Below are 57,201 nucleotides of genomic sequence, written 5' to 3' on the forward strand. Positions count from 1 at the left end.
TACAGACCCTGGCGGACTTGTGCTCAAGCTTCGTCGAGCGCCCCACCGATTCCACGGCAACCGAGGTTCACCATGAAGATTGAAACCATGAGCGATTCCAGCACGCTGGATCGCAGCGTCAGTCCGGCGGTGGAGACGCTGGAAGCGCGCCTGCTGGCTGCTGGTGAGCAAAGCAAACGTCCGGACCCTGAGTTCGAGCACTTGTATCAATTGCTGCTGGCCATGGAAGGGCAGGGCGAGAAGGCGATTCATGAGTTTCTTCGCACACTGCGTGGGGCGGACGGAGAAACCGCTGCGTACCCCACCGCGATGGCATTGAAGACGATCACGCAACAGGTATTGGTTCGGTTGAAGGACGAGGGCCTGGAAAAGTCGCAGCTCTATAAGGAAATCCGCGGGGCCAATGGCCTGGCGTTTGCCATGGAAGTCTATGTATTGGGCGTTATGCGTGATGTGTTTCAGCCCATGGGGGATGACGCTTGGGAGAGGAGTGAGTGGTGAGGAGTTTTTGATGGTTTACATAACAATATGGAGAAACAACCATGCAAATTGTGAATGGGGCGAGCGTTCCTACGAGGGCTGTCCAGAGCGACTTCGTTTCATCTTCAAATGGTTCGGCAGGGGCATTAGAGACGCTTGACGCTGGAAAGCTGGATACTTCGGGGTTTGAACTGAGCCGATTGGGGTCGCCTAAGCAGATCGCAGCGGGTCTTGAGCATTTAGATCGTGCAGCAGCCATTGGATTGGAGAGTCTCGCCACTTATCAGGGGCAGGAAGATCTGGTTATAAGGTCCCGGATTTCCGAATTTGTTGAAGAGGGTAATCTGCCCGCCGAAAGAAGCGGAATTTTTAGCTTTGTAGATGAAGGGGCAGCAGGCACCGGAAACCGCGAGGATCGCTTGAAAGCTGTGCTCGAGGCCGGCCTGGAACTGCTCGAAGCCGCCAAAGGGCCAGGGCTCAACCTGCTGAATGTCGCCGGGCACACGGGGATGATCATTGCGCTGGCCACCGGTTTGCGTCAGTACGTTGGCTATCTCGTCGAGCAGGCTATGCGCGAAGGTGATACACCTGAGGCCGCTCGGACATGGGCGACCGTTGCGCTGGCAATGATAGGGCCAGCGTTGACGCTGATGGGGGCTGTCCGCAGGGAGGTCGCAGGGGAGTCGACCTGGAAGTCTCGGGCGGGAAGTCTTTTCATGGCGATTGCTGTGTTTGGAAGCACGCTTGGGGCTGTTCTCACGGGAGCGGCGGCAAAGCTTTTCCCTACAATGGCCGGCGGAGTCGTCTACATCATGGCCCGGGCGCTGGCTCAGTCCTTCTTCACTTTGAAAGACAACGCAGGTCCCGCGAACGCAGCGGTAACCGGGGTTACAGCTGCGGCTTATGGCGCGGTTCAATTTGCGTTGGCAGAACTGGGTAAGGCCATGCCATTGAGTGGTCCTGCCAGGGCAGCCGAGGGGCTTGGTTACAATTTCGGGGCGGACGTTATTCAAGCCGCGCTGAATGCTCTTGGAATGATAGCCGATGTAGCTACCTTCACTGCCTGCAAAAGTTTGGATGTGCTATCACGCAAGTTAGGGCCGGATTCGGTCTTTTCTGATCCGGAGTCTTTACAACAGACGGCCCTGGAGGTACGCGCTGGTGTTCAGTGGCCCACCAGAACGCAATTGGCCGATGCATTCATAAATGTTGCAGGGGCACGCCTTTCGTTTGGGCACACTGTCAGCCTGTTCGTAGGTGCGGCAGCAGCTTTGTTGAGTGAGTCCGAGATCGGTGAGGATGCCCAGAGCCATGTTCTCAATGGCTGTTTCGCCGTAATGATGATGCTTCTTTACTTTCCACTCATTTTTACCAACCTAAAGGCAACCGGCCGAACCTTTACTCCGGAGGGTATTAACACGCCTTGATCCAGCCCCAAGAGCGAGCAGCCATAGGTTGCTCGCTCCTGTCCCTTTACCCCGGCTATAATCCCCGCCTCATTTCGTCGATCGAGTCAAACCCACCCATGTACACCCTGGCCCGTCAGCTGCTGTTCAAACTTTCCCCGGAAACCTCCCACGATCTGTCCCTGGACCTGATCGGCGCGGGTGGACGTTTGGGCCTCAACGGTTTGCTGTGCAAGGCGCCGGTGAACCTGCCGGTGACGGTGATGGGGCTGGAATTCCCCAACCCGGTCGGGTTGGCGGCAGGGCTGGACAAGAACGGTGCGGCCATCGACGGGTTCGCCCAGTTGGGTTTCGGTTTCGTGGAAATCGGCACCGTCACCCCGCGCCCGCAGCCGGGTAATCCCAAGCCACGGCTTTTCCGTCTGCCCGAGGCCGAGGCGATTATCAACCGCATGGGCTTCAACAACCTGGGCGTCGACAATCTGCTGGCCCGGGTGGCCGCGGCCAAGTACAAGGGCGTGCTGGGCATCAACATCGGCAAGAATTTCGACACCCCGGTGGAGCGTGCCGTCGACGATTACCTGATCTGCCTGGACAAGGTCTACGCCCACGCCAGCTACGTGACCGTCAACGTCAGCTCGCCGAACACCCCGGGGCTGCGCAGCCTGCAATTCGGTGATTCCCTCAAGCAACTGCTGGCCGACCTGGCCCGGCGACGCGCCGAGCTGGCGGTGATGCATGGCCGGCATGTGCCGCTGGCGATCAAGATCGCCCCGGACATGACCGACGAAGAAACCTCCCAGGTCGCTCAGGCCCTGATCGAGACGGGCATGGACGCGGTGATCGCCACCAACACGACCCTGGGTCGCGAAGGCGTCGAAGGGCTGGAGCACGGTGACGAGGCGGGTGGGTTGTCTGGCGCGCCGGTGCGTGACAAGAGCACTCATACCGTGAAGGTGCTGGCCGCCGAACTGGCGGGGCGCTTGCCGATCATTGCGGCGGGTGGGATTACCGAAGGCCGGCATGCCGCCGAGAAAATCACCGCCGGGGCGAGCCTGGTGCAGATTTATTCGGGCTTTATCTATAAAGGACCGGCGTTGATCCGTGAGTCGGTGGATGCGATCGCGGCGTTGCGTTGACTTAAGGCTGGGTGGAACCTTGTGGCGAGGGAGCTTGCTCCGCTGGATGTGGCGAGGGAGCTTGCTCCCGCTGGACTGCGCAGCAGTCCTGAAACCGGCTGACGCCATTTGCCTGGCTCACCGTGCAATGGCTTTTTGGGGCTGCTGCGCAGCCCAGCGGGAGCAAGCTCCCTCGCCACAACAGTGTTCGCAGCTCAGGCAATGACATAAAGCCCAGGCATTAAAAAGGGCTCCTCGAAGGAGCCCCCTGGGCCGTAGCCCGCCGTCCGGATGGGACGTGCGTGGTTAAATCGATATGGGTGTCAAATTGTCGAGTTCTTGAGTATTAAGCCCTGTGTCAGCCGACGGCGTGAAGTTCGTTGAGTCTATGGATACCCGCAGTGCCGGTCATACCGTCCCAGTTGTCGCCGCGTCCTTCTCGCCAGCCATTGATCCAGGCTTGACGTACCGACGGTAGAGTAAAGGGGCAAAGCTCACGGGATTTACCACCAACGCCATATTGGTAACCACGTAAAAATGCTCTTTCCAACGGATCACGCTTAAGTCTTCTCATAGGGTGTTGCCCTCACTTGTTGACTGTTACTTAGCGTCGACCTCTATCGAGGCCGGGGCAGAATCATTCTGCCGTTGGTGGCTCGTTGCCGGCGTGACGAGCCGAGGTGTTGACGCCGTTGCGACGTCAACCTGTGTTGAGTTCTAACCAAAGCGTCACATGGATGGAATGATCGTTTTGTCATAAGCACGTAACAATAAAGATGTTAGGGCGATAAGTAACTTGATGTTCGTTGACCGCTTTTGAGCAAGACCCCTGTATGATCGGCCCTGCGCCGAAAGGGGTAGGTCTGGCTCGGATGAGAATGTCCTCCCGTTGCACTCGGGTACTATTCGACGAAAGGGTCGAGTTTTCACAATTTGTTGCACAGAATTTTTTTTCTGCCTTCGCATCTAAGCTCTTTTAACCTGAGCGGCGAGGGTGGCACGGCACACTTTCGTGCCACACGGGTGTTCTTGAGAAAAGCACCTGATTGAACCTGGCCCGGCAATGCGTTGCCCGGTCCACTTAGCCAAAGGCTCTGGAATCCCCATGTCCGATCGTTTCGAACTCTTCCTCACTTGCCCCAAGGGCCTCGAAGGCCTGCTCATCGAGGAAGCCGTCGGGCTTGGCCTTGAAGAAGCGCGCGAGCACACCTCGGCGGTGCGCGGCATGGCCGACATGGAAACGGCCTATCGCCTGTGCCTGTGGTCGCGCCTGGCCAACCGCGTGCTGCTGGTGCTCAAGCGCTTCCCGATGAAGGACGCCGAAGACCTCTACCACGGCGTGCTGGATGTTGACTGGCAAGACCACATGCTGGCCGATGGCACGCTGGCGGTGGAGTTCAGTGGCCACGGTTCGGGCATCGACAACACCCATTTCGGCGCCTTGAAGGTCAAGGACGCCATCGTCGACAAGCTGCGCACGCCGTCGGGCGAGCGACCGTCCATCGACAAGCTCAACCCCGACCTGCGCATCCACCTGCGCCTGGACCGTGGCGAAGCCATTCTCTCCCTGGACCTTTCCGGCCACAGCCTGCACCAGCGCGGTTATCGCCTGCAGCAAGGTGCCGCGCCGCTGAAGGAAAACCTCGCCGCCGCGATCCTGATTCGCGCCGGTTGGCCGCGCATTGCCGCTGAAGGCGGGGCGCTGGCCGACCCGATGTGCGGTGTGGGCACGTTCCTGGTAGAAGCCGGGATGATCGCCGCCGATATGGCGCCGAACCTGCGTCGCCAGCAGTGGGGCTTTACCGCCTGGCTCGGCCACGTGCCGGCGCTGTGGAAGAAACTCCACGAAGAGGCCACCGCTCGTGCTGAGGCCGGGTTGGCCAAGCCACCGTTGTGGATTCGCGGCTACGAAGCTGACCCACGGCTGATTCAACCGGGCCGCAACAACGTCGAACGTGCCGGCCTGAGCGAATGGATCAAGATCTATCAAGGCGAAGTCGCCACCTTCGAGCCGCGTCCGGACCAGAACCAGAAGGGCTTGGTGATCTGCAACCCGCCGTACGGCGAGCGCCTGGGCGATGAAGCCAGCCTGCTTTACCTCTACCAGAACCTCGGCGAGCGTCTGCGCCAGGCCTGCCTGAACTGGGAGGCGGCGGTGTTCACTGGCGCGCCGGACCTGGGCAAGCGCATGGGCATTCGCAGTCACAAGCAGTATTCGTTCTGGAACGGCGCCTTGCCGTGCAAATTGCTGCTGATCAAGGTGTTGCCAGACCAGTTCGTCACGGGTGAGCGTCGCACCCCGGAACAACGTCAGGCCGAGCGCGAGCAGGCCGCCTACGATCAGGCCCCGGAAGTCCCGCAAGAGCGCCAGTACAACAAGAACGGTAACCCGATCAAACCGGCCCCGGCGCCAGCCCCCGTCGTGGAGCAGGCGCGGTTGAGCGAAGGCGGGCAGATGTTCGCCAATCGCCTGCAAAAGAACCTCAAGTTGCTGAGTAAGTGGGCCAAGCGTGAAGGGGTGGACTGCTACCGGGTCTACGATGCCGACATGCCGGAATACTCCATGGCCATTGACCTGTACCACGATTGGGTACACGTCCAGGAATACGTCGCGCCAAAATCCATCGACCCGGAAAAGGCTTCGGCCCGGTTGTTCGACGCCCTGGCGGCGATTCCCCAGGCGCTGAACGTGGATAAGAGCCGCGTGGTGATCAAGCGTCGCGAGCGCCAGAGCGGCACCAAGCAGTACGAGCGCCAGAGTGCCCAGGGCAAGTTCACCGAGGTCAACGAAGGTGGCGTGAAGCTGCTGGTCAACCTCACCGATTACCTGGATACCGGACTGTTTCTCGACCATCGACCGATGCGCCTGCGGATCCAGAAAGAAGCCGCCGGCAAGCGCTTCCTCAACCTGTTCTGCTATACCGCGACCGCCAGCGTCCATGCGGCCAAGGGCGGGGCGCGGAGCACCACCAGCGTCGACCTGTCGAAAACCTACTTGGATTGGGCACGCCGCAACCTGTCGCTCAATGGTTTTTCGGAGAAGAACCGCCTGGAGCAGGGCGATGTGATGGCTTGGCTTGAGGCCAGCCGTGACGAGTACGACCTGATCTTCATCGACCCGCCGACCTTCTCCAATTCCAAGCGCATGGAAGGCATCTTTGACGTGCAGCGTGACCATGTCCAATTGCTGGACCTGGCCATGGCGCGCCTGGCGCCTGGCGGCGTGCTGTATTTCTCCAACAACTTCCGCAAGTTCCAGCTCGAGGACAACCTCGGCGAGCGTTATGCGGTGGAAGAGATCACCGCCAAGACGATTGATCCGGATTTTGCCCGCAACGGCAAGATCCACCGCGCCTGGAAGATCATGGCGCGTTGAGTCGGGGCTGATTGGATCCACGAAGCCTTGTAATTCAAGGCTTCTAGCCTCGTTGGGGACTGGCTAAAGTGATGGCGAATAGCTATAACTTAGGCTGTGTCCAGGGCTGTGCCTATGCCTGGTTCCTTTCTGAGTTGTGTTTATGGCATTGCATCAGGTGCGTCCCAGGATCCTGGGCTTTATCAGCGAAGACGTGTCGGCCTGGCTGGTCGCTTCGCTGGTCCTGCTGGCCGGTATGTTCCTGACCGGGTTGCTGACTTGGGCGATGATGAATCTGTTCCACCAGCAACTGCGCCAGCGCTTCGAGCTGCAAGCCGAGGAGCGTTTCAGCCGCATCGAGGAACACTTCCAGGACCAGGAGCAACGCCTCGACAGCCTCAGGCGTTTCTTTGCCAACTCTGAAGATGTCTCCAACAACGAATTCCGTGGTTACGCTGACGTGCTATTGCGCCGTATCCGGGCGTTCGCCTGGGCGCCCAGGGTGCTGCGCGACGAACGGCAATCGTTCGAACGACAAGCGCAAGCCGACGGGGCCACTCAATTCACGATCCGCGAGCCGGACGGTAGCGGTGGCCTGCGACAGGCCGCCGAACGAGATGAATACGCACCGCTGCGCTACATCCAGAGCCAGGCTTCCTACGGGACACCGCTGGGCCTGGACCTGCTTTCCGAACCCTTGCGCCGTGCCACCGTTGAGCGGGCCCGCCAGCGAGGCGGGCCGGTGGTTTCGCAGCCATTGGACCTGATGGGCGCCGACCCGGTATTTGCCCGGGGAGTACTGTTGGTTGCGCCGGTCACCCGGGAGTCGGCCAGCGAACCGTTCGGGTACGTGGTGGCGGCCATCAGCATGCGGCAATTGGCGGGTGACGGGCTGCCAGCGTCCAGTCACGACAATCTGTCGATGCGTGTCATGGACCTGTCTACCGAAAACGCGGAGGAGGCGCTGTTCGAATCCCACAACCCGCCGGGCCGTAGCGATTTGTCGGCGACTCGCCTGTTGCGCCTGGCCGATCGCGACTACCGGGTGGAGTTGCGGCCCAGCCGGGTGTTCCTGTCCACCAATCATTCTTCGGTCACCAGTATGGTGATACTTGGCGGCTTGCTCAGCCTGCTGCTCAGCGTCTTGCTCTATGTACTGGTCAGCCAGCGGCAGCGGGCCTTGAAACTGGTAGAGCAACGCACCCGTGAACTACGCGCCCGGGAGCAGGAGCTGCGCGGTACCCATGGGCAGTTGCGTGGTGTGCTGGATGCCGCGACTCAGGTCGCGATCATCGCCACGGACCTGCGCGGCGTCATCACCACCTTCAACGCCGGTGCCGAGCAGATGCTCGGCTACCCGAGCTGCGAGGTCCTGCAGAGCATGACCCTGGAAAGCCTGCATGTACCGCGCGAACTCCAGGCCCGCGCCGCCCAACTCGGCGCGCGCTTTGGCAAGCCGATTCCGGCGTGCCACGCGATGTTGCTCGAGGGCGGCGAACAGGGCGGGCAGCAGGCGCGGGAGTGGACCCTGGTGCGCCGCGATGGCAGCCACCTGACCGTGAACATGCTCGCCACACCGATGCTCGATGACCAGGGACTGTGGATCGGGCACCTGGCGATCTGCATCGACATCACCGAACGCAAGCGCGTCCACGAAGCGTTGGCTGCCCGTGATGTGTTGCTGAAAAAGCTCAGTGCCCACGTGCCCGGGGGGATCTACCAGTTCAAAATGGATTTCAACGGTCGCTTCAGCGTGATCTATGCCAGCGACGGCATTCGCGACATCTATGAATTGGAACCCGATGTGCTGGTGCAGAACGCCGAGGCGATTTTCTCGCGCATTCACCCGTTGGACAGCACGCGTGTCCGCGCTTCGATTCGCGCTTCGGCCCACACCTTGAGTCCGTGGCGAGAAGAGTACCGGGTGCAACTGCCCTTGCGCGGCCTGCGCTGGGTACGCGGCGAGGCCACGCCCGAGGAACTGCCCGGCGGCGGGGTGTTGTGGCACGGGTATATCTCGGATATTTCCGACCTCAAGCGCGTGGAAGAAGAGCTGCGGGCCTTGTCCGTGACTGACGCGCTGACCGGTATTCGCAATCGCCGCTATTTCCAGGAGCGCCTGACTTCGGAGATGGCTCGGGTCGAGCGCGGTTCCGGAGGACTGGCGGTCATCATGCTCGACATTGACCACTTCAAGCGCATCAACGACCAGCATGGCCACGCAGTGGGCGACCGGGTGTTGCAGGCCGTCTGCCAGCGTGTCGCCCAACGGTTGCGGCGCACCGATGTGTTCTGCCGGCTGGGGGGCGAAGAGTTCGTGGTGCTGTGCCCGGACACTGACAGCGACAGCGCCTACACCTTGGCATTGGAGTTGTGGGAAGGCTTGCGGGCGGCGCCCATCGAGGGCGTGGGGTTTGTCACCGCCAGCTTCGGTATCGCCACCTGGCGCGCCGGGGAAGGCGCCGATGCGTTGCTGCTAAGGGCTGACTCGGGCGTGTATGCGGCCAAGCAGGCCGGGCGGGATCGGGTTGAGGTGCAGTTGGGTTAGCCACTTAGGCTGGGTATATGGTAGTGCCGTTCAGTTAAGGATGGTTTGAATCATTGTGGCGAGGGGATTTATCCCCGTTGGGCTGCGCAGCAGCCCCAAAAGGCTGAATGTAACCAACCCGGCATACTTCGGTGGCTGGGTTCAGGGCCGCTTCGCAGCCCAGCGGGGATAAATCCCCTCGCCACAGATTCATCGAATGCCTTAAGTGAACAGCATTATGGGTATATGGGGGCGAAGTGTGGGAGCGAGCAAGCCCGCTCCCACAGTTGATCTCTGGCGGAATTAGAGCACCGAAGCCGTCTGCGGCAGTTTCGGCTGGCGGTACAGGTCCAGCAGCACCTGGTCCAGCACCGACGAAGCGCCCCAAGGTTTCGGATCGTTGAGAATCGCCACCACCGCCCAGGTGTTGCCATTGATGTCACGGCTGTAGCCGGCGATGGCGCGGACGGTGTTCAGGGTGCCGGTCTTGACATGGGCTTCGCCGGCCATGGCGGTGGTCTTCAGGCGTTTGCGCATGGTGCCGTCGGTGCCGGCAATCGGCATCGAACTGATGAACTCGGCCGAGTACGGGCTGCGCCAGGCGGCTTGCAGCATGGCCGCCATTTCCCGGGCGCTGACCCGTTCGGCGCGGGACAGGCCGGAGCCGTTCTCCATCACCAGGTGCGGCGCGGTGATGCCTTTCTTGGCCAGCCACTGGCGCACCACCCGTTGCGCGGCCTTGGCGTCATCACCGTCGGCTTCGTTACGGAACTGTGCGCCGAGGCTCAGGAACAACTGCTGGGCCATGGTGTTGTTACTGTATTTGTTGATGTCGCGGATGATCTCCGCCAGGTCCGGGGAGAATGCCCGGGCCAGCACCTTGGCGTTGCTCGGGGTCGCGGCCAGGCGGTCCGTGCCCTGGATGCTGCCGCCCAGCTCTTTCCAGATCGCCCGCACCGCTCCTGCGGTGTAGGTAGCATGGTCCAGCAGCGACAGGTAGGTCTGGGAGCTGCAACCGTCACCGAGCTGGCCGCCGACGGTCACCGTCACGCTGCCGTCCGTCTGGGCCACCGGGTTGTAGCGCACACCGCCGGCGCATTGCTTGGAGTTGACGGCCTTGACCTGATTGTCGATGCGAATGCTCGCAATTGGCGGCTCCACCGACACCAGTACCCGGCCGCCGTCATTGCGGGCGACGAAGCGCAGGGCCTTGAGGTTGACCAGCAACGAGTCGGGCTTGACCAGGAACGGTTTGTTTTCGTCGTTGCCGTCGTCGTTGAATTCGGGCAGTTGCGGCTGGATGAAGAAGCCGCGGTCCAGCACCAGGTCGCCGGTGACCTGCTGCACGCCGTTGGCCCGCAGGTCGCGCATCAGCAGCCAGAGTTTTTCCATGTTCAGCTTGGGATCGCCGCCGCCCTTGAGGTACAGGTTGCCGTTGAGGATCCCGCTGTTGAGAGTGCCATCGGTGTAGAACTCGGTTTTCCACTGGTGATTGGGGCCGAGCATTTCCAGGGCCGCGTAGGTGGTCACCAGTTTCATGGTGGACGCTGGATTGACCGAAACGTCGGCGTTGTACAGGGTCGGAGTGCCGGGGCCATTGAGCGGCACCATCACCAGGGACAGGGCGTCATTCTGCAGTTTGCTGGCCTTGAGGGCTTTTTGCACATTGGGCGACAGGGCAGTGTTGATCGTGGCGGCGTGGGCGGTGACAGGGAGGGCCAGGGGAAGAAGAAGGCTGGCCAGAAGCAGTGGACGCAAAGATTTGATCATTTGTAATAAAACCCTACGGGCGAGGGGGAAAAGACGAGGACATGAAAATGAACGCCCTCAACGGTCATGAAAGTGTCGGCATTATGCCCCAAGCCGCAACGGCTGGGGCCGTGCCTGATCCCTTCGGCCGCTATTTTTTACCGACGGTAGGTCGATACACCCGATCAGTCGGGCAAACGACGCACCAAACTGGTAAAGTGCCGGCCGTTATTACTTATGAGGATTGTTCCAATGGCGACTAACCGTTCCCAGCGTCTGCGCAAAAAACTGTGCGTGGATGAATTTCAAGAGCTGGGTTTCGAACTGAACCTGGATTTCAAAGAAGATCTGGCCGATGAGGCTATTGACGCTTTCCTCGACGCTTTCCTGAAAGAAGCCATGGAAGCCAACGGCCTGGGCTACGTCGGCGGCGACGACTACGGTCTGGTTTGCCTGCAGAAGCGTGGTTCGGTTTCCGAAGAGCAGCGCGCTACCGTTGAAGCCTGGCTCAAGGCGCGTCCTGAGCTGACCAGCGTTGAAGTGAGCCCGCTGATGGACGTCTGGTACCCGGAAAAGCCGATCAACCCGGTCGCTTGATGGTCCGATGATGTTCCGAAACCGGCTGCCCGTTTGGGGGCCGGTTTTTTTGTGCCTGTCTGTTGGGTATTTGATCGTTCCCACGCTCTGCGTGGGAATGCCTCAGGGGACGCTCCGCGTCCAGTGACGCGGAGCGTCCCGGGCTGCATGCCCACGTAGAGTGAACGATCAATCCTTGCGCCAGTTCAGGATCAGCAAGGTCAACACCCCCGCCACAATCCCCCAGAACGCTGAGCCGATGGAGAACAGCGTCAGCCCCGACGCCGTGACCATGAAGGTGATCAACGCCGCTTCCCGCTCCTTCACTTCGCTCATGGCGATGCTCAAGCCATTGATGATCGACCCGAACAGCGCCAAGGCCGCGATGGACAGCACCAGTTCCTTGGGCAGCGCCGCGAACAACGCCGCCAGCGTGGCGCCAAACACCCCGGCAATCCCGTAGAAAATCCCACACCAGACCGCCGCCGTGTAGCGCTTGTTGCGATCTTCGTGGGCGTGGGGGCCGGTGCAGATCGCCGCGCTGATGGCCGCCAGGTTGATGCCGTGGGAGCCGAACGGCGCCAGCAGTAGCGAAGCGATGCCGGTGCTGGTGATCAGCGGCGAGGCCGGTACGTTGTAGCCGTCTGCCCGCAGCACGGCGATGCCGGGCATGTTCTGCGAGGTCATTGCCACCACGAACAACGGAATGCCGATGCTGATGGTGGCCGCCAGGGAAAAGTGCGGCGTGGTCCACACCGGTGTCGCGACTTCCAGGGCAAAGCCGCTGAAGTCCAGCAGCCCCAACAGGCCCGACAGCGCCGTACCGATCAACAATGCCGCCAGTACCGCATAGCGGGGCGACAGGCGCTTGACGATCAGGTAGGTGAAAAACATCCCCAGCACCAGGCCGGTGCGATGCTGGGTGGCGACAAAGATCTCGCTGCCGATCTTGAACAGGATCCCCGCCAGCAACGCCGCCGCCAGCGAGGCCGGGATGCGCTTGACCAGGCGCTCGAAACTGCCGGTCAGGCCACAGATCGTCACCAATACTGCACAGGTGATATAGGCGCCGATGGCCTCGCCATAACTCACGCCACCCAGACTGGTGATCAGCAGCGCTGCGCCGGGTGTCGACCAGGCGATGGTGATCGGTGTGCGATAGCGCAGCGATAGCCCGATGGAACACACCGCCATGCCGATGGAAATTGCCCAGATCCACGAAGAAATCTGTCCGCTGGTCAGCCCGGCTGCCTGCCCGGCCTGGAACATCAGCACCAGGGAACTGGTGTAGCCGGTCATCATCGCGATGAACCCGGCGACGATGGCCGAGGGTGAGGTGTCGGCGAATGGACGAAGTGGCGTGGTCGTGACTTCGGTCATGGTGGACGATGATCCTTATTATAAATTGGCAGAATCTGAAGCAGCCCGGTGGCGAGGGAGCTTGCTCCCGCTGGGTGGCGCAGCCGCCCCAAAACCAGCCGATGCGGTGGGTCAGGCCATACGGCGTCGGTCCGTTTGGGCGTGCTCCGCACGCCAGCGGGAGCAAGCTCCCTCGCCACAGGGTTTTGGTTTTAAGCCTAAACTCAACGCAGTAGCCGATTGCAATACAGCCATGCCCGCAAACAGCCGTACAGTCGTGTTGCCATCAGAGGTTGTGTACAATCGCCGTGTCATTTACGCGATACTTGCCAGCGACCCGCTGTGCCGTATTACAGTCACGGTCAATTCGCCGCCGTTCTCCCGACTCGAGTGCCCATGAACGAACAGTTGCAACCCCTCAAGAAACAACCGCGAGCCGGTAAAGCCGGCCGCAGCGGAACCCAGGACGATATTGTCTATGCGCATATCTTCGAGGCCATCCTCGAACAACGCCTGGCGCCCGGTACCAAGTTGAGCGAAGAGGCACTGGGGGAAATTTTCGGGGTCAGCCGCACGATCATTCGTCGGGCGCTGTCACGCCTGGCCCACGAAGGCGTGGTGTTGCTGCGGCCCAACCGCGGCGCCGTGGTGGCCAGCCCGAGTGTCGAAGAGGCTCGCCAGGTCTTCATGGCCCGGCGCCTGGTGGAAAGGGCGATCACCGAATTGGCGGTGCAGCATGCCACGGCTGAACAATTGGCTGAGCTGCGGCAGATGGTCAGCGACGAACGCGACAGTTTCTCCCGTGGCGACCGCGGCGCCGGCATCCGTTTGTCGGGCGAGTTCCACCTCAAGCTGGCCGAAGCGGCGAAGAACGCCCCGCTGATCAGCTTCCAGCGCAGCCTCGTGTCCCAGACATCGCTGATCATCGCCCAGTACGAAAGCGGCAACCGTTCTCACTGTTCCTATGACGAACACACTCAGTTGATCGACGCCATCGAGGCCCGCGATGCCACACTGGCCGTGGACCTGATGATGCATCACATGGACCACATCGACAGCAAGCTCAACCTCGACGAGGAAAGCGCGTCGGATGACTTGCATGCGGTGTTCTCGCATTTGTTGCAGAGCAAGAAACCGGGGCGGTCGACGGCCAAGCTTTGAGGGGTTGAATAGCCTGATCGTTCCCACGCTCTGGGAACGCAGCCCGGGACGCTCCGCGTCCCAAAAGCCGAACGCAGAGCGTCCGTTGAGGCATTCCCACGCAGAGCGTGGGAACGATCAAAAATCTACCGCTGATGCACCAATTTACCGGCCGCATACGTCTGCGCCACCGTCCGGTCATCCCCCAGCGTCATCAGCACGAACAACCGCTCGGCAATGTCCTTGGCCTGCTTGAGGCGATAGCCCAGCAGCGGCGTGGCGTTGTAGTCCAAAACCAGGAAATCCGCATCCGTACCCGGCTGCAAGGTCCCGATCCGGTCTTCCAGGCGCAGGGCCCGGGCGCCGCCGAGGGTGGCCAGGTACAGTGACTTGAACGGGCTCAGCCGCGCACCCTGCAGCTGCATCACCTTGTAGGCTTCGTTGAGGGTTTGCAGCAGCGAAAAACTGGTGCCGCCGCCCACATCCGTGCCCAACCCCACGTTCACCTTGTGTTTTTCGGCCATCGGCAGGTTGAACAGGCCGCTGCCCAGGAAAAAGTTCGAGGTCGGGCAGAAGGCGATGGCCGAACCGGTCTCGGCCAGGCGAGCGCATTCGTCGTCGCACAGGTGCACGCCGTGGGCGAACACCGAGCGCTCGCCGAGCAGTTGGTAGTGGTCGTAGACGTCCAGGTAACCCTTGCGCTCCGGGAACAGCTCTTTGACCCACTGTACTTCCTGCAGGTTTTCACTGATGTGGGTCTGCATGTACAAATCGGGATATTCCCCCAGCAACTGACCGGCCAGGGTCAATTGCTCCGCAGTGCTGGTGGGTGCGAAGCGTGGGGTCACCGCGTAGTGCAGGCGGCCCTTGCCGTGCCAGCGCTCGATCAGCGCCTTGCTCTCGGTGTAGCTGGATTCGGCTGTGTCGACCAGGTAGTCCGGGGCGTTGCGGTCCATCATCACTTTGCCGGCGATCATCCGCAGGTCGAGCTTCTGGGCCACTTCAAAAAACGAATTCACCGATTGCGGGTGCACGCTGCCGAACACCAGCGCGGTGGTGGTGCCGTTGCGCAGCAGTTCCTTGACGAAAATATCGGCCACGGCATCGGCGTGGGCCTTGTCGGCGAACTGGCTTTCGCAGGGGAAGGTGTAGGTGTTGAGCCAGTCCAGCAATTGCTCGCCATAGGCGCCGACCATGCCGGTCTGCGGCAAGTGGATGTGGGTGTCGATCAAGCCGGGGGTGATCAGCGCATCCGGGTAATGAGTGACTTCGATGTCAGTTGCCAGGGTCGGCAGCAGGTCACGGGCGTGGCCGATGGCGCTGATCTGGCCGTTTTCCACCACCAGCAAACCGTCTTCGAAATATTCATAGGACGCCTCGATACCGACTTCGGCCGGGTCGGCGAGGCTGTGGAGCAGGGCGGCGCGGTAGGCTTTGCGTGTCAGGGGCATGGGAATTCTCAACGAGTGTTCAACGGTTCGCCTGGCTGCGGCGCGAGGCCGGCAGCAGCTTGGCGATCGGTTCGGCGCGGGCGGTGTGCTGGCCGAAATCCGCGTTATAGGTGGCGATGATTTCGCCGGCGATGGAGATGGCGATTTCCACAGGCAACTTGCCTTTGACTTCGCCGATGCCCATGGGGCAACGCATGCGTTGCAAGGCGGCGCTGTCGAAACCGCGATCACGCAGGCGATGCTCGAACTTGACCCGTTTGGTCTTCGAACCGATCAGGCCGAAGTAGGCAAAGTCGTTGCGCTTGAGGATCGCGGCGCTCAGTTCCAGGTCGAGCTGATGATTGTGGGTCATGACGATGCAGTAGCTGCCGGCGGGCAAGTCGTCGACTTCGTCCAGTGGCTCTTCGCTGACGATCTTGTGCACGCCATGGGGCAGGTGTTCGGGAAACTCCGCCTCCCGCGAATCGATCCAGCGCACTTTGCAGGGCAGGCTCGCCAGCAGCGGCACCAGGGCGCGGCCGACGTGGCCGGCGCCGAACACGGCGATTTGCGCCTGGACCTGGCCCATGGGTTCGAACAGCAACACGGTGACGCCGCCGCAGCACTGGCCCAGGCTCGCACCGAGGCTGAAGCGCTCCAGATGGGTGTTCTGCTGGCCGCTGGCGAGCATGTGCCGGGCGATTTCCATGGCCTTGTATTCCAGGTGCCCGCCACCGATGGTGTCGAACGTCTGGCTGGCGCTGATGACCATCTTCGAACCGGCGTTGCGTGGGGTGGAGCCGAGTTCTTCGATGATCGTTACCAGCACGCAGGGTTCTCCGCGGGTTTGCAGGTCGGCGAGGGCGCTGATCCAGTTGTACATATTCACCTCGACTGATCGTTCCCACGCTCTGCGTGGGAATGCATCTTTGGACGCTTCGCGTCCGCTCTTCAAAGCGGAGCCATCTCGGCTTCGGCTTGCGTAGGCTTCACGGCCTTCAACTGCCGCATCTGCTCACACCCCCACAACACTCGCTCCGGCGTTGCCGGGGCGTCGATGTTCGGTTGGTGCTGGTAATCCCCCAGGCTCGCCACGGCGTCCTTGATGGCGCACCACGCGGCGATGCCGAGCATGAACGGCGGCTCGCCCACGGCCTTGGAGTGGAACACCGTGTCTTCGGGGTTCTTGCGGTTTTCCACCAGCTTGACCCGCAGATCCAGCGGCATGTCGGCCACGGCGGGGATCTTGTAGCTGGCCGGGCCATTGGTCATCAGCTTGCCTTTGTCGTTCCACACCAGCTCTTCCATGGTCAGCCAGCCCATGCCTTGGATGAAGCCGCCCTCGACCTGGCCGATGTCGATGGCCGGGTTCAGCGAAGCGCCGACGTCGTGGAGGATGTCGGTGCGCAGCATCTTGTACTCGCCGGTGAGGGTGTCGACGATCACTTCGGCGCAGGCCGCGCCAAAGGCGTAGTAATAGAAGGGGCGGCCACGGGCCTGGCTGCGGTCGTAATAGATTTTCGGGGTCTTGTAGAAGCCGGTGCTCGACAGCGAGACCTGGGCGAAATACGCCTGCTGCACCAGCGCCTCGAAGGTCAGGATGTGGTCGCGCACCCGCACATGGCCGTTGTGGAATTCCACGTCTTCTTCGCTGACCTTGTACTGTCGCGCGGCGAATTCCACCAGGCGCCGCTTGATGGTTTCGGCGGCGTTCTGCGCGGCCTTGCCGTTCAGGTCGGCACCGCTGGAGGCGGCGGTGGGCGAAGTGTTCGGCACTTTGTCGGTGTTGGTCGCGGTGATCTGCACGCGGTCCATTTCCACCTGGAACACCTCGGCCACCACCTGGGCGACCTTGGTGTTCAAGCCCTGGCCCATTTCGGTGCCACCGTGGTTGAGGTGAATACTGCCATCGGTGTAAACGTGGATCAGCGCGCCGGCCTGGTTGAGGAAACTGGCGGTGAACGAAATGCCGAATTTCACCGGGGTCAGCGCCAGGCCTTTTTTCAGGATGGGGCTATTGGCGTTGTAGCGACGGATCGCCTCGCGGCGTTCAGCGTACTGGCTGCTTTGCTCCAGTTCGGCGGTCATTTCCTCGAGCATGTTGTGCTCGACGGTCTGGTAGTAGTGGGTGACGTTGCGCTCGGTCTTGCCGTAATAGTTGGCCTTGCGCACGGCCAGCGGATCCAGGCCCAGGTGCCGGGCGATGGCATCCATGACCTCTTCGATGGCGACCATGCCTTGCGGCCCGCCGAAACCACGGTAGGCGGTGTTCGAAGCGGTGTTGGTCTTGCAGCGGTGGCCGTTGATGGTCGCATCGCCCAGGTAGTAGGCGTTGTCGGCATGGAACATCGCCCGGTCGACAATCGACGCCGACAGGTCTGGCGAGCAACCGCAGTTACCCGCCAGATCCAGGGCGATGCCGTGCAAGCGCCCGCGGCTGTCGAAGCCGACGTCGTATTCGATGTAGAAGGGATGGCGCTTGCCGGTCATCAGCATGTCTTCGACCCGGGGCAGGCGCATCTTGGTCGGCTGGCCAGTGAGGTGGGCGATGACGGCGCACAGGCACGCCGGGCTGGCGGCTTGGGTTTCCTTGCCGCCAAAGCCGCCGCCCATGCGGCGCATGTCCACCACGACCTTGTTCATCGACACGCCCAGCACTTCGGCCACCAGTTTCTGCACTTCGGTGGGGTTCTGGGTCGAGCAGTAGACGATCATGCCGCCGTCTTCGGTGGGCATTACCGAAGAAATCTGGGTTTCCAGGTAAAAGTGCTCCTGGCCGCCGATGTGCAGCGAACCCTGGATGCGATGCTCGGCGCTCGCCAGCGCCGTGGCCGAATCGCCACGTTGGTGGGTGTGGCTGTCGAGCACGAAATGCCGCTTGCGCAGGGCTTCGACCACGTCCAGCACCGGCTCCAGGTCTTCGTACTCGACGATGGCCGCCATCGCCGCTTTGCGCGCGGTGTCCAGGTCCTTGGCGGCGACGGCCAACACCGGTTGGCCGACGAACTGCACGTCATCGATGGCCAGCAGCGGGTCGCCGGGCAACAGTGGGCCGATGTCCTTCAGGCCGGGGATGTCTTGGTGGGTAATGGCGATGCGCACGCCTTCGAAGGCGTAACAGGGCGCGGTGTCGATGCGGACGATCCGGGCATGGGCGCGGTCCGACAGTCGGGCATAGACGTGCAACTGGTTCGGGAATTCCAGGCGGTCATCGATGTACTGGGCCTCGCCGGACACATGCTTGGCGGCGCTGTCGTGCTTGACGCTGCGGCCCACGCCAGTGGTCAGGTCGCGGGCGAACAGCTCGGCGAGTTCGGCTTGGGTCTTTTCTACGGTGTGATGGTTAGACATAAGCGGTCACCCGAGTCTCGATGTGCGGTGTTTGCAGTTCGATGAAGTACTTGCGCAACAGGTTGCGGGCGCTGAGCAGGCGGTATTCCTTGCTGGCGCGGAAATCCGACAGCGGTGTGAAGTCCTCGGCCAGGGCGGCGCAGGCGCGTTCGACGGTGCTGTCGGTCCACGGCGCACCGATCAGTGCCGCTTCGCAATGGGTGGCGCGCTTGGGTGTGGCGGCCATGCCGCCGAAGGCAATGCGGGCTTCGCGGACCACGCCGTTGTCGATGCGCAGGTTGAACGCCGCGCACACCGCGGAAATATCATCGTCCAGGCGCTTGGAGACCTTGTAGGCGCGGAACGCCTGCTCGGCACTGGCCCGGGGCACGATGATCTTCTCGATGAATTCGCTTTCCTGGCGCGCCGTGACGCGGTAGTCGATGAAATAGTCTTCCAGCGCCAGGGTCCGGCGGGTCTGGCCTTTGCACAGCACGATTTGCGCGCCGAGGGCGATCAGCAGCGGCGGCGAGTCGCCGATCGGCGAGGCGTTGCCGATGTTGCCGCCCAAGGTGCCTTGGTTGCGGATCTGCAGCGAGGCAAAGCGTTGCAGCAGTTCGCCGAAGTCCGGGTATTCGGCTTTCAGGGCTTCGTAGCAATCGGAGAGGGCGGTGGCGGCGCCGATCTCCAGGCGATCGTCGAAACGCTCGATGCGCTTGAGTTCGGCGACGTTGCCCACGTAGATCATCACCGGCAGGGTGCGGTGGAACTGAGTGACTTCCAGGGCCAGGTCCGTGCCGCCGGCCAGCAGGCGCGCCTGGGGATAAGCATCGTAGAGATCGGCCAGGTCGGCCACGGTCAGCGGCACCAGGCAGCGCTTGTCGCCGCTGTTGAGCTCGCCGGTCTCGGTCGGTGCGATGGCTTTGAGGCGGGCGATGGTCTCGGCCTCGCGGGCGTCGAACTGGTCCGGTTGCTTGCCGCAGCAGGCCTGCTCGGCGGCGGCCAGGATCGGCCGGTAGCCGGTGCAACGGCAGAGATTGCCGGCCAGGGCTTCGTGGGCTTTATGGGCGTCGGATTGTTCGCTGTTCTTTTGCAGGGCGAACAGCGACATGACGAAGCCTGGTGTGCAGAAGCCGCATTGCGAGCCGTGGCAATCGACCATCGCTTGTTGGACGCTGTGCAGCTGGCCCTGGTGCTTGAGGTCTTCGACGCTGATCAGTTGCTTGCCGTGCAGGGCCGAGACGAAAGTCAGGCACGAATTGAGGCTGCGGTAGCGCATGCGCTCACGGCCGGTTTCATCCATATGCAGTTCGCCCACCACCACGGTGCACGCGCCACAGTCGCCGCTGGCGCAGCCTTCTTTGGTACCGGACTTACCAACATGCTCGCGTAAATAGTTGAGCACGGTCAGGTTCGGGTCCAGGGCGTGCTCGCTACGGAGTTCCTGGTTGAGTAAAAACTGGATCACGGAAGGCCTCGCAGACTCATTATTGTTGTATCGACTTGGGCCGAATTTATCAGTTTTGACTTTTCGGTCAATGATTTTCTGACTTAAAGGTCAGGAAAATTCGTTTTGTCGATGAACAACGTGTAGGTTCAGTATTGACCCTTGGGTGACGCCCTGCTTTTTTGCTTGAATCGTGCCAAAAACCCGCTGCAGGCCCTGCGCCATGACGTATCGAGTGCGCTACACTGCGCCGCTTGTGCAAATCGAAGAGTTTGAAGGACAACCATGACGTTCAAGGCCCCGGACAGCCTCGCCGAGCAAATCGCCCACCATCTCGCCGAACGCATCATTCGCGGCGAAATGAAGCCGGGAGAGCGCATCCAGGAGCAGAAGGTCACGCTGGCGCTCAACGTCAGCCGCGGTTCGGTCCGCGAGGCCTTGCTGATCCTGGAGCGACGCCACTTGATCGCGATCCTGCCGCGCCGCGGTGCCCACGTCACCGAACTCACCGAGCACAAGGTGCGCAGCCTCTGCACGTTGATGAGCGAGCTGTACATCCTGCTGGGTTACGCCGTGGCCCATGGCTGGAAAGAGCAGGCCGACATGGCGCCGTTCGTGGCGATCCAGCAGCGTCTCAACGACGCCTACGCGCGCCAGGACATCCGTACCTTCGTCGATGAAAGCTTCAGCGTGATGCGCGCCGCCTATCCCTTTGCCAACAACCCGTACTTGCAGGAAACCGTCGAGAACCTGCAACCGGCCATGAGCCGTGCCTATTTCCTGGCCCTGGACCAGCGCAAGGCGGAAATGAGCGAGTTCCTCGACCTGTTCCAGCGCCTGCTCGCCGCTGTGCTGGCCCGTGATCTGCCGCAGATTCGCCTCGTGCTGACGGCCTACGCCCAGCGCAGTTGCGATCTGGTGGTCTCTGCCCTGACGAAGGCCTGAACGTGCGGCTCAAGTGCATCAAACTGGCGGGGTTCAAATCCTTCGTCGACCCGACTACGGTGAACTTCCCCAGTAACATGGCGGCAGTGGTCGGGCCCAATGGTTGCGGCAAGTCGAACATCATCGATGCCGTGCGTTGGGTGATGGGCGAGAGCTCGGCCAAGAACCTGCGCGGCGAGTCGATGACCGACGTCATCTTCAACGGCTCCACCAGCCGAAAGCCGGTGAGCCAGGCCAGCATCGAGCTGGTGTTCGATAACTCCGACGGCACCCTGGTGGGTGAATACGCCGCGTATGCGGAAATCTCCATTCGTCGCAAAGTGACCCGCGACAGCCAGAACAGCTACTTCCTCAACGGCACCAAGTGCCGACGCCGCGACATCACCGATATTTTCCTCGGCACCGGCCTGGGCCCGCGCAGCTACTCGATCATCGAACAGGGCATGATCTCCAAGCTGATCGAGGCCAAGCCTGAAGATCTGCGCAACTTCATTGAAGAAGCCGCCGGTATTTCCAAATACAAGGAACGTCGGCGCGAAACTGAAAACCGCATTCGTCGCACCCACGAAAACCTCGCGCGCCTGACCGACCTGCGCGAAGAACTCGAGCGCCAGCTGGAACGTCTGCACCGTCAGGCAGAGGCCGCGAAGAAGTATCAGGAATACAAGGGCGAGGAGCGCCAGCTCAAGGCCCAACTTTCGGCCCTGCGTTGGCAGGCGTTGAACGAGCAGGTCGGTCAGCGTGAGGCGATCATCGGCAACCAGGAAGTCAGTTTCGAGGCCCTGGTGGCCGAGCAACGCAACGCCGACGCCGCCATCGAACGCCTGCGTGACGGTCACCACGACCTGTCGGAGCGCTTCAATCTGGTGCAGGGGCGCTTCTATTCCGTGGGGGGCGACATCGCCCGGGTCGAGCAGAGCATCCAGCACGGTCAGCAACGGCTGCGGCAGTTGCAGGATGACTTGAAGGAAGCCGAGCGGGCGCGCCTGGAAACCGAATCCCACCTGGGCCACGACCGCACGCTGCTATTGACCCTTGGCGAAGAGCTGGACCGGCTCACGCCAGAGCAGGAAATCACCAGCGCCGCCGCCGAAGAAGCCGCCGCAGCCCTGGAAGAAGCCGAGCTGACCATGCACGGCTGGCAAGAGCAGTGGGACAGCTTCAACCTGACCTCGGCCGAGCCACGGCGCCAGGCTGAAGTCCAGCAGTCGCGCATCCAGCAGTTGGAAACCAGCATGGAGCGCCTCGCCGAACGGCAGCGCCGCCTGGCCGAAGAGCGTGCCTTGCTCGCGGCAGACCCGGAAGACGCGGCGATTCTGGACCTGAGCGAGCTACTGGCGACCAGCGAAGCCACTCTCGAAGATTTGCAGGCCAGCGAAGACGCCCAGGTCGAACGGCTTGAGCAACTGCGCCAGGCCTTGCAACTGGCCTTGCAGAACCAGCAACAGGCCCAGGGCGAATTGCAGCGGCTCAATGGGCGTTTGGCTTCGCTGGAAGCCTTGCAGCAAGCCGCGCTGGACCCAGGCACCAGCACCGCCGAGTGGCTGCGCGACCAGCATCTGGCCGAGCGTCCGCGACTGGCCGAGGGCCTGAAGGTCGATGCCGGTTGGGAGCTGGCGGTGGAAACCGTGCTGGGTGCCGACCTGCAAGCGGTGCTGGTGGATGACTTCGGCGGCTTCGACCTGTCGGGTTTCACCCAGGGCGATCTGCGCCTGCTCAGCCCGGCTGGCGACGGCGTACGAATCCCCGGCAGCTTGCTGGACAAGGTCGAGGCCCAGGTCGACCTGTCGCCCTGGCTGGGGCAGGTCAAACCGGTGGATAGCCTTGAACAGGCGTTGGCCCTGCGTGGGCAGTTGGCGGCCGGCGAAAGCCTGATCAGCCGGGACGGTTATTGGGTCGGCCGGCACTTCCTGCGGGTGCGCCGGGCCAGCGAAGCCGAGAGCGGCATGCTCGCCCGGGGCCAGGAAATCCAGCGCCTGGGCGCCGAGCGCGAAGAGCGCGAGGCCAGCGTCGAAGCCCTGGAAACCGAATTGCAAAACCTTCGGGCGCAACAGCGTCAGCAGGAGAACGGTCGCGAACACCTGCGGCGGCTGTTGCAGGATGAGGCGCGCCAGCAAGGCGAGCTCAAGGCGCAGTTGTCGGCCGGCAAGGCCAAGGTCGAACAGCTGGCGTTGCGCCGCACCCGCTTGGAAGAAGAAATCGCCGAACTGGGCGAGCAGCGGGCGCTGGAGCACGAACAGATCGGCGAGGCGCGCTTGCAACTGCAAGAAGCCCTCGACGCCATGGCGCTGGACACCGAGCAGCGTGAATTGCTGCTGGCCCAGCGTGACAGCTTGCGTGAGCGCCTGGACCGGGTGCGCCAGGAAGCACGCCAGCACAAGGATCATGCCCATCAGTTGGCGGTGCGCCTGGGCTCGCTCAAGGCCCAGCACGATTCCACGCGCCAGGCCTTGGAACGGCTGGAAATGCAGTCCGAACGCCTGACCGAAAAACGCGAGCAGTTGAGCCTCAATCTGGAGGAGGGTGAAGCGCCGCTCGAAGAGCTGCGCCTCAAGCTCGAAGAGTTGCTCGACAAGCGCATGAGCGTCGACGAAGAACTCAAGACGGCGCAGATCGCCCTGGAGGACGCCGACCGTGAACTGCGCGACGCCGAAAAGCGTCGCAGCCAGGCCGAGCAGCAATCGCAACTGATCCGCGGCCAAATGGAACAGCAGCGCATGGAGTGGCAAGCCCTGACGGTGCGGCGCAAAGCCTTGCAGGACCAGTTGCTGGAAGACGGCTACGACCTCGATGGTGTGCTCGCCACCCTGGTGGCCGGGGCGAACGAGAAGGACGCCGAGGAGGAGTTGGAACGCATTGCCCAGCGCATCCAGCGCCTGGGGGCAATCAACCTGGCGGCCATCGACGAGTACCAGCAGCAGTCCGAGCGCAAGCGTTACCTGGACGCCCAGAACGACGATCTGGTGGAAGCGCTGGAGACCCTGGAAAACGTCATTCGCAAGATCGACAAGGAAACCCGCAACCGCTTCAAGGATACCTTTGATCAGATCAACGGTGGTTTGCAGGCCCTTTTCCCAAAAGTTTTCGGTGGCGGCAGCGCTTACTTGGAACTGACGGGCGAAGATTTACTCGATACAGGGGTGACAATCATGGCGCGTCCTCCTGGCAAGAAGAACAGCACCATCCATTTGCTCTCCGGTGGCGAAAAGGCGCTGACCGCGCTGGCCCTGGTTTTTGCCATCTTCAAATTGAACCCGGCGCCGTTCTGCATGCTCGACGAGGTCGACGCACCACTGGACGACGCCAACGTAGGCCGTTACGCACGGCTGGTGAAGGAGATGTCTGAAACGGTGCAGTTCATCTACATCACCCACAACAAAATCGCCATGGAAATGGCCGATCAGTTGATGGGCGTGACCATGCATGAGCCGGGCTGTTCGCGGCTGGTGGCGGTGGATGTGGAGGAGGCCATGGCCATGGTGGATGCCTGAACAACCGGTTGTAGGGCTTCTACTTGGAACGCTGTAGGTATTTTTTACCCTTGGGCCTGTTGTTCAAATCACAGATTGGGCACAAGCCTGTGCGACAGACGGTGTAAAGTTATCTTTGGTCGTGCTAGTTTAATGTCAATTTTTCGTATGCGTGGGCAAAAGGCCATTCAGAACATAGAGTTGGCGCCACGTTTTAAAGCGGTTTGCAAATAGCTAAGCCCCTTATTTTTCAGCATTTTTATAGAGGCACGGGATTACATGGAAATCGGTCTGCGCGAGTGGCTGATCGTCATCGGCATCATTGTCATTGCCGGTATTCTTTTCGACGGCTGGCGTCGCATGCGCGGCGGCAAGGGGAAGCTGAAGTTTCGCCTGGACCGCAGCTTGTCGAACCTGCCGGATGAGGATGACAACGCCGAGCTGCTGGGCCCGCCCCGGGTGCTGGACACCCACAAGGAGCCGCAGCTGGACGAACACGACTTGCCGTCGATGAGCGCGCCTGCCCGTGAGCCACGGGAATCGGGCTCCAAGCGCGGCAAGCGAAACAGCGAGCCATCCCAGGGTGATTTGAACCTGAACCTCGACCTGGATGGTGGTCCGAGCTTCAGCAGTCGCGACAGCGACTTCCCGGACGAGAACAAAACCTCGAGCGCCGACAAGGACCAGGCCCAGGCTGAAGAAGTGTTGGTGATCAGCGTGATCTGCCGCGATCCGGCCGGTTTCAAGGGCCCGGCGTTGCTGCAGAACATTCTGGAAAGCGGCCTGCGTTTCGGCGAGATGGACATTTTCCACCGTCACGAGAGCATGGCCGGCAACGGCGAGGTGCTGTTCTCCATGGCCAACGCCGTCAAGCCCGGGGTGTTCGACCTGGACGACATCGATCATTTCAGCACGCCAGCGGTGAGTTTCTTCCTCGGCCTGCCGGGTCCACGTCATCCCAAGCAAGCCTTCGACGTGATGGTGGCTGCGGCGCGCAAGCTGTCCCAGGAGCTCAATGGCGAACTCAAGGATGACCAGCGCAGCGTGCTGACCGCCCAGACCATCGAGCACTACCGCCAGCGCATCGTCGAATTCGAGCGTCGTGCGTTGACCCAGAAACGCTGAAATCGGCAAAGCCTTTGTGGCGCAGGGGCTTTTTGTGGCGAGGGGATTTATCCCCGCTGGGCTGCAAAGCAGCCCTGAAACCTGACGCCCTAGCCTGATCAGGCTAATTGAATTGATGACTTTTGGGGCTGCTTCGCAGCCCAGCGGGGATAAATCCCCTCGCCACAGGTTCTGTATTGGTAGGTTCAGGTTCGAACTGCCAACGATTTTAAAAGATTGAGCAGCCTAGGCTGCTCTTTTGCTTTATGAGAGAACACCCATGAACGCCGTCGAAACCCGCATCCAACAGCTGCGTACCGAGTTGGATCAGCACAACTATCGTTACCATGTCCTCGACGAGCCGAGCATCCCCGATGCCGAATACGACCGTCTGTTTCACGAACTCAAGGCCCTGGAAGAGCAGCACCCGGAGCTGGTGACCAGCGATTCCCCGACCCAGCGCGTCGGCAGCATGGCGCTGTCGGCGTTCAGCCAGGTGCGTCACGAGATCCCGATGCTCAGCCTGGGCAACGCCTTCGACGAAACCACCATGCGCGAGTTCGACCGGCGGGTGACTGAAGGCCTCGACCTGCCCATGGGCGATTTGCTGGGCGGTGGCGCGGCGGTTGAATACAGCTGCGAGCCGAAGCTCGATGGCTTGGCGGTCAGCCTGTTGTATCAGGACGGCCTGCTGGTGCGCGGAGCCACGCGCGGTGATGGCACCACGGGCGAGGACATCAGCGTCAATGTGCGTACCGTGCGCAACATCCCCCTTAAGTTGCAGGGCAGTGGCTGGCCGCCACTGCTGGAAGTGCGCGGCGAGGTGTACATGTCCAAGGCCGGTTTCGAGCGCCTCAACGCTACGCAACTGGAAGCGGGTGGCAAGACCTTCGCCAACCCGCGCAACGCGGCGGCGGGGAGCCTGCGCCAGTTGGATTCCAAGATCACCGCCAACCGCCCGCTGGAATTCTGCTGCTACGGTATCGGCCAGGTGACCACGGACATTGCCGATACCCACATCGGCAATCTCAAGCAACTCAAGGCCTGGGGCCTGCCCATCAGCCGTGAATTGAAGCTGGCCCATGGTATTGACGAATGCCTGGATTACTACCGCGACATCGGCGAGCGGCGCAACGCGTTGCCTTATGAAATCGACGGGGTGGTGTTCAAGGTCAACAGTATCGCCTCCCAACGCGAACTGGGTTTCCGCGCCCGGGAACCACGCTGGGCCATCGCTCATAAATTCCCGGCCTCTGAAGAACTCACCGAGTTGCTGGACGTCGAGTTTCAGGTCGGTCGCACTGGCGCCGTGACGCCCGTGGCGCGCCTCAAGCCGGTCAAGGTCGCTGGCGTGACCGTGGCCAACGCCACGTTGCACAACATGGACGAAGTGGCGCGTCTGGGCCTGATGATCGGCGACACGGTGATCATCCGCCGCGCCGGGGATGTGATTCCGCAAGTGGTGCAGGTGATCACCGAACGTCGGCCGGAGCATGCTCGTCCGGTCGCGATCCCACAGCAGTGCCCGGTGTGCGGCTCCCATGTCGAGCGCACGCAACTGATCAAGCGCAGCAAGGGCCGTGAAACCATCAGCGAAGGCGCGGTGTATCGCTGCGTCGGTCGCCTGGCCTGTGGCGCGCAGCTCAAGCAGGCGATCATTCACTTCGTCTCGCGCCGGGCCATGGACATCGAAGGTCTGGGCGAGAAGAGTGTCGAGCAACTGGTGGACGAGGGCCTGGTGGGTTCGCCCGCCGACCTGTATGCCCTGACCTTCGAGCAGGTGGTCGACCTGGAGGGTTTCGCCGAACTGTCGAGCAAGAACCTGCTGGCGGCCATTGTCGACAGCAAAAAACCGAGCCTGGCGCGTTTTATCTACGCCCTCGGCATCCCGGACGTGGGCGAGGAAACCGCCAAGGTCCTGGCTCGCTCTCTTGGTTCGCTGGAGCGCGTACAAGCGGCTTTGCCCCAGGTGCTCACCTACTTGCCCGACGTCGGCCTGGAAGTGGCCCACGAGATCCACAGCTTCTTCGAAGACCCACACAACCGCCAGGTGATCAAGGACCTGCTGTGCCACGGTCTCGAGATTCAGGACCAAGGCGAGTTGGGCGCCGAGTTCTCCGCCAGCACAACCCTGGGCGGCTTTCTCGACAAACTGGACATCCCCTCGGTCGGGCCGGGCGGGGCGCAGAAACTGGCAGACAAGTTCGGTTCACTCGAAGCGGTGATGAATGCCGACTGGCTTGACATGCGCCAGGCGTTGCCGGAAAAGCAGGCCAACGCCGTGCGCGAGTTCTTCGCCAATGCCAGCAACCGTCAGCAGGCCGAGGCAGCGGAACGACAGTTGCGCGACTTCGGCATGCATTGGCAGAGCGAAAAGAAGGTCGTCGAAGGCTTGCCCGAGGCGGGGCATACCTGGGTGCTGACCGGTTCGCTGGAGTTGATGAGTCGCGACGTCGCCAAGGACAAGCTGGAGAGCCTGGGGGCGAAGGTCGCCGGTTCGGTGTCGGCGAAAACCCACTGCGTGGTGGCGGGGCCGGGCGCCGGGTCGAAATTGACCAAGGCCAATGAGCTGGGGCTCAAGGTGCTGGATGAAGAGGCGTTCGTGGCTTTCTTGAGCAAGCATGGCATCACGGTTTAATCGTGAGGGCGCCGCTGTGGCGAGGCAGCTTGCTCCCGCTCGGCGGCGCAGCCGTCGTAAAACCTCCTGACGCGGTCCGTCTGGGAAGGTTGCGTCGTTCCGATTGGGGCGGCTGCGCCACCCAGCGGGAGCATGCTCCCTCGCCACGGTTTATCGGGCACTATGACGCAACGCGTGGGAACGATCATGGATACAGGGTGATCTAGTCTTGCAGGCCCCAGGGAGAGATCGCCATGCACCGCTTCTTCGAACAACTGAGCTCACGCATCGCCGCGCCGTTCCTGGGCGATCGGTCACGTAACAGCAAGGTCTGGCCGTGCCGCTGTGGCCAGTCGTTGTTTTTTCGCAATAGCCAATGCCTGGCCTGCCTGGCGGCGCTGGGTTATCAACCTGAGCAGAGTCGCCTGACGTCCTTGCAACCTGGCGAGCAAGCCGGGACCTGGACGCTGGACGTTGATCCCCAAGCCGGGCTGTTTCGCCGTTGCGCCAACCTCGACACTGCGGCGGCCTGTAATTGGCTGCTGCCGGACAATGGGCACGACACCCTGTGCGTCGCCTGTAGCCTGAACCGCACCATTCCCGACCTGTCGATCCCGGAAAACCCAGAACGCTGGCGCAAGGTCGAGACCGCCAAGCGTCGACTGGTCGCGCAACTGATTACTCTCGGCTTGCCGGTCATCCCGAAAACCGTCGACGAAAACATCGGCTTGGCGTTTGATTTCATCGGTGTCGACCCCGACGGCACGCCACCCACCACCGGTCACGCCAGCGGGCTGATCACCCTCGACATCAAGGAAGCTGACGATGCCCATCGCGAATACGTGCGCCAGCAGATGCGCGAGCCGTATCGCACCTTGCTCGGGCATTTCCGGCATGAGGTGGGGCACTACTACTGGGACCGACTGGTCGCCAACAGCCACTGGCTCGGGGCTTTTCGCGAGCTGTTCGGCGATGAGCGCGCCAGCTACGCCGACGCCCTGGAGCAGCACTACCAGCAAGGCGCGCCGCTGGACTGGCAAACCCGCTACGTCAGCGCCTATGCCACCATGCACCCGTGGGAGGACTGGGCGGAAACCTGGGCCCATTACCTGCACATGATGGACGCGGTGGACACCGCCCTGGGGTTCGGTATGAGCGCCCGGGAAATGGATTTCGACTACCAGCCGTTCCCGCCCGAAACCCTATACGATTCCGGGCACGCTGGCGGTGCGGCCTTCCTCTCGTTCGTCAACGCCTGGATCGAACTGGCCGGCATGCTCAACGAACTGTCCCGCAGCATGGGCCAGCCGGATTTCTACCCATTCGTCGTACCGGCCGCGGTGATTACCAAGCTGCACTTCATCCATCTGGTGATCCAGGAGGAGGGGGGTCGGGCGGATGGGGTACTGTTGTAGTTTGCTCACGCAGGAAGTTTTGCTCGCCAGATACAGAGTCGACTCTCGATAAGAGCCTGGGCGAAGTTAAAGTGATGCCATTTGTTTTGACAGTGGTTTTATATTCTAGCTTTCCTTTACCCTAAGGCTGCCATGGATGATGGCTATATTTATTATGGAAAATTTTATGAAACACGATCAGATGGATAAGGCGACGACCATTCCCAATGCGCCCCGGAGGCTATCCCAGGCCGGACAAAGCACTTACACCATTATATTGGCCTGGCAAATCTCGGATAACGTCTGCCCCGACCAGATTGCCGCTCATACGTTCAGAGTGACTGCCGTGTCTACTGGACAGGGGCAGTTTGTCCCCGCCACCACTGTCCGGCCGGACCATCGTGGTTGGTACCGCCATGAAATAGGCGTCAGTGGTGGCTCCAGGCCGGTGTACTTCAATGTTCAAGTTCGGGCCCAGGCGCTTAATGGCGAGTATGGACCATTCTGCCCAGTAGTAGTTTGTAATACTTCGTCGTGATTAATTGCTGTTCAAGCATAACGATCTCTGAGTGTTCAATCCTGTCGCCGAAAGATCAATTTTCGCCGCTCTTGTTGCTAGGATCTAACGTCGACAATGATTCGGGGTTAGTTAAAAGTGTTGGGTGTAGGCGTTCATGTTGCGTGTGCCGGCGCTTTCGCGGGCAAGCCCGCTTGTATGGTAGGACTTGAAGGGAGGAGGAGGGACAAAGTCCGCTTCTGACTGTTAGCGCAGTACAGGCCGTGGGAGATTTCACCCCTCCTCCGTTCACCCAAGGGAGATCGGCTTGAGACGATTCCCAACAAATCGGCGGTCAAGAAATGGCTCAAGGCCTGGTTCGCGCCAGTGGGAGTGGCCATCGAAGCCTGCAATATCTATCACCAGAAGTTCGCCGATCTGGCTCATGCGGGCGGCTGTGTGATCCATATGGTCGGTGGTTATGAGCTCAGCCATTACCGCAAGGGCGTGAACGTACGGGCCAAAACTGATGCGCTGGATGCTCGACTGCTGGCCCGCTACTTGAAAACGAAGGGCGTGACCTGCACTCCTGAACCGCGCCGACTTATAAGTCTTCTTCGGCGCCGGGCGCCTTGGTTCAGGCTCGTGTCAGCCTCAAGCAAAGCTGTGCTAACGAGCTGTTGCGAATATCTGCCGAAAGGCATTTAAGGGCTATGCATGCACCATAGAGTCTCCCACAGTTGTTTTTGGATGGCCTCGGGATTTGCATCACCACAGATCCCCTGTGGGAGCTTGCTCGCGAAAGCGCTGAGCCAGCTTGCATTCATGTCCAATGTGCCAACGTCATCGCTAGCAAGCGATGCGCCCACAGCAAGTACTTGAACATCTTCAGTTTTTTTATCCGCCGCGAACGCTTGTAACTTCTCGTCAGATAGGTACAATGGCCCGGCTCGCCGTCAGGCGGGCGTCGTTATGGTGACCCCATCGGTCCCCCCGCAACGATTACCCGTGAACCTGGTCAGATCCGGAAGGAAGCAGCCACAGCGGGAACATTGTGTGCCGGGGTGTGGCTGGTGGGGTTGCCTCCATAACACCCAGGCCTTCGTTCGTAAGGTCTATGAGATGCCTTTCGGTCAGTCTGAAGCGGGGTGATCCTTTTCGCTTTGAAATTTGCCGGGATAGCGCAGCTTATTGCTGGTTAAAACGCCCCGTGCTTTGGTGAGGTGTTTCACTCCCGAAGTTATAGTGCAAATACAATCATCGATTCTCTTAGTTCACAAACTCTAACTGTTTTCGACAGTACCGATATTTTAACGGTTCCGTCGGTGGTGTTATGGTTGAATTCTATTTTAGCTACACTCTCCGAAAATCCATCATCTATATTCAAGATTGATATTCCGTCAGGGTAAAGCTTGTCCTTGTTGTCGGTAAGGGCATAGCTTCCTCCCGAAGATGCATAGCCCTGGAGGATGCGGCTCTCTACTTTTACTAATTTCTCATTAATCACTTGATGGATGGAGCTAGCTTGGTTTTCTCCTGCGGAGAAATACAGGCTGGTATTTGTTGTAAATGAAAAATATGTCGTGTTCGGAACTATGACGGATTCTTTTCCATTGCTGAAAATGGAACCCTGTTCCTCGCCAACGGCTATAAGGTGTTGGATGCCATTTTCTTCATGAAACTGGTTTTTGTTGTTATGAGATGACCGGCTTTGCTCGCCAACGATAAGATCCACGGATGCGAGGATGTCCCAGGCAAAGTTTGTCGTGACCGATCCCTGTGAGTTCATTGATGTATAAGTAACTTGGTCTCCAAATTTTTTTATTTCGAATATGGCCCCTGTTTCCGGGTCACTCATTTTCAGAGTGATTGAGTCAGGGATGTAGGCGACTATTAAGCCATAATGGTTGGGGCGTATATCTGTTGTTGTAGGGAAAAGGAATGGCTCGATTTGCCAGGTTTCAACCAGTCTCCATTCTGGATTTGTAAGGTCAGTCCGGGTATACAAGCTCTTTGACAATAAAAGCGCCTTCGAAGATCTGATTGTCATAGGCGTTTTATTTGATGCGGTCACTGATTTGGTTTTCATTTGATTATCCAGCAAATATGGCCTGAGTTGGTGCGGCGCTGCAAGAAGTTAGCGGTTTCTTGTCCTGTGATTGTTTTTTTTTGCCATATTTGTTGTCTACTGTCAGAACTGACAGTCCGGACGAGCGGTGGTTTTAAGTTCTTCGCGATTTGCAGGGAGAGTCGTTTTATATAAAAGGAACTCACTGTTCGGTAGCCACGGGCTTATTCTGCGTGAGCCGGTTATTGATTCCTTCCAATTGGTCGGTGTGCATCGGCTACCAAGCTCTACTCACCATCCCTTCCCGGCATCGGCGGGCCCCGTATCCCGTGCAACGCTGGGGTAAGGCATGCTTTGGGATTTCCCCGAGGAGAGAATCTGCCCTGGCGGTTTCCATGCCATCGATAACAAAAGCGTCAACGTGTTTGCCAGCAGTTTGACCAGTACTTGTTCCAGGCTGAGCGCATTGTCACGCCGCAGGTACCCGCCGTCGAACAGAAGCAGCACGGGCGGCAGGTATACTGGCTTCTCTTTTTCATGACTTCATCAAGGCTTGGACAAGGCCTGGTCAACCGCGGCGATCAGCTTTCCCAGATCCTTCGGCGTGGCTCTGTGTATGACACCGAACAGATAGGCCCGCTGTTCGTCCTCATCGCCCATGTCGGCAAAAAAGGCTTTCAGTTGTACATCCAGCACATTGGCAAGCAGGAACAAGGCTTCGACGCTGGGGGTGTAGGTGCCGGTTTCGAAGCGGCTGATGGTTTTGGGGTCAAAACCGGTTTTTTCGCCAAGTTCAGCCTGAGTAAGCCCCGCTACTTTGCGGTAGCGTCTGATGGCTGGACCCAAACTTGAAATTTGCATCGCTTAATTCCCATTTAGAATCAAGAACTTAACGATAGATTTTCGCATTAGACAACCGCGTGATCCATCACCTTGCTTTGCAAAGTGTGATGTGTTTCGTAGAATCGGCCTTTGGCACGGGTATTTGGCGACCTGCTTCAGAAGCCGGGGGCGTGTGCAGAGACCGGGCCTTGCGTTTCTTGCCGCGATACTTGGCAAGGGCTGAAGCTCTCCCTTAGTACCGCCAGGGCCCGCGCTCCAGCTTCTCTCAAAGTGTTTGAGCCTAGTTGATTTTCGCCTGTCTTGAAGGCGGTGCAACCGCGCGCGACAAATGAGCCTGACTCATGGATGACTGCTTCGATGGATAAGAAGTACCGCAGAGCCGTTGACGCCGCCGCGATTTTTTCCGAAACCGATCTGAGCGGGCGCATTACCTACGTCAACGATCAATTTTGCAGCCTTTTTGGTTACCGGCGCGATGAGTTGCTGGGTGTGAACCATCGCCTGCTCAATTCCGGCCAGCACCCTGACGAATTCTTCGGCGCCATGTGGCGCACCATTGCCCTGGGCCAGGTCTGGAAAGGGGAAATCTGTAACCGGGCCAAGGACGGTACGCTGCACTGGGTCGACACCACCCTGGTGCCAGTGATCGATGACGATACAGGACAAGTCGAACGCTACCTGGCGATTCGCTTCGATGTCAGCGAAAAGCGTCGCCTGCTGCATTCGCTGCAATGGCGGGTTGGTCACGATGTGCTGACCGGGTTGCCCAATCGCACTTATCTGTCCGATCTGCTGGACCAGGCCCTGGAGTTTTCTCGTGCGGAAAACTTGCCCCTGGCGGTGTGCATGCTCGACCTCGATGGCTTCAAGGCGGTCAATGACGGCTACGGCCACGCCAGTGGCGATCGGCTGCTGGTGGAGGTCGCCAGGCGCCTGCGCAGTATCGTGCGGGGCGAGGATGTGGTGGCGCGGCTGGGTGGGGACGAGTTCGTGCTGGTGCTGCGCCATGTGCGTGGGATGGATGAGTTGCACGCCGCGTTGAGCCGGGTGTTGATCGCTGTTTCCATGCCGTATGGCATTGACGGGAAGGGCATCAAGGTCTTCGCCAGCATTGGCGTCACATTGTTTCCTTGGGATAACGAAGACGCCGAGACCTTGTTGCGTCATGCCGACCAGGCGATGTACGTGGCCAAGCAAAGCGGTCGCAATCGTTTCCATTTGTTCGATGTGTCCCGGGACAAGGAAGTGCGAGCCACTTACCAGACCGTCGAGCGGGTCCGCCAGGCGCTGGCAGGCAATGAGTTGCGGCTGCATTTCCAGCCCAAGGTCAACATGCGCCACGGCACCGTGGTCGGCCTGGAGGCGCTGCTGCGCTGGAAGCATCCGCAACGTGGCCTGGTGCCGCCTCGGGAGTTCCTGCCGCTGGTGGAAGAGACCGACCTGATCGTCGAGATCGGCGAGTGGGTCATGGAGCAGGTATTGACCCAGTTGCAGCAATGGCTGCAAGCGGGGCAGGGCTGGCCGGTGAGCATCAATATCTCGGCGCGGCATTTCCAGCGAGCGGATTTTGTCGAGCGGCTGCGACAGGTGTTGGAGCGGCATCCGGCGGTACCGCCATGCCTGTTGGATCTGCAGATTGTCGAATCGGTCGCGGTGGAGAACCTTGCCCACGTCAGCGCTTGCCTCCAGGCCTGCCATGCCTTGGGCGTGGGGTTTTCGCTGGGTGGGTTCGGCACGGGCTACTGCTCGCTCAATGATCTCAAGCACCTGCGCACGCAAGCCATCAAGATCGACAAGACCTTTGTCCGCGACATCCTCCATGACCGCGACGACCTGGCACTGACCAAAGCGGTGATCGGCCTGGCTCGGGCGTTTGGCCGTGAGGTGGTCGCCGAAGGGCTGGACAGCCTTGAGCACGGCCAACTGCTGTTGAGCCTGGGCTGTGAGGTGGCACAAGGTTATTTCATCGCACGGCCCATGCCGCCCGAACGGATACCCGGCTGGGTGCAGGGCTTCATCCCGCCGTCGCAATGGCAGCAGCGGCCAGGCGATCAGGGGGAGGGTGCCTCTCTCCTGGCCTGCGATGCATCACTGCGGCCAGTGTAAAGCTGGATGATCGCGTCGATTTCCCCGGACGTCTTCATGTTCAGCAAGGTTCTCAGGATGCGTTGCGCTGGAATGTCCGGATCGTTGCGCACGTAACAGCTCAACTGCTGTTCCTGAAGCACAGCCACGGCACGGAGTTGTCGATCCGCCGGATGGCGTTGATTGAACCAGTCCAGTGCCCATTGGTTGCTGACCGCATAGCTATAGCGGCCTGCCAGCAGTTTCGCCAGCACTTGCTCCTGGCTGCGAGCATCGTCTCGGCGCAGTTGGCCGCTGTTGAACAAGGGTTGCAAGGTCGGGTAGGTATAGCTGAGCACTGTGCCTATGGCCTGGTGCGCCAGCGTTGCCGGTGTTACTGCCGCAGGTGCGTTTGCCGTGGCAACGAGCAGGTCGCGTTGGAAAAACAATGGGATGCTCCACAGATAATCGCCGCCATCACTCACCCATTCAGGGCTGACATAGCAACGTACGTCGATCTCGCCGTGTTTCATGGCGCTGTCCAGCCGGGCGCGGGACAGGACGTGGAATTGCGCTGGCAGTCCCATCTGGGTCGCCAGGCTGGTCATTACATCGGGAAGGATGCCCTGGGTCGGGCGACCCCGTTCGATCTGCACCATGGGCATCGCCCAGCCGTCGGTAACGGCAAAACGCAAAGGTACTTCATCAGCAAGACAACCTGTCCCCAACAACAGCAAAGCCCCCATGGCTGAGCGCATAAACTCTCCTGACTGTGCAAAACCGCGTCGACAACCTAGTCCCTGATCCCATCTTAGTCAGATTAGACGAGCACACCGGATGCAATTTCGCCCCTGCTCCGCTAGCATTAGCCGCTTATGTTCCTTCGTTGCGACGGTTTTCGATGAGTTATCAGGTTCTTGCACGTAAATGGCGTCCGCGCTCGTTCCGCGAAATGGTCGGCCAGACCCATGTGCTCAAGGCTCTGATCAATGCCTTGGACAGCCAGCGGCTGCACCATGCCTACCTGTTCACGGGTACCCGTGGCGTGGGCAAGACCACCATCGCACGGATCATCGCCAAGTGCCTGAACTGTGAAACCGGCATCACCTCCACGCCTTGCGGCGAGTGCTCGGTCTGCCGGGAAATCGACGAGGGCCGTTTCGTCGACTTGATCGAGATCGACGCCGCCAGCCGCACCAAGGTCGAAGACACCCGCGAGCTGCTCGACAACGTGCAGTACGCGCCGAGCCGTGGGCGCTTCAAGGTCTACCTGATCGACGAAGTGCACATGCTCTCCAGCCATTCCTTCAATGCGCTGCTCAAGACCCTTGAGGAGCCGCCGCCCTACGTCAAGTTCATCCTGGCGACCACCGACCCGCAGAAACTTCCTGCAACGATTTTGTCGCGGTGCCTGCAGTTCTCCCTCAAGAACATGACGCCGGAACGGGTCGTCGAGCACCTGACCCACGTACTGGGCGTCGAGAACGTGCCCTTCGAGGACGATGCGCTGTGGCTGCTGGGGCGCGCCGCCGATGGTTCGATGCGCGACGCCATGAGCCTGACCGACCAGGCCATCGCTTTCGGTGAAGGCAAGGTCATGGCCGCCGATGTCCGGGCCATGCTCGGCACCCTCGACCACGGCCAGGTCTATGACGTTTTGCATGCGCTGATCGAAGGCGATGCCAAGGCGCTGCTCGAGGCGGTGCGTCACCTGGCCGAGCAGGGGCCGGACTGGAATGGCGTACTCTCGGAAATCCTCAACGTGCTGCACCGCGTCGCCATTGCCCAGGCCCTGCCCGAAGGCGTCGACAACGGCCATGGCGATCGTGATCGCGTTCTGGCCCTGGCCCAGGCGCTGCCGGCCGAAGACGTGCAGTTCTATTACCAGATGGGCCTGATCGGCCGTCGCGACCTGCCCCTGGCCCCCGATCCGCGCGGCGGCTTCGAAATGGTCCTGCTGCGGATGCTGGCGTTCCGGCCAGCCGACACAGCGGATGCCCCGAGGCAAGCGCTAAAGCCAGTGGGGATCAGCCAGGCCACAGCTGATTCCGCCAAGCCAGTGGCTGCCGCGCCCGTCGTTGCGCCGGCAGTGGCTTCGGCTCCGGTAGCGTCGGCACCTGTGGCACCTGTGGCACCAGCGACCCCGACACCCGTTGTCGCGGCCCCTGAGCCAGAACCTGAACCGATCGTCGAGGCGCTGCCCGAACCGGTCGCCGAAGCCGTTGTCGATCTGCCCTGGAACGATCCGATCGAGCCCGAGGTTGTCCAGCAACCTGCCGTGGAACCGGTCCTGGAGACCATCGCCGAGCAGCCCGAGTTGCCGCCGATGCCTTTGCCGACGCCCGACAGCGTGGTGCCCGATGCGCCTGAGTGGGTCGCCGCGCCGGTGCCCGAACCGACAGTGGCCGACGTCGATGTCGCCACGCCAGGCATCGATCAGGATGACGAACCGCCGCTGGACGAGGATTACATCGAGCCAGACCTGGATTCGGCCTACAGCTACCTGGACGACCTGGCCAGCGAGCACGCCGCTGAGCCGGCCCCGGAGCCCGAGCCGGAACCCGCGGCGATGCCAGCCACCGGGCTGGCCCTGCAATGGCTGGAGCTGTTCCCTAAGCTGCCGATCAGCGGCATGACCGGCAGCATCGCCGCCAACTGCACGCTGATGGCCGTGGAGGGCGACCACTGGCTGCTGCACCTGGACCCGGCCCACAGCGCGCTGTTCAACGCGACCCAGCAGCGCCGCCTCAACGATGCGCTGAACCAGTACCACCAGCGCACCCTGACGCTGACCATCGAGCTGATCAAGCCCGAGCAGGAGACCCCGGCCCAGGCCGCGTCCCGGCGCCGTGCCGACCGTCAGCGCGAAGCCGAGGAGTCGATCCACGGTGATCCATTCATCCAGCAGATGATGCAACAGTTCGGCGCCGTGGTCCGTCACGATACTATCGAACCTGTCGAGGCCCCGGTCACCCAGGGCTCATAACTGAAGGCACCGGGCCGAACGGGCCGGGTGCGTTGTTTATCCAAGTACTTTCGAGGTGATTCCCATGATGAAAGGTGGCATGGCCGGCCTGATGAAGCAGGCGCAGCAGATGCAGGAAAAAATGGCCAAGATGCAGGAAGAACTGGCCAACGCCGAAGTCACCGGCAAGTCCGGCGGCGACATGGTGACCGTGGTCATGACCGGTCGCCACGACATCAAGCGCGTCAGCATCGACCCAAGCGTGGTCGAAGGCCTGAGCGAAGACGACAAGGAAATGCTCGAAGCCCTGTTCGCCGCCGCCGTCAATGACGCGGTGCGCAAGATCGAAGCCAACAGCCAGGACAAGATGTCTGGCATGACGGCCGGCATGCAACTGCCGCCGGGCATGAAACTGCCGTTCTGATTCGCCATCCCGGTCGGGATGGGCTACACACAATGCCAGGCATCGCGCCTGGCATTTTTGTTTCTGTCATAGGCGCGAGCGGTGGTAGAAATCATACCTGTGGGAGCAAGGCTTGCCCGCGATGAACGATGACGCGCCGCTCCGACACACCGAGGTCTCTGTATCGCGGGCAAGCCTTGCTACCACAGGTGCCCGCTTGAACAAACATCGAACGCCGCCCCCTCGGCAATGGTCTGCTCCCTATACGTGCCACTCAACGATCAAGGAGACGCTTCCATGTCACAAGCATCGACCTCCAACCAGCGCATCGTCCTTGCCTCCCGCCCCCACGGCGCCCCGACCGCGGAGAATTTCCGCCTGGAGCACGTGACGCTGCCGGAGCTGGCGCAAGGGCAGATCCTGCTCAAGACGCAGTTCCTGTCGCTGGACCCTTACATGCGTGGGCGAATGAGTGACGCGCCTTCCTACGCTGCTCCGGTAAAAATCGACGAGGTGATGACCGGTGGCGCCGTCAGCCGCGTGGAGCGCTCGATGCACCCGAAATTCCAGGAGGGTGATCTGGTGGTGGGGGCCACCGGTTGGCAGAGCCACAGCATCAGCGACGGGCGCAACGTGATGCCCATCCCCTCGGGGCTTGCGAGCCCGTCGATGGCCCTGGGTGTGCTGGGCATGCCGGGCATGACCGCTTACATGGGGCTGATGGACATCGGCCAACCCAAGGCCGGGGAGACCCTGGTGGTCGCAGCGGCCTCGGGTGCGGTGGGCTCGGTGGTCGGCCAGGTGGCGAAGATCAAGGGCCTGCGCGTCGTCGGCGTCGCGGGTGGCCGCGAGAAATGCAAGTACGTGGTCGACGAGCTGGGATTTGACGCTTGTGTCGATCACAAGAGCGCACGTTTTGCCGAGGAGCTGGCGCAGGCTTGCGACAAGGGCATCGACATCTATTACGAAAACGTCGGTGGCAAGGTTTTCGATGCCGTCGTGCCGCTGCTCAACGCCAAGGCGCGAATCCCGCTTTGTGGCCTGATCGCGTCCTACAACGATCATCAAGCGCCGAGCGGCCCGGATCGCTTGCCGCAGTTGCAGCGCACGTTGCTTAACAAGCGCGTGCGGATCCAGGGGTTTATCGTGTTTGATGACTACGGCGACCGTCAGCCCGAGTTCATCAGTGCCATGGCCCCTTGGGTGCGCGATGGCAAGGTCAAGTTCCGTGAAGACCTGGTCGATGGCCTTGAGAATGCGCCACGGGCGTTTATCGGGTTGTTGGAAGGGCGCAACTTCGGCAAGTTGGTGGTGCGGGTCGCGCAGGATTGAGTATTTGACGCTAATCGGAGGCGCGGGTATAAACCGCGTCTCGTTGTTATGTCGGACATTTCCTCCATGAGCTTCAGCCCTTTGATTCGCCAACTGATCGATGCCCTGCGAACGTTGCCGGGTGTAGGTCAGAAAACTGCCCAGCGCATGGCGTTGCAATTGCTCGAGCGTGATCGCAGCGGCGGTTCGCGCCTGGCCCAGGCCCTGAGCCAGGCCATGGAAGGCGTAGGGCATTGCCGGTTATGCCGCACCCTCACCGAAGACGATCTCTGTCCACAATGTGCCGATCCGCGTCGGGACGACAGCCTGCTTTGCGTGGTGGAAGGGCCGATGGATGTGTATGCGGTAGAGCAGACCGGTTTTCGTGGCCGTTATTTCGTGCTCAAGGGCCATTTGTCACCGCTCGACGGCTTGGGGCCTGAAGCCATCGGCATTCCACAGTTGATCGCGCGGATCGAAGAGGCGGGTACGTTCACGGAAGTCATTCTCGCTACGAACCCGACGGTCGAAGGCGAAGCCACCGCCCATTACATTGCCCAACTGCTCAACAACAAAGGCTTGATCGCCTCGCGCATCGCCCACGGCGTGCCGCTGGGTGGGGAGCTTGAATTGGTGGATGGCGGGACGCTGGCGCATTCGTTTGCCGGGCGCAAGCCGATCGCGTTGTAGCCGCTACACAGTACCTGTGGGAGCGAGCTTGCTCGCGATAGCGGTGGATCAGTCAATATCCATGCGACTGATAAATCGCCATCGAGCAAGCTCGCTCCCACAGGTTCGATTGTTGCCTGCCAATTACCTTTCGCTGAGCGAGAACTGCGTCAGGCAGAACGTGGGAATCCCCATGTCTTCCAGGCGCTGGGAGCCGAGCAGCTCCGGCAGGTCGATGATCGCCGCGGCTTCGTGGACCTTGGCGCCCATACGGCGGATCAGGTTGGCAGCGGCGATCAGCGTGCCGCCAGTGGCAATCAGGTCATCGAACATCACCACCGAATCACCCTCGCACAAGCTATCGGCGTGCACTTCAAGGAAGGCTTCGCCGTATTCGGTCTGGTAACCCTCGGCCAGCACATCGGCCGGCAGCTTGCCTTGCTTGCGAAACAAGATCAGCGGCTTGTTCAACTGATAGGCCAGGATCGAGCCAATCAGGAAACCCCGCGCATCCATCGCGCCAATGTGAGTGAACTCGGCCTCGACGTACCGGTGGGCGAAACTGTCCATGACCAGGCGCAGGGCGGTCGGGGATTGGAAGAGTGGGGTAATGTCGCGAAAGATCACGCCGGGCTTGGGGAAATCGATCACGGGGCGGATCAGGGATTTGATATCGAAGGAGTCGAAGACCATCGTGGAGGTGTCCTGGCAGGGCTGCAAACGCGGCAGTATAGCGCGGCGAGGCAAATCCCTCAGCCGCGCAGGTTCATCAGCCGTCGATCGAGCCGCCGGCCAGGGCGCAGAGCTGGATCGGGTCGAGAATGTGGATTTCCTTGCCTTCGGCGGCAATCAACTCGTTCTGTTGGAAGCGGGTGAACACCCGGGACACGGTTTCCACCGCCAGGCCCAGGTAGTTGCCGATTTCGTTGCGCGACATGCTCAAGCGGAACTGGTTGGCCGAGAACCCACGAGCGCGGAAGCGTGCCGAGAGGTTGACCAGGAATGTGGCGATACGCTCGTCGGCGGTTTTTTTCGAGAGCAGCAGCATCATCTGCTGATCGTCACGGATTTCCCGGCTCATGACCCGCATCAACTGGCGGCGCAGTTGCGGCAGCTGTATGGCCAGCTCGTCCAGGCGATCGAAGGGAATTTCGCACACCGAGGTGGTTTCCAGCGCCTGGGCCGAGACCGGGTGGGACTCGGTGTCCATGCCGGACAGGCCCACCAGTTCGCTGGGCAGGTGGAAGCCGGTGAGCTGTTCTTCGCCGCCATCGCTCAGGTTAAAGGTCTTCAAGGCGCCCGAGCGCACGGCGTAGACAGAGTCGAAGGCGTCGCCCTGGCGAAACAGGAACTCGCCTTTTTTCAACGGTCGGCCCCGTTTGACGATGTCGTCCAGCGCGTCCATGTCCTCAAGGTTCAGCGAAAGCGGCAGGCAGAGGGGGGCCAGGCTGCAATCCTTGCAATGGGCCTGGTTGTGGGCGCGCAGTTTGACTGGCTCGGACATTTCTTAAATCCTTGTGGGAAATCACGCATAAGGCGTAAGGGTACCCCAGAGATGGCACTCCGGCCAGTGCGGTTTCGTCGTCAAATTGTCGCGCTCAAATAACGCGGGAGAAGCGCTGTCGGTTGTGCTGCTCCAAGTAGGCATCGAACACCATGCACACGGACCGAACCAGCAGGCGCCCGGCGGGCAATACCCGGATGTGGGTGTCATCCAGCTCGATCAGCCCATCCGCGGCCATGGCCCGCAATTGCGGCCATTGCGGGGCGAAGTAACCGCGAAAATCGATGTTGAAGGTTTGCTCGATCTCGGCGAAGGGCAGGTGGAAATGGCAGATCAATTGCTGGATCACCGCGCGCCGCAGCCGGTCGTCAGCGTTGCAGATCAGCCCGCGACTGGTCGCCAGTTGCCCGTCGGCGAGGGTGTTCTGGTAATGGCTCAGATCACTGCTGTTCTGGCAGTACAAATCGCCGATCTGGCTGATGGCTGACACGCCAAGGCCGATCAGGTCGCAATGGCCATGGGTGGTGTAGCCCTGGAAGTTGCGCTGCAACGTAGCCTCTTCCTGAGCGATTGCCAGTTCGTCGTCGGGCAGGGCGAAGTGGTCCATGCCGACATAGCGGTAACCGGCGGTGGTCAGTTGTTCGATGGTGCCTTGCAGCATTGCCAGTTTCTGCTCCGGGGTCGGCAAGTCCTGGCTGTTGATGCGCCGCTGGGGCATGAAGCGTTCCGGCAGGTGGGCGTAGTTGAACACCGAGAGCCGGTCCGGTTGCAGATGGATGACTTCCTGGACCGTGCGGGCGAAGTTTTCCGGGGTCTGCTTGGGCAGCCCATAAATCAGATCAATATTGATCGAACGGAACTGCAAGGTCCGGGCGGCTTCGACCACTGCGCGGGTTTCCTCGAGACTTTGCAGGCGATTGACGGCCCGCTGCACCGCTGGATCAAGGTCTTGCAGGCCGATACTGACCCGGTTGAAACCCAGTTCGCGCAACAGGCCCATGGTCGACCAGTCGGCTTCCCTGGGGTCGATTTCGATGCCGTAGTCACCGGAATCGTCGTCCAGCAGGTTCAGGTGCAGGCGCAGCTTGGCCATCAGTTGGCGCAGTTCGTCGTGGCTGAGGAACGTCGGGGTACCGCCGCCAAAGTGCAACTGTTCCACGCGCTGGGTGGGGTTCAGGTGACAGCCGATCAGTTGGATTTCCTGCTCCAGGCGTTGCAGGTAGGCGTGGGCACGACCGCGGTCCTTGGTGATGACTTTGTTGCAGGCGCAGTAGTAGCAAATGTTCGCGCAGAACGGTATGTGCACGTACAGCGACAACGGCCGCAGGGCCTTGCGGCTGTCGCGCAGGGCATGGAGCAGGTCGAAGGTGCCCACCTGGCTGCCGAACTGCGCTGCAGTGGGGTACGAGGTGTAGCGTGGTCCCGCCAGGTCGTAACGGCGGATAAGATTTGAGTCCCAACAAATGGTGTCGAGCATGCGGGCATTCCCCGGATAGACTGGCATGGGGCGAGTCTAGGGGCGCGAGGGGGTGGCCGTTTTGATTTGCGTCAACGGGGCATTGGGAGTTGTCGATGCTCGCGATTGGGGGCGACTTGGTCAATGGCCCATGAGCCAATGTTGATGTGGCCCCGGCAGTGTCCATGCGCCGAAAATAATCACCAACAAGCCACCGGCCATGCGCACGCTGCGTTTGCGCAGCAGGGCGGTGACGCGTTCGGCGGCCAGGCCCGTGGCGAGCAGCACCGGCCAGGTGCCCAGGCCGAAGGCGAGCATGAGCAACGCGCTGTCCAGTGCATTGCCCTGGCTGGCGGACCACAACAGGGTGCTGTAGACCAGGCCGCACGGCAGCCAGCCCCATAGCGCACCGAGCAGCAAGGCCCGGGGCAGGCTCGACACGGGCAGCAAACGGTTGGCGACGGGTTGGATGTGCCGCCACAGGCCGCGACCGATGCTTTCGATGCGGGTCAGGCCGCTCCACCAGCCCGCCAAGTACAAGCCCATGGCAATCAACAGCAAGCCGGCCAGCACCCGCATGATCATCGCCGCCGGGCTGTTGGACACCGCCCAACCGGCCAGGCCGATCAGCAACCCGGCGGTGGCGTAGCTCAGGATCCGCCCCAGGTTGTACGCCAGCAGCAACCGAAAGCGCCGGCTGCGCTGTTCCTTGGGAATCGCCAGGGTCAGGGCGCCCATCAGGCCGCCGCACATGCCCAGGCAGTGTCCGCCGCCGAGCAGGCCAAGGATGACCGCCGAAACCAACAGGGGTGCCAGGTCAAGCATGGGGCCCAGCCTTGTCGTCCGGCTTGCGGGCCTCGCCACTGGCTTCGTCCACCGCCGCCTTGTGGTTCGGGTCCTGATCGTCGAACAGAATGCTGTGGGCCGGACCGTCGAGGTCGTCGTACTGGCCGCTGTCCACGGCCCAGAAGAAAATGTACACAGCGATGGCCACGATCAGCAGCGCGGCCGGGATCATCACGTAGAGAGCTGGCATGTCGGAACTCCATGCCCGTGCGGCTCAGGCCGACAGCGGGCGGGTATCGGGCGTGGTGTCGAAAACCTGCGTCTTGGGCTGACGTGTCAGCCTCAGCGCATTCAACACGACGGTCAACGAACTGATGGACATGCCGACCGCCGCCCACACCGGCGTAATCCAGCCGAGGGCGGCGAACGGCAACATGAGGCCATTGTACAGCCCGGCCCACACTAGGTTCTCGATGATCACACGGCGGGTGCGTCGGGCCAGGCTGAAGGCGTGGATCAGGGCGTCGAGGCGGTTGGACAGCAGCACCGCGTCGGCGCTGGTCTTGGCCAGGTCGGTGGCCGAGCCCATGGCGACACTGATGTCCGCCGCCGCCAGCACGGGCACGTCGTTCACGCCATCGCCGAGCATCAGTACCTTGCGGCCCTGTTGATGCAACTGCTGCAACACGGCCAGTTTGTCGTCCGGGCGCAGCCCGCCGCGAGCCTCATCGATGCCCAGCTCGGCGGCGACGCTGGCAACCATGGGCGAACTGTCACCCGACAACAGCAGCGTCCGCCAGCCCCGTGCCTTGCAGGCCGCCAGCAGTGCCGGGGCATCGACGCGCAAGCGGTCATCGAGGACGAACCAGGCCAGGGGCCCGATCTCATCGCCCAGCAATAGCCATTGCCCGGGTTCGTCCGGCATTTGCGGTACGGCGACGCCACTCAGTTCGCAGACGAAACCGGGCTGGCCGATGCGCAGGCGCTGTTCGGTCACCAAACCTTCCAGCCCCAGCCCCGGGGTGCTTTGCACCTGTTCGGCGGCCAATGGCGCGCGGCCGAAGGCGCGGGCGATAGGGTGTTCGGAGCGGTTTTCCAGGGCGGCGGCCAAGCCCAGGCATTGATCACTGTCGAGGGCCGCCAATGGCCGAATGGCGCGCAACGCCAGGCGGCCTTCGGTGAGGGTACCGGTCTTGTCGAAAATTACCGTGTCGATCTGGTTCAGGCCTTCCAGCACATGACCGCGCGTCAGCAGCAGACCGAGTTTGTGCAGGGTGCCGGTGGCGGCGGTGAGGGCGGTCGGCGTGGCGAGGGACAACGCGCAAGGGCAGGTGGCGACCAGCATCGCCAGGACGATCCAGAACGCGCGCGAAGCGTCCAGTTGCCACCACACCAGCCCGATGACGGCAGCGGCGATCAAGGAGAACAGCAAGAACCATTGGGCCGCGCGGTCGGCGATTTCCGCCAGCCGTGGCTTTTCGGCCTGGGCCCGCTCCAGCAGCCGCACGATGGCCGACAATCGGGTGTCTTGCCCGAGGGCCAGCACCTCGACCGTCAAGGCCCCTTCGACGTTCAGCGTGCCGGCGGTGACCGCGTCGCCCACCTGGCGAGGTTGTGGCAGGTATTCACCGGTCAGCAGCGATTCGTCGATGCTGGACTGGCCATCCAGGATCCTGCCATCGGCCGGCAGCACCGCGCCTGGATGCACCAATACCCGATCGCCGGTGCGCAACTCGCTGAGCAGGATGCGTTCGCTCTGGCCGTTGTCTTCCAGGCGCAGGCACGAGGCCGGCAACAGATTGACCAGTTGGGCGGTGGCGGCAGCGGTACGCTCCCGGGCCCGGCGTTCCAGGTAACGGCCGGCCAACAGGAAGAGGGCAAACATGCCTACGGCGTCGAAGTACAACTCGCCGACCCCGGTAATTGACGTCCAGATCCCGGCAACGTAGGCGCTGCCGATGGCCAGGGACACGGAAACGTCCATGGTCAGGTGGCGGGTGCGCAGGTCGCGCATGGCGCCTTTGAAGAACGGCGCGCAGCTATAGAAGACGATGGGCGTGGTGAGGAACAGGGCAACCCAGCGCAGGATGGTGTGCATCTCCGGGCTCAGGTCGATGTTGAATTCCGGCCAGGTGGCCATGGTTGCCATCATCGCCTGGAACCACAACAGACCGGCCACACCCAATTGGCGCAGGGCCAGGCGGTTTTGTGCGGCGAGTTGTTCACAGGCCTGGTCGGCCTGGTACGGGTGGGCGACATAGCCGATCTGGCGCAATTCGGTGAGCAGCGTGCTCAGCGGCAGTTGAGCGTCGGCCCAACGTACATGCAGGCGATGATTGGACAGGTTCAACCGCGCCTCGGCCACGGCCGGCAGGCTGCGTAATTGCTTTTCGATCAACCAGCCGCAGGCGGCGCAACTGATGCCTTCCATCAACAGGGTGGTTTCGGCCAGTTCGCCTTCATGGCGCACGAATGATTGCTGCACGTCTGGGCGATCGTACAGTGTCAGTTCATCGGTCAACTGGACGGGCAGGGATTCGGGGTTGGCCGACGCTTCGCTGCGATGCTGGTAATAACTTTCCAGGCCACCGGCGACAATGGCCTCGGCCACCGCCTGGCAGCCCGGGCAGCACAGCTCGCGGGTTTCACCGAGGACAACGGCGGTGAAGCGACTGCCAGGGGGGACGGGCAGGGCGCAGTGGTAGCAGGGCTGTGGAGTGGTCATGGTTGTCGCATGAAGGCCTTTTTGGCTGGGGCGTTTGCTGGTTTATGGGCGCTGTTGTGGCGAGGGAGCTTGCTCCCGCTCGGCTGCGTAGCAGTCGTAATCGGGTGAGCCGGTCATACGACGAACGGGGCCGCTTCGCGACCCAGCGGGAGCAAGCTCCCTCGCCACAGAGAAGCGATTTACTGCTTCAGGTCTTCAGCGCCTTGCAGCGGTTCATCGCCGAGCAGGAGGTCCTGGCCGTGATTGATCTGCTCTTCTTCGAACAGGCGCCAGGTCTTGTCGTTCTCCACCCCCAGCAATTCGACAAAGCGCCGGCCTTCGATCTTGTCCGCCAACTGACCGACGTAGCGCCCTGGTTCACTGTCGTTGCGGGTCAGGACGATCTTGCGGTCCTTCTCCGGTTGGGTCGGCGAGATCAGGCTCAGTTCCAGGGTCTGGGGACGGCTGTTGCCGTTCAGGCGCAGGTTCACCTCACCGGTGAGTTCGTCCAGTTGCACGTTGGCACGCAGTTGCAGGGTCTGGGCCAGCAATTCGCGCTCCAGCGAGCGGTTGATGCCCTTGCCGGCTTCATAATAATTGTCGTTGACCAGGTTGTCCGGGTTCTTCACCGCAATGGTCACCATCGTCAGGCTCAGTGTCACCGAGCAGGTCAGGATCGCGATGATGATCCACGGCCAGAGGTGCTTGTACCAAGGGCTGGTGGCGGTTGCTGCAGGCATGTTCAGTTCTCTCAACGAGTTTGTGGGCCGATGAACCGGCTCTTGGCTTCGACATGTACGCTTTCGTCATCGGCGTCCTTGAGGATGAAGGTCACCTCGTTGGTGCTCGATGGCAGTTGTTCCGGTGCGCTGGACAGCTCGACCGGCTGGCTGTAGATCTCGCCGGCCGCGACCTTGATTTCCCGACGGCCTTGCAACTTGAGGTCGGGCAGGCCGGCGGCTTCCAGGACGTACGTATGGTCGCGTTGGTCTTTGTTCATGATCTTCAGGCTGTAGACGTTCTCGATCCGGCCTTCGGCGTTTTCGCGGTAGAGCACGCGGTCCTTGCTGACGTCGAAACCCACCAGCGAGCGCATGAAGAACGCCGCCGCCAACAGGCTCATCATGGTCAGCAGCACCAGGGCATAACCGATCAGGCGCGGGCGCAGTTTATGGGTTTTCTGCCCTGAAAGGTTGTGTTCGGTGGTGTAGCTGATCAGGCCGCGTGGATAATCCATTTTGTCCATGATGTTGTCGCAGGCATCGATGCAGGCCGCGCAGCCGATGCACTCGATCTGCAGGCCGTCGCGGATGTCGATGCCGGTAGGGCAGACCTGGACGCACATGGTGCAGTCGATGCAATCCCCCAGGCCCAGGGCTTTGTAGTCAACGCCCTTCTTGCGCGGGCCACGGCTTTCGCCACGACGCGGGTCGTAGGAAACGATCAAGGTGTCCTTGTCGAACATCACGCTCTGGAAGCGTGCGTACGGGCACATGTAGATACACACTTGCTCACGCAGCCAGCCAGCGTTGCCGTAGGTGGCGAGGGTGAAGAAACCCACCCAGAAATACGACCAGCCATCGGCCTGGCCGGTAAAGAACTCGAACACCAGTTCGCGGATTGGCGTGAAGTAACCAACAAAGGTCATGCCGGTGACGAAACCGATCAGCAGCCACAGGCTGTGCTTGGCGAGCTTGCGCAGGAATTTGTTGGCGCCCATGGGGGCCTTGTCGAGCTTGATGCGCTGGTTGCGGTCGCCTTCGGTGACTTTTTCGCACCACATGAAGATCCAGGTCCACACGCTCTGTGGGCAGGTGTAGCCACACCACACGCGTCCTGCATAGACTGTGATGAAAAACAGGCCAAAGGCGGCAATGATCAACATCCCGGACAGCAGGATGAAATCCTGGGGCCAGAAGGTGGCGCCGAAAATAAAGAATTTGCGCTCCGGCAGGTTCCACCAGACGGCCTGATGGCCACCCCAGTTCAGCCAGACCGTACCAAAATACAGCAGGAACAATAGCGCGCCGCCAGCCATTCGCAGGTTGCGGAACAGGCCAGTGAAGGCACGGGTGTAGATTTTTTCCCGAGAGGCATACAGGTCGACGCTTTTGTTCGCGTCCTTGGCAGGCGGGGTGACGTCATGTACCGGAATCTGGTTGCTCATCAAATGCATCCCACGGCAGTGGAAAAGTGCCGTGGCCAGTACGTGCTAACCACGGTCAGAAAGGGTGTTGCGGTGGCGCAATGATACGCCTGTCGCTCTAGCCCAAGGGTGCGACCTTTGGTCGCGTTGGGGATGAGGGCACAATGGTGTAGCGGGATGTAACAAGTCTTGACCCAGGTCAATTGACTATAGACATTCCATGGCACTGGAGAAAAACGAAAGGGCCTGCTGACTCATTCAGCAGACCCTTTCGGATTGGCTTGGTGCGGCTACCATGGGTCGACGTTACCCAGTGCGCGGTTCGCCTGTCGCGAGGAGGCTTTGGTTGGACCACGGATCAAGCAACGCCACGCCGCTGCCTCGGAAATCAGTCACATTGCGGGTGACTACGGTCAGCCCATGAACCAGCGCGGTGGCGGCAATCAATGCATCGCATTCATTGCTGCGAACCAGAACGTGCAGGCGAGCGCAGCGCAGCGCAACGGCGCGGTCGACCGCCAGGATTCTGCCGGCGAATGCGGGCATGACATGGTTGTCCAGCCATGCGCGCAGACGGCTGCCTTGCGCCGGGTCTTTGCGTTCGAAGCGCAACACGCCGGTTTCCAGTTCCAATACGGTAATTGCCGAGAGGTAAAGGCTGGGGGCGGGCACGCTACGCGCCCAAGCCAGTACGTTTTTATCGGCCTGAGGCTTACGCAGTTCCGAGATGACGTTAGTGTCGAGCAGGTACATCAGGACAGGTCCACCGAACGAGGAGAGATGACGGCACGTTCGGTATCGAAATCAATATCCGGCGTGTCGGGCATGACCAGCAATTCGACAATGCTGGTGCCGATGCCGGTCAGTTTCTGGTACTCCTCAATGCTTAGCAGCACATGGGCCGGCTTGCCACGGTCGGTGATGATGACCGGCCCCTGGCGGGTGGCTTTTTTGGCACCACTTGTGTCGTGGTTGAATTCGCGGCTGGAAATAGTGGTGATGGACATGGCGGCGTCCTCGAGAAAACTGAATGTAGGCACGTTACTACCGTCGTTGATTGCGGGCAAGATAAAACCATTGCCCTGTCGCACCGGCAAACAAAAAGGCCCCGTCAACCTGGGTTGACGGGGCCTTGGGGGCATCAGGCGCTGGCTTTACTGGGCGTCAGCCGCAGGAGCCTTTTCGCCGTGAGACAGGCTGTAGACGTAGGCGGCCAGCAAATGGACCTTGTCGTTGCCTTGCAAGTCGGCCTGGGCCGGCATCTGGCCCTGGCGACCGTAGCGGATGGTCTGCTGCAACTGAGCGAAGCTCGAACCGTAGATGAAACCGGCCGGGTGCGTCAGGTCAGGTGCGCCCATGGCTGGCGTGCCTTTGCCAGCAGGGCCGTGGCAGGCCACGCAGTTGGCGGCAAAGAGTTTCTGCCCATTGGCTGGATCGGCCTTGGCGCCTTCCGGCAGTTTGCGGCTGTGCAGGCTGGTCACCAGGTAAGCGGCCACGTCGGCCACGCCTTGCTCGCCGACCACGGCAGCCCAGCCCGGCATCACGGCGTGACGACCGCCCATGATGGTGGTCTTGATGGTTTCCGGCTCACCGCCCCAGCGCCAGTCGGCGTCGGTCAGGTTAGGGAAGCCATAGGCGCCCTTGGCATCGGAACCGTGGCAGACCGAGCAGTTGGAGGCGAACAGGCGGCCACCCATCTTCAGGGCTTGTGGGTCCTTGGCGACTTCTTCAATCGGCATGGAGGCGAACTTGGCGAAGATCGGACCGAACTTGGCGTCCGAACGTGCCATTTCCTTTTCCCACTCATGGACGCCCGTCCAGCCGGTCTGGCCGTTGGCGAAGGCGGTCTGCTTTTCGGTGTCCAGGTAGTTGTAGCCTGGCAGCAGGCCCTTCCAGTTGCCCAGGCCTGGGTAGAGCACCAGGTAACCGAGGGCGAACACGATGGTGCCCACGAACAGCATGAACCACCATTTCGGCAGTGGGTTGTCGTACTCCTCGATCCCGTCGAACGAGTGGCCGACGGTCTCGTCCGTCTGCTCGGCGCGCTGGCCCTTGCGGGTCGACAGCAGCAGCCAGGTCAGGGAGAAGATCGTTCCCAGGCTGAGGACTGTGACGTACAGACTCCAGAATGTAGTCATTCTTTGTTACTCCTAGAAGCTTGCTCGACGTGCTTGATGGCTTCGGGATCATCCGCGAACGGCAGCAAGGTCGCGTCGTCAAACTCCGACTTGCGCTTGGGGCTGAACACCCACAGGGCCAGACCGATGAAGGCCACCATCACGACGACGGTGCCCAGGCCGCGAATCATCCCGATATCCATAAAGAATCACCGTTTGCTTTTGATGATGGTGCCCAGGCCTTGCAGATAGGCCACCAGCGCGTCCATTTCAGTCTTGCCCTTGACGGCATCCTTGGCACCGGCGATGTCTTCGTCGGTGTAAGGCACGCCCAGGGTGCGCAGGACTTCCATTTTCTTGGCGGTGTCTTTGCCGTCGAGCTTGTTTTCTACGAGGAACGGGTAGGCTGGCATTTTCGACTCAGGCACCACGTTGCGCGGGTTATACAAGTGCGCACGCTGCCAGTCGTCGGAGTAGCGGCCGCCAACGCGGGCCAGGTCCGGACCGGTACGCTTGGAACCCCACAGGAATGGGTGGTCCCAGACGCTTTCACCGGCGACCGAATAGTGGCCATAGCGTTCGGTTTCGGCGCGGAACGGACGGATCATCTGCGAGTGGCAGCCGACACAACCGTTGGCGATATAGATGTCACGGCCTTCCAGTTCAAGGGCGGTACGTGGCTTCATGCCTTCGACCGGCTTGTTGGTCACGTCCTGGAAGAACAGCGGGACGATCTGGGTCAGGCCGCCGATGCTGACGGCAATGACCATGAAGAAGGCCAGCAGGCCGATATTCTTCTCTACTGCTTCGTGCTTCATCAGTGAGCTCCAACTACGGCGATCTTGGCGGCGGCTTCAGCTTCAGCCGGGTCAGAGGCACGAACGGTGCGGTACACGTTGTAGGCCATGAGCAGCATGCCGCTGGCGAAGAACGCGCCGCCCAGGGCACGCACGATGAAGCCAGGGTGGCTGGCCTGCAGCGCTTCGACGAACGAGTAGGTCAGGGTGCCGTCGTCGTTGATTGCACGCCACATCAGGCCTTGGGTGATGCCGTTGACCCACATCGAGGCGATGTAGAGCACGGTACCGATGGTCGCGAGCCAGAAGTGCGCGTTGATCAGGCCGGTGCTGTGCATCTGCGCACGACCGAACAGTTTCGGGATCATGTGGTAGATGGCGCCGATGGAAATCATCGCCACCCAGCCGAGCGCACCAGCGTGCACGTGGCCGATCGTCCAGTCGGTGTAGTGGCTCAGGGAGTTGACGGTCTTGATGGCCATCATCGGGCCTTCGAAGGTCGACATGCCGTAGAACGCCAACGACACCACCAGGAAGCGCAGGATCGGGTCGGTGCGCAGCTTATGCCAGGCGCCCGACAGGGTCATCATGCCGTTGATCATGCCGCCCCAGCTTGGTGCCAGCAGGATGATCGACATCGCCATGCCCAGGGACTGCGCCCAATCCGGCAGTGCGGTGTAGTGCAGGTGGTGCGGACCGGCCCAGATGTACAGGGTGATCAGCGCCCAGAAGTGCACGATGGACAGGCGATAGGAATAGATCGGACGCTCGGCCTGTTTCGGCACGAAGTAGTACATCATCCCCAGGAAACCGGTGGTCAGGAAGAAGCCCACGGCGTTGTGGCCATACCACCACTGGATCATCGCATCGGTCGCGCCCGAGTAGGCCGAGTACGACTTGAAGAAGCTGACCGGCAGGGAAGCGTGGTTGACGATGTGCAGCATGGCGGTCACGACGATGAAGGCACCGTAGAACCAGTTACCGACGTAGATGTGCTTGGTCTTGCGCTTGACGATGGTGCCGAAGAACACCAGACCGTAGGTCACCCAGACGATGGCCAGCAGGATAGCCAGGGGCCATTCCAGCTCAGCGTATTCCTTGGTGGTGGTGTAACCCAGTGGCAAGGTCACGATCGCACCGACGATGACCGCTTGCCAGCCCCAGAAGGTGAAGGCGGCGAGGCTGTCGGAGATCAGTCGCGTTTGGCAGGTTCGCTGCACGACGTAATAAGAAGTGGCAAACAATGCACAACCACCGAAGGCGAAGATCACCAGGTTGGTGTGCAGCGGGCGCAGGCGTCCAAATGTCGTCCATGGCAGATCGAAGTTCAACTCCGGCCAGACCAGTTGCGAGGCGATGAAGACACCGAGCCCCATGCCAAGGATCCCCCAGACCACCGTCATGATGGCGAACTGGCGGACTACCTTATAGTTATAAGCAGTCGGACTGATTGCTGTGCTCATTCTAAGGTTCCACGGTTTGGGTGTTTTATTAGGATAAAAATCGGTCGCAAGTATGGAGAAAGCGGGGGGTCATTGCAACGCGCCATGACCTGGGTCAATGCTTTCCAAAGCTGATTCTGCGGCCTTTCCATGTTCCGTGTAGGGACAAAATTGGCCCTCGGCAAAATGTCGCAACGAAGGAAAGAGGCGAGGGGGTCGGGTCGGTTGTAACGGGGTGTGTTCAAACACGGCGTTCGGGTGATGCCAGGCAACTGTCGCAACAGCCGGTATTCACCTGCCTTTGCGGCCTTTTTGACGAACGATTGTCGAACGCATCGGGTCGGGTCGACCTGAAACCGGCAGTCGCCAGCGCACGCAAAGGCAAGCTTAGACCCGATTCCGGGGAACCGAAAGAAAGACTATGGGAGGGTGCGACAATGCGTCGCGCAGGGACACGGAGCAGCCGCATCCAGACGGATACGGCTGTTCACGCGGTCAAGATTTATTCGCTTTTGTGTTCGGCTTGCAGGCGCTCGGCACCGGCGGTGTGGGACAGGCTGTAGACGTAGGCGGCCAGCAGTTGCACCTTGTCATTGCCCAACAACTCATTCTGCGCTGGCATATGGCCCTGGCGACCATGGCGAATGGTCTGTTGCAACTGGGCCAGGCTGGTGCCATAGATGAAACCGGCCGGTTGCGTCAGGTTCGGCGCGCCCATGGCTTCGGTCCCTTGGCCGTTGGCGCCGTGGCAGGCGACGCAGGTGGTGTTGAAGGCCTGCTGTCCGGCCTGCAGATCGGCACCGCTGTCTGCCGGCAACGGCAGGCCGGCCAGGTCGTGGCGTACATACGCGGCCACGTTCTTGACCCCGGCGTCCCCCAGTACTTCGCCCCAGGCGGGCATCGCCGCCATGCGACCGCCCATGATGGTGGCCTTGATGGTGTCGGCAGCACCGCCCCAACGCCAGTTGCTGTCGGCCAGGTTCGGGAAGCCAAAGGCACCCTTGGCGTCCGAGCCGTGGCAGACCGAGCAGTTGGAGGCGAACAGGCGGCCACCCATCTTCAAGGCCTGTGGGTCCTTGGCCACTTCCTCCACGGGCATGGCGGCGAATTTGGCGAAGATCGGTCCGAACTTGGCATCGGCCTTGGCCATCTCCTTTTCCCATTCATGGGCGCCGGTCCAGCCGTTCTCGTAGCCTGGCAGGATGCCTTTCCAGTTGCCCAGGCCCGGATAGAGGACCAGGTAGCCGACGGAAAACACCAGGGTGCCGGCGAACAACAGGAACCACCACTGTGGCAGCGGGTTGTCGTACTCCTCGATGCCGTCGAAGCTGTGGCCCATGGTCTGGTCGACGCTGCCCTTGGTCTCGCCCTTGCGAGTGCCGATCAGCAACCACGTCAGGCCGATGAGGCTGCCGATGGTCAGTACGCAGATCCACGTACTCCAGAAGGTGGTCATGGCCGGGTACTCCTTGTTGCAGGGTCTTGGGGGGGGGCGATGTCGGCAGCTGGCTCGTCGGCGAACGGCAGCAGGCGCGCTTCGGCGAACTCTGGACGACGTTTGCTGCTGAATACCCACAGGGTCAGGCCGATGAAGGCGATGAACACCACGACCGTGCCCAGGCCGCGGATCATTCCAGTACTCATTTCAAGAACCATGGCTCACCTCTTGCTCTTGATGGCAGTGCCGAGCACTTGCAGGTAGGCCACCAGCGCGTCCATTTCGGTCTTGCCCTTGAGCGAGGCCACGCTGGCGGTGATGTCGTCATCGGTGTACGGCACGCCCAGGGTGCGCATGGCGCGCAGCTTGCCTTCGGTGTGGCTGCTGTCTACCGCTTGGGTCACCAGCCACGGGTAGGCCGGCATTTTCGACTCGGGCACGACGTTGCGCGGGTTGTACAAGTGGGCGCGGTGCCAGTCATCGGAGTAGCGCGCGCCAACCCGGGCCAGGTCCGGCCCGGTGCGCTTGGAGCCCCACAGGAATGGGTGGTCCCAGACGCTTTCACCGGCGACGGAGTAGTGGCCGTAGCGCTCGGTCTCGGCGCGGAACGGACGGATCATCTGCGAGTGGCAACCGACGCAGCCTTCACGAATGTAGATGTCACGGCCTTCCAGTTGCAGGGCGGTGTAGGGCTTCATGCCGTCCACCGGTTTATTGGTCACGTCCTGGAAGAACAGCGGCACGATCTGGGTCAGGCCGCCAATGCTCACGGCCAGGACCATCAGCAGCATCAGCAGGCCGACGTTTTTTTCGATTGTTTCGTGTTTCATGGTGGACTCCTCAGGCCATCTGCGCGGCAGCGGCGGCTTCGGCAGGCTGGTAGGCCCGCACGGTGCGCCAGGTGTTGTAGGCCATCAGCAGCATGCCGAGGAGGAAGATCGACCCGCCCGCCAGCCGCACGACGAAGCCTGGGTGACTGGCCACCAGGGTTTCGACGAAGGAGTAGGTGAGCGTGCCGTCCTCGTTCACCGCACGCCACATCAGGCCCTGGGCGATGCCGTTGACCCACATCGAGGCGATGTAGAGCACGGTGCCGATGGTCGCGAGCCAGAAGTGCGCGTTGATCAGCCCGATGCTGTGCATCTGTGGCCGGCCGAAGACTTTCGGGATCATGTGGTACAGGGCGCCGATGGAAATCATTGCCACCCAGCCGAGTGCGCCGGCGTGTACGTGGCCGATGGTCCAGTCGGTGTAGTGGGAGAGGGCGTTGACGGTCTTGATCGCCATCATCGGACCTTCGAAGGTCGACATGCCGTAGAACGCCAGGGACACCACCAGGAACCGCAGGATCGGGTCGCTGCGCAGCTTATGCCAGGCGCCCGACAGGGTCATCATGCCGTTGATCATGCCGCCCCAGCTTGGCGCCAGCAGAATCAGCGACATCACCATGCCCAGGGACTGTGCCCAGTCCGGCAGCGCGGTGTAGTGCAAGTGGTGAGGGCCGGCCCAGATGTACAGGGTGATCAGGGCCCAGAAGTGCACGATGGACAAGCGATAGGAATACACCGGGCGCTCGGCCTGCTTCGGCACGAAGTAGTACATCATCCCCAGGAAGCCTGCGGTGAGGAAGAAGCCCACGGCGTTGTGGCCGTACCACCATTGCACCATCGCGTCCGTGGCCCCGGCGTAGACCGAGTAGGACTTGGTGAGGCTCACCGGCAGTTCCAGGTTGTTGACGATGTGCAGGATCGCCACGGTCAGGATGAACCCGCCGAAGAACCAGTTACCAACGTAGATGTGCTTGGTGTTGCGCTTGGCCACGGTGCCGAAGAACACAATCGCGTAGGCAACCCAGACGATGGTGATCAGAATGTCGATCGGCCATTCCAGCTCGGCGTATTCCTTGGAACTGGTGTAGCCCAGTGGCAGGCTGATGGCCGCCAGCAGGATCACCAGTTGCCAGCCCCAGAAGCAGAACGCGGCGATTTTCGGCGCAAACAGCTGAGTCTGGCAGGTGCGCTGCACCGAATAGAACGAACTGGCGAACAACGCACAGCCACCGAAGGCGAAGATCACCGCGTTGGTGTGCAGCGGGCGCAGGCGGCCGAAGCTGGTCCAGGGCAAATCGAAGTTGAGCTGTGGCCAGACCAATTGGGCGGCGAGAAAAACCCCGAGCCCCATGCCGACGATGCCCCACACCACCGTCATAATGGCGAATTGGCGGACCACCTTGTAGTTGTAGGCGGTACTGATAGAAGTGTTCATGGTTCCCCATCCACGGTTCAGCCGAAGTGAGCGCCTGCGCAAGGCAGTGCGGCGTTCTTCGCCTGGAGTTATAGGCAGACTAAAAGCGAGATCAGCATGGACAAACAGCACAAGGCCAGTATTGACGGGGATCAATGGGTGCGGTGTGTGGCCGAACACGGTTGGCTATGGACGGCCGCGCGGTCGGGCGCCAGTGCCGAGGCGCCGACCCTGATCCTGGCCCACGGCGCCGGTGCACCGATGGACAGCGGATTCATGGAGGAAATGGCTGCGGGCCTTG

The 57,201-nt window shown here is 61.2% G+C and carries 49 protein-coding genes and 1 other RNA gene (2 of these 50 cut by a window edge); 22 read left to right on the plus strand and 28 right to left on the minus strand.

What is annotated here, in order from left to right; genetic code table 11:
* The 4 genes from BLO97_RS10990 to BLO97_RS11005 form a co-directional block, all read left to right on the plus strand.
* A protein-coding gene (locus BLO97_RS10990; protein ID WP_092345929.1) for an oxygen-regulated invasion protein OrgB crosses the window boundary here: on the plus strand, positions 1–83 show its 3' portion. 628 nt of this gene lie to the left of the window's left edge; the window shows 83 of its 711 coding nt (coding positions 629–711); the start codon falls outside the window, past its left edge; the stop codon is at positions 81–83.
* Positions 73–501: a hypothetical protein gene (locus BLO97_RS10995; protein WP_256571807.1), complete on the plus strand. Its 429-nt coding sequence runs from the start codon at positions 73–75 to the stop codon at positions 499–501. Before BLO97_RS10990 ends, BLO97_RS10995 begins: the two co-directional genes overlap by 11 nt.
* Positions 502–542: 41 nt before the next feature.
* Positions 543–1,907 (plus strand): hypothetical protein, encoded by a 1,365-nt coding sequence (locus tag BLO97_RS11000; protein WP_256571808.1) that lies wholly within the window; start codon positions 543–545, stop codon positions 1,905–1,907.
* Positions 1,908–2,005: 98 nt separating this feature from the next.
* Positions 2,006–3,025: a quinone-dependent dihydroorotate dehydrogenase gene (locus BLO97_RS11005; protein ID WP_092345874.1), complete on the plus strand. Its 1,020-nt coding sequence runs from the start codon at positions 2,006–2,008 to the stop codon at positions 3,023–3,025.
* A 337-nt stretch (positions 3,026–3,362) separates the two neighbouring features.
* On the opposite strand, the gene rmf is transcribed toward BLO97_RS11005, so the two are convergent.
* Positions 3,363–3,578: a ribosome modulation factor gene (gene rmf / locus BLO97_RS11010; RefSeq protein WP_003223300.1), complete on the minus strand. Its 216-nt coding sequence runs from the start codon at positions 3,576–3,578 to the stop codon at positions 3,363–3,365.
* A 531-nt stretch (positions 3,579–4,109) separates the two neighbouring features.
* On the opposite strand from rmf, the gene rlmKL reads away from it, so the two are divergent.
* Positions 4,110–6,380, plus strand: coding sequence for a bifunctional 23S rRNA (guanine(2069)-N(7))-methyltransferase RlmK/23S rRNA (guanine(2445)-N(2))-methyltransferase RlmL (gene rlmKL, locus BLO97_RS11015; RefSeq protein WP_092148487.1), 2,271 nt, complete (start codon positions 4,110–4,112; stop codon positions 6,378–6,380).
* A gap of 142 nt (positions 6,381–6,522) precedes the next feature.
* Entirely contained in the window at positions 6,523–8,907 is a 2,385-nt protein-coding gene (locus tag BLO97_RS11020; protein WP_092148484.1) for a sensor domain-containing diguanylate cyclase, read from the plus strand.
* 282 nt (positions 8,908–9,189) lie between these two features.
* Here BLO97_RS11020 and dacB read toward each other — a convergent pair whose 3' ends face one another.
* Positions 9,190–10,656, minus strand: a complete 1,467-nt coding sequence (dacB, locus tag BLO97_RS11025) for a D-alanyl-D-alanine carboxypeptidase/D-alanyl-D-alanine endopeptidase (RefSeq protein WP_092345877.1) — start codon at positions 10,654–10,656, stop codon at positions 9,190–9,192.
* Positions 10,657–10,697: 41 nt separating this feature from the next.
* On the opposite strand from dacB, the gene BLO97_RS30860 reads away from it, so the two are divergent.
* Both BLO97_RS30860 and BLO97_RS11030 read left to right on the plus strand, forming a co-directional pair.
* Positions 10,698–10,898, plus strand: coding sequence for a hypothetical protein (locus BLO97_RS30860; protein ID WP_139197675.1), 201 nt, complete (start codon positions 10,698–10,700; stop codon positions 10,896–10,898).
* Positions 10,888–11,232, plus strand: a complete 345-nt coding sequence (locus BLO97_RS11030) for a YggL family protein (protein WP_092148478.1) — start codon at positions 10,888–10,890, stop codon at positions 11,230–11,232. Before BLO97_RS30860 ends, BLO97_RS11030 begins: the two co-directional genes overlap by 11 nt.
* Before the next feature lie 168 nt (positions 11,233–11,400).
* On the opposite strand, the gene BLO97_RS11035 is transcribed toward BLO97_RS11030, so the two are convergent.
* Complete coding sequence (locus BLO97_RS11035) at positions 11,401–12,591, minus strand: benzoate/H(+) symporter BenE family transporter (protein WP_092345879.1); 1,191 nt, start codon at positions 12,589–12,591, stop codon at positions 11,401–11,403.
* Between the two features lie 375 nt (positions 12,592–12,966).
* Here BLO97_RS11035 and BLO97_RS11040 point away from each other — a divergent pair, with 375 nt between their 5' ends.
* On the plus strand, positions 12,967–13,731 hold the full coding sequence (locus BLO97_RS11040; protein ID WP_003183531.1) for a GntR family transcriptional regulator: 765 nt from the start codon (positions 12,967–12,969) through the stop codon (positions 13,729–13,731).
* 125 nt (positions 13,732–13,856) lie between these two features.
* On the opposite strand, the gene guaD is transcribed toward BLO97_RS11040, so the two are convergent.
* The 4 genes from guaD to xdhA all read right to left on the minus strand — a co-directional run bounded on the left by guaD (position 13,857) and on the right by xdhA (position 19,938).
* Positions 13,857–15,161 carry a guanine deaminase gene (guaD, locus tag BLO97_RS11045; RefSeq protein WP_092148472.1) on the minus strand — a complete coding sequence of 435 codons (1,305 nt, stop codon included), beginning with the start codon at positions 15,159–15,161 and terminating at the stop codon, positions 13,857–13,859.
* A 19-nt stretch (positions 15,162–15,180) separates the two neighbouring features.
* Positions 15,181–16,023: a xanthine dehydrogenase accessory protein XdhC gene (xdhC, locus tag BLO97_RS11050; protein WP_092345881.1), complete on the minus strand. Its 843-nt coding sequence runs from the start codon at positions 16,021–16,023 to the stop codon at positions 15,181–15,183.
* Between the two features lie 68 nt (positions 16,024–16,091).
* Positions 16,092–18,491 carry a xanthine dehydrogenase molybdopterin binding subunit gene (gene xdhB, locus BLO97_RS11055; protein WP_092345883.1) on the minus strand — a complete coding sequence of 800 codons (2,400 nt, stop codon included), beginning with the start codon at positions 18,489–18,491 and terminating at the stop codon, positions 16,092–16,094.
* Positions 18,484–19,938, minus strand: a complete 1,455-nt coding sequence (gene xdhA, locus BLO97_RS11060) for a xanthine dehydrogenase small subunit (protein ID WP_092223059.1) — start codon at positions 19,936–19,938, stop codon at positions 18,484–18,486. The genes xdhB and xdhA overlap by 8 nt, the downstream gene beginning before the upstream one ends.
* Positions 19,939–20,202: 264 nt before the next feature.
* On the opposite strand from xdhA, the gene BLO97_RS11065 reads away from it, so the two are divergent.
* The 7 genes from BLO97_RS11065 to ffs all read left to right on the plus strand — a co-directional run bounded on the left by BLO97_RS11065 (position 20,203) and on the right by ffs (position 31,022).
* On the plus strand, positions 20,203–20,862 hold the full coding sequence (locus BLO97_RS11065) for a GntR family transcriptional regulator (protein ID WP_063322225.1): 660 nt from the start codon (positions 20,203–20,205) through the stop codon (positions 20,860–20,862).
* A gap of 2 nt (positions 20,863–20,864) precedes the next feature.
* On the plus strand, positions 20,865–24,353 hold the full coding sequence (smc, locus tag BLO97_RS11070) for a chromosome segregation protein SMC (RefSeq protein ID WP_092345885.1): 3,489 nt from the start codon (positions 20,865–20,867) through the stop codon (positions 24,351–24,353).
* Positions 24,354–24,611: 258 nt separating this feature from the next.
* Entirely contained in the window at positions 24,612–25,457 is an 846-nt protein-coding gene (gene zipA, locus BLO97_RS11075) for a cell division protein ZipA (protein WP_063322223.1), read from the plus strand.
* Positions 25,458–25,716: 259 nt separating this feature from the next.
* Positions 25,717–28,074: an NAD-dependent DNA ligase LigA gene (gene ligA, locus BLO97_RS11080; RefSeq protein WP_092223063.1), complete on the plus strand. Its 2,358-nt coding sequence runs from the start codon at positions 25,717–25,719 to the stop codon at positions 28,072–28,074.
* Positions 28,075–28,307: 233 nt separating this feature from the next.
* Positions 28,308–29,468 (plus strand): zinc-binding metallopeptidase family protein, encoded by a 1,161-nt coding sequence (locus BLO97_RS11085; RefSeq protein ID WP_092148454.1) that lies wholly within the window; start codon positions 28,308–28,310, stop codon positions 29,466–29,468.
* 868 nt (positions 29,469–30,336) lie between these two features.
* Positions 30,337–30,651 (plus strand): IS110 family transposase, encoded by a 315-nt coding sequence (locus tag BLO97_RS11095; protein WP_371914665.1) that lies wholly within the window; start codon positions 30,337–30,339, stop codon positions 30,649–30,651.
* Between the two features lie 274 nt (positions 30,652–30,925).
* An RNA gene (gene ffs / locus BLO97_RS11100) (signal recognition particle sRNA small type) lies at positions 30,926–31,022 on the plus strand.
* A 161-nt stretch (positions 31,023–31,183) separates the two neighbouring features.
* On the opposite strand, the gene BLO97_RS11105 is transcribed toward ffs, so the two are convergent.
* Together BLO97_RS11105 and BLO97_RS11110 are read right to left on the minus strand one after the other, a co-directional pair.
* Positions 31,184–32,032 carry a hypothetical protein gene (locus tag BLO97_RS11105; protein ID WP_139197676.1) on the minus strand — a complete coding sequence of 283 codons (849 nt, stop codon included), beginning with the start codon at positions 32,030–32,032 and terminating at the stop codon, positions 31,184–31,186.
* A gap of 525 nt (positions 32,033–32,557) precedes the next feature.
* Complete coding sequence (locus tag BLO97_RS11110) at positions 32,558–32,872, minus strand: helix-turn-helix domain-containing protein (protein WP_063322219.1); 315 nt, start codon at positions 32,870–32,872, stop codon at positions 32,558–32,560.
* Positions 32,873–33,211: 339 nt separating this feature from the next.
* Here BLO97_RS11110 and BLO97_RS11115 point away from each other — a divergent pair, with 339 nt between their 5' ends.
* Positions 33,212–34,960, plus strand: coding sequence for a putative bifunctional diguanylate cyclase/phosphodiesterase (locus BLO97_RS11115; protein ID WP_092148448.1), 1,749 nt, complete (start codon positions 33,212–33,214; stop codon positions 34,958–34,960).
* Here BLO97_RS11115 and BLO97_RS11120 read toward each other — a convergent pair.
* Positions 34,906–35,676 carry a substrate-binding periplasmic protein gene (locus tag BLO97_RS11120; protein ID WP_092148445.1) on the minus strand — a complete coding sequence of 257 codons (771 nt, stop codon included), beginning with the start codon at positions 35,674–35,676 and terminating at the stop codon, positions 34,906–34,908. The genes BLO97_RS11115 and BLO97_RS11120 overlap by 55 nt on opposite strands.
* Before the next feature lie 143 nt (positions 35,677–35,819).
* On the opposite strand from BLO97_RS11120, the gene dnaX reads away from it, so the two are divergent.
* From dnaX to recR, 4 genes are all read left to right on the plus strand, one after another.
* Positions 35,820–37,904, plus strand: coding sequence for a DNA polymerase III subunit gamma/tau (gene dnaX, locus BLO97_RS11125; protein WP_092345887.1), 2,085 nt, complete (start codon positions 35,820–35,822; stop codon positions 37,902–37,904).
* A gap of 64 nt (positions 37,905–37,968) precedes the next feature.
* The gene (locus BLO97_RS11130; protein ID WP_003183512.1) at positions 37,969–38,307 is read left to right on the plus strand and encodes a YbaB/EbfC family nucleoid-associated protein; all 339 of its coding nucleotides are present in this window, start codon (positions 37,969–37,971) and stop codon (positions 38,305–38,307) included.
* A 276-nt stretch (positions 38,308–38,583) separates the two neighbouring features.
* Complete coding sequence (locus BLO97_RS11135) at positions 38,584–39,618, plus strand: NADP-dependent oxidoreductase (protein ID WP_092345889.1); 1,035 nt, start codon at positions 38,584–38,586, stop codon at positions 39,616–39,618.
* 66 nt (positions 39,619–39,684) lie between these two features.
* Complete coding sequence (gene recR / locus BLO97_RS11140; RefSeq protein ID WP_003199585.1) at positions 39,685–40,287, plus strand: recombination mediator RecR; 603 nt, start codon at positions 39,685–39,687, stop codon at positions 40,285–40,287.
* Between the two features lie 123 nt (positions 40,288–40,410).
* Here the strand turns inward: recR and BLO97_RS11145 are convergent, their stop codons facing one another.
* The 18 genes from BLO97_RS11145 to ccoN (BLO97_RS11230) form a co-directional block, all read right to left on the minus strand.
* Positions 40,411–40,959 carry an adenine phosphoribosyltransferase gene (locus tag BLO97_RS11145; RefSeq protein ID WP_063322214.1) on the minus strand — a complete coding sequence of 183 codons (549 nt, stop codon included), beginning with the start codon at positions 40,957–40,959 and terminating at the stop codon, positions 40,411–40,413.
* Between the two features lie 76 nt (positions 40,960–41,035).
* On the minus strand, positions 41,036–41,770 hold the full coding sequence (gene fnr / locus BLO97_RS11150) for a fumarate/nitrate reduction transcriptional regulator Fnr (protein WP_063322213.1): 735 nt from the start codon (positions 41,768–41,770) through the stop codon (positions 41,036–41,038).
* 94 nt (positions 41,771–41,864) lie between these two features.
* The gene (gene hemN / locus BLO97_RS11155) at positions 41,865–43,247 is read right to left on the minus strand and encodes an oxygen-independent coproporphyrinogen III oxidase (RefSeq protein WP_092148436.1); all 1,383 of its coding nucleotides are present in this window, start codon (positions 43,245–43,247) and stop codon (positions 41,865–41,867) included.
* 120 nt (positions 43,248–43,367) lie between these two features.
* A complete protein-coding gene (locus BLO97_RS11160; RefSeq protein ID WP_063322211.1) occupies positions 43,368–44,051 on the minus strand; it encodes a sulfite exporter TauE/SafE family protein in 684 nt (227 codons plus the stop codon).
* A complete protein-coding gene (gene ccoS, locus BLO97_RS11165) occupies positions 44,044–44,262 on the minus strand; it encodes a cbb3-type cytochrome oxidase assembly protein CcoS (protein ID WP_063322210.1) in 219 nt (72 codons plus the stop codon). Before ccoS ends, BLO97_RS11160 begins: the two co-directional genes overlap by 8 nt.
* Before the next feature lie 24 nt (positions 44,263–44,286).
* Entirely contained in the window at positions 44,287–46,737 is a 2,451-nt protein-coding gene (locus BLO97_RS11170; RefSeq protein ID WP_092345891.1) for a heavy metal translocating P-type ATPase, read from the minus strand.
* 179 nt (positions 46,738–46,916) lie between these two features.
* Positions 46,917–47,456: a FixH family protein gene (locus tag BLO97_RS11175; RefSeq protein WP_063322208.1), complete on the minus strand. Its 540-nt coding sequence runs from the start codon at positions 47,454–47,456 to the stop codon at positions 46,917–46,919.
* 11 nt (positions 47,457–47,467) lie between these two features.
* On the minus strand, positions 47,468–48,883 hold the full coding sequence (gene ccoG / locus BLO97_RS11180; RefSeq protein WP_003199601.1) for a cytochrome c oxidase accessory protein CcoG: 1,416 nt from the start codon (positions 48,881–48,883) through the stop codon (positions 47,468–47,470).
* Positions 48,884–49,168: 285 nt separating this feature from the next.
* The gene (locus BLO97_RS11185) at positions 49,169–49,615 is read right to left on the minus strand and encodes a type II toxin-antitoxin system VapC family toxin (protein ID WP_092223073.1); all 447 of its coding nucleotides are present in this window, start codon (positions 49,613–49,615) and stop codon (positions 49,169–49,171) included.
* A complete protein-coding gene (locus BLO97_RS11190) occupies positions 49,615–49,869 on the minus strand; it encodes a type II toxin-antitoxin system Phd/YefM family antitoxin (protein ID WP_063322205.1) in 255 nt (84 codons plus the stop codon). The genes BLO97_RS11185 and BLO97_RS11190 overlap by 1 nt, the downstream gene beginning before the upstream one ends.
* A 147-nt stretch (positions 49,870–50,016) precedes the next feature.
* A complete protein-coding gene (gene ccoP / locus BLO97_RS11195; RefSeq protein WP_063322204.1) occupies positions 50,017–51,000 on the minus strand; it encodes a cytochrome-c oxidase, cbb3-type subunit III in 984 nt (327 codons plus the stop codon).
* Positions 50,997–51,182: a CcoQ/FixQ family Cbb3-type cytochrome c oxidase assembly chaperone gene (locus tag BLO97_RS11200; protein WP_003183474.1), complete on the minus strand. Its 186-nt coding sequence runs from the start codon at positions 51,180–51,182 to the stop codon at positions 50,997–50,999. Before BLO97_RS11200 ends, ccoP (BLO97_RS11195) begins: the two co-directional genes overlap by 4 nt.
* A gap of 6 nt (positions 51,183–51,188) precedes the next feature.
* The gene (gene ccoO, locus BLO97_RS11205; RefSeq protein WP_018925301.1) at positions 51,189–51,797 is read right to left on the minus strand and encodes a cytochrome-c oxidase, cbb3-type subunit II; all 609 of its coding nucleotides are present in this window, start codon (positions 51,795–51,797) and stop codon (positions 51,189–51,191) included.
* On the minus strand, positions 51,797–53,239 hold the full coding sequence (ccoN, locus tag BLO97_RS11210) for a cytochrome-c oxidase, cbb3-type subunit I (protein WP_063322203.1): 1,443 nt from the start codon (positions 53,237–53,239) through the stop codon (positions 51,797–51,799). Before ccoN (BLO97_RS11210) ends, ccoO (BLO97_RS11205) begins: the two co-directional genes overlap by 1 nt.
* Positions 53,240–53,720: 481 nt before the next feature.
* Complete coding sequence (gene ccoP, locus BLO97_RS11215) at positions 53,721–54,674, minus strand: cytochrome-c oxidase, cbb3-type subunit III (protein WP_092148429.1); 954 nt, start codon at positions 54,672–54,674, stop codon at positions 53,721–53,723.
* On the minus strand, positions 54,671–54,874 hold the full coding sequence (locus BLO97_RS11220; protein WP_092223077.1) for a cbb3-type cytochrome oxidase subunit 3: 204 nt from the start codon (positions 54,872–54,874) through the stop codon (positions 54,671–54,673). The genes ccoP (BLO97_RS11215) and BLO97_RS11220 overlap by 4 nt, the downstream gene beginning before the upstream one ends.
* Positions 54,875–54,877: 3 nt before the next feature.
* Entirely contained in the window at positions 54,878–55,486 is a 609-nt protein-coding gene (gene ccoO, locus BLO97_RS11225) for a cytochrome-c oxidase, cbb3-type subunit II (protein ID WP_063322200.1), read from the minus strand.
* A 10-nt stretch (positions 55,487–55,496) separates the two neighbouring features.
* Positions 55,497–56,921, minus strand: coding sequence for a cytochrome-c oxidase, cbb3-type subunit I (gene ccoN / locus BLO97_RS11230; protein ID WP_060738426.1), 1,425 nt, complete (start codon positions 56,919–56,921; stop codon positions 55,497–55,499).
* 96 nt (positions 56,922–57,017) lie between these two features.
* Here ccoN (BLO97_RS11230) and BLO97_RS11235 point away from each other — a divergent pair, with 96 nt between their 5' ends.
* A protein-coding gene (locus BLO97_RS11235; protein WP_092223079.1) for an alpha/beta family hydrolase crosses the window boundary here: on the plus strand, positions 57,018–57,201 show its beginning. It continues 503 nt past the right edge of the window; only the first 184 of its 687 coding nucleotides appear in the window; it begins with the start codon at positions 57,018–57,020; the stop codon falls past the right edge of the window.

Source organism: Pseudomonas sp. NFACC05-1 (assembly GCF_900100135.1).
In the GTDB taxonomy this organism is placed as follows: domain Bacteria; phylum Pseudomonadota; class Gammaproteobacteria; order Pseudomonadales; family Pseudomonadaceae; genus Aquipseudomonas; species Aquipseudomonas fluorescens_Q.

Excerpts from the sequence above, each read along its gene's own strand:
- BLO97_RS10995 (WP_256571807.1), top strand. The coding sequence starts at position 73 with ATGAAGATTGAAACCATGAGCGATTCCAGCACGCTGGATCGCAGCGTC.
- BLO97_RS11000 (WP_256571808.1), top strand. The coding sequence starts at position 543 with ATGCAAATTGTGAATGGGGCGAGCGTTCCTACGAGGGCTGTCCAGAGC.
- BLO97_RS11005 (WP_092345874.1), top strand. The coding sequence starts at position 2,006 with ATGTACACCCTGGCCCGTCAGCTGCTGTTCAAACTTTCCCCGGAAACC.
- rmf (WP_003223300.1), bottom strand. The coding sequence starts at position 3,578 with ATGAGAAGACTTAAGCGTGATCCGTTGGAAAGAGCATTTTTACGTGGT.
- rlmKL (WP_092148487.1), top strand. The coding sequence starts at position 4,110 with ATGTCCGATCGTTTCGAACTCTTCCTCACTTGCCCCAAGGGCCTCGAA.
- BLO97_RS11020 (WP_092148484.1), top strand. The coding sequence starts at position 6,523 with ATGGCATTGCATCAGGTGCGTCCCAGGATCCTGGGCTTTATCAGCGAA.
- dacB (WP_092345877.1), bottom strand. The coding sequence starts at position 10,656 with ATGATCAAATCTTTGCGTCCACTGCTTCTGGCCAGCCTTCTTCTTCCC.
- BLO97_RS30860 (WP_139197675.1), top strand. The coding sequence starts at position 10,698 with ATGAAAATGAACGCCCTCAACGGTCATGAAAGTGTCGGCATTATGCCC.
- BLO97_RS11030 (WP_092148478.1), top strand. The coding sequence starts at position 10,888 with ATGGCGACTAACCGTTCCCAGCGTCTGCGCAAAAAACTGTGCGTGGAT.
- BLO97_RS11035 (WP_092345879.1), bottom strand. The coding sequence starts at position 12,591 with ATGACCGAAGTCACGACCACGCCACTTCGTCCATTCGCCGACACCTCA.
- BLO97_RS11040 (WP_003183531.1), top strand. The coding sequence starts at position 12,967 with ATGAACGAACAGTTGCAACCCCTCAAGAAACAACCGCGAGCCGGTAAA.
- guaD (WP_092148472.1), bottom strand. The coding sequence starts at position 15,161 with ATGCCCCTGACACGCAAAGCCTACCGCGCCGCCCTGCTCCACAGCCTC.
- xdhC (WP_092345881.1), bottom strand. The coding sequence starts at position 16,023 with ATGTACAACTGGATCAGCGCCCTCGCCGACCTGCAAACCCGCGGAGAA.
- xdhB (WP_092345883.1), bottom strand. The coding sequence starts at position 18,491 with ATGTCTAACCATCACACCGTAGAAAAGACCCAAGCCGAACTCGCCGAG.
- BLO97_RS11065 (WP_063322225.1), top strand. The coding sequence starts at position 20,203 with ATGACGTTCAAGGCCCCGGACAGCCTCGCCGAGCAAATCGCCCACCAT.
- zipA (WP_063322223.1), top strand. The coding sequence starts at position 24,612 with ATGGAAATCGGTCTGCGCGAGTGGCTGATCGTCATCGGCATCATTGTC.
- ligA (WP_092223063.1), top strand. The coding sequence starts at position 25,717 with ATGAACGCCGTCGAAACCCGCATCCAACAGCTGCGTACCGAGTTGGAT.
- BLO97_RS11085 (WP_092148454.1), top strand. The coding sequence starts at position 28,308 with ATGCACCGCTTCTTCGAACAACTGAGCTCACGCATCGCCGCGCCGTTC.
- BLO97_RS11105 (WP_139197676.1), bottom strand. The coding sequence starts at position 32,032 with ATGAAAACCAAATCAGTGACCGCATCAAATAAAACGCCTATGACAATC.
- BLO97_RS11110 (WP_063322219.1), bottom strand. The coding sequence starts at position 32,872 with ATGCAAATTTCAAGTTTGGGTCCAGCCATCAGACGCTACCGCAAAGTA.
- BLO97_RS11115 (WP_092148448.1), top strand. The coding sequence starts at position 33,212 with ATGGATAAGAAGTACCGCAGAGCCGTTGACGCCGCCGCGATTTTTTCC.
- BLO97_RS11120 (WP_092148445.1), bottom strand. The coding sequence starts at position 35,676 with ATGCGCTCAGCCATGGGGGCTTTGCTGTTGTTGGGGACAGGTTGTCTT.
- dnaX (WP_092345887.1), top strand. The coding sequence starts at position 35,820 with ATGAGTTATCAGGTTCTTGCACGTAAATGGCGTCCGCGCTCGTTCCGC.
- BLO97_RS11130 (WP_003183512.1), top strand. The coding sequence starts at position 37,969 with ATGATGAAAGGTGGCATGGCCGGCCTGATGAAGCAGGCGCAGCAGATG.
- BLO97_RS11135 (WP_092345889.1), top strand. The coding sequence starts at position 38,584 with ATGTCACAAGCATCGACCTCCAACCAGCGCATCGTCCTTGCCTCCCGC.
- recR (WP_003199585.1), top strand. The coding sequence starts at position 39,685 with ATGAGCTTCAGCCCTTTGATTCGCCAACTGATCGATGCCCTGCGAACG.
- BLO97_RS11145 (WP_063322214.1), bottom strand. The coding sequence starts at position 40,959 with ATGGTCTTCGACTCCTTCGATATCAAATCCCTGATCCGCCCCGTGATC.
- fnr (WP_063322213.1), bottom strand. The coding sequence starts at position 41,770 with ATGTCCGAGCCAGTCAAACTGCGCGCCCACAACCAGGCCCATTGCAAG.
- hemN (WP_092148436.1), bottom strand. The coding sequence starts at position 43,247 with ATGCTCGACACCATTTGTTGGGACTCAAATCTTATCCGCCGTTACGAC.
- BLO97_RS11160 (WP_063322211.1), bottom strand. The coding sequence starts at position 44,051 with ATGCTTGACCTGGCACCCCTGTTGGTTTCGGCGGTCATCCTTGGCCTG.
- ccoS (WP_063322210.1), bottom strand. The coding sequence starts at position 44,262 with ATGCCAGCTCTCTACGTGATGATCCCGGCCGCGCTGCTGATCGTGGCC.
- BLO97_RS11170 (WP_092345891.1), bottom strand. The coding sequence starts at position 46,737 with ATGACCACTCCACAGCCCTGCTACCACTGCGCCCTGCCCGTCCCCCCT.
- BLO97_RS11175 (WP_063322208.1), bottom strand. The coding sequence starts at position 47,456 with ATGCCTGCAGCAACCGCCACCAGCCCTTGGTACAAGCACCTCTGGCCG.
- ccoG (WP_003199601.1), bottom strand. The coding sequence starts at position 48,883 with ATGAGCAACCAGATTCCGGTACATGACGTCACCCCGCCTGCCAAGGAC.
- BLO97_RS11185 (WP_092223073.1), bottom strand. The coding sequence starts at position 49,615 with ATGTACCTGCTCGACACTAACGTCATCTCGGAACTGCGTAAGCCTCAG.
- BLO97_RS11190 (WP_063322205.1), bottom strand. The coding sequence starts at position 49,869 with ATGTCCATCACCACTATTTCCAGCCGCGAATTCAACCACGACACAAGT.
- ccoP (WP_063322204.1), bottom strand. The coding sequence starts at position 51,000 with ATGACTACATTCTGGAGTCTGTACGTCACAGTCCTCAGCCTGGGAACG.
- BLO97_RS11200 (WP_003183474.1), bottom strand. The coding sequence starts at position 51,182 with ATGGATATCGGGATGATTCGCGGCCTGGGCACCGTCGTCGTGATGGTG.
- ccoO (WP_018925301.1), bottom strand. The coding sequence starts at position 51,797 with ATGAAGCACGAAGCAGTAGAGAAGAATATCGGCCTGCTGGCCTTCTTC.
- ccoN (WP_063322203.1), bottom strand. The coding sequence starts at position 53,239 with ATGAGCACAGCAATCAGTCCGACTGCTTATAACTATAAGGTAGTCCGC.
- ccoP (WP_092148429.1), bottom strand. The coding sequence starts at position 54,674 with ATGACCACCTTCTGGAGTACGTGGATCTGCGTACTGACCATCGGCAGC.
- BLO97_RS11220 (WP_092223077.1), bottom strand. The coding sequence starts at position 54,874 with ATGGTTCTTGAAATGAGTACTGGAATGATCCGCGGCCTGGGCACGGTC.
- ccoO (WP_063322200.1), bottom strand. The coding sequence starts at position 55,486 with ATGAAACACGAAACAATCGAAAAAAACGTCGGCCTGCTGATGCTGCTG.
- ccoN (WP_060738426.1), bottom strand. The coding sequence starts at position 56,921 with ATGAACACTTCTATCAGTACCGCCTACAACTACAAGGTGGTCCGCCAA.